Genomic DNA, 45,242 nt, shown 5'->3' on the forward strand with positions numbered 1-45,242 from the left:
CATCTTTCCACCCCCGTGCTAATTCTTGGACTGCCACTTGTCGTACATACGAATTCTCATCAGATTGAGCCATTTGTGTGAGGAAAAGTAAGGTTTCTGGGTCATCTTTCCACCCCCGTGCTAATTCTTGGACTGCCACTTGTCGTACATACGAATTCTCATCAGATTGAGCCATTTGTTTGAGCCAAGGTAAGGTTTCTGGGTCATCTTTCCAAGTAAAGGCGATGGCACTTACTGCTTGAGTGCGAATTTCCATCACTAGACGTGCCCCTTCTCCATCGCGCTTATAATAGTCATTGAGGTCGTACTGGGTTAACTCTTTTAAGCGTTCAAGCAATTGACTCTCAACCCCAGCAATCTCTTTTCTATCCCTTACCTCACCCAAACACTTCGCCGCCAAAAACAGATTGCTGAAGTTTTTGGCTGCCCCATCCTGTTCAATCAAAAACTCAATCAATTTCCCTGTAAACTTTCCCGCAATTAATCCCGCAATCAAGCACAAAACTTCCTGCCAAGATTCATCATCCCAGTGCTTGCCAAAAACATCGCTTTTCAACTCCTCCAGTGAAATTTCTTGTGTCTTCTGAAACCTTTCCACCACCTCCGACGCGCAGAAATATTCCAAAAAAGTTCGATGCACAAACCCATAAGTATCCGCACCCAAATAACATAAAATAAAGTTGCGAGTTCGCAGTTGGTTAATTATCAACTTTGTCCGCTCTTTGGGTAGATCGAAATCTTTATTCTTCAGATATGCTGTGAGGGTATTTTCCAAATCTTCCGCACTAATAATATTGCCAGCCAGCCCTTCAGGTGCTGCTTGCATTTTGTAAGCGACTCGCCGCAGCATTTCTTGCTTATCTTTAGCATCAATAGTTTTGGGATCGAGCCTGCTATCCTCTACTAAAGACCTTTCCACATCCCATTGATACAGCAATACGCGCGAAGCTTGATTGTAAAGTTCCGCCCTGTCTCTCGGCAATTCTTGCCCGCGATTTAAAATGGCCATAATCGTCAACAATAACGGATTACCCGCTAAATCTCGAATCGTTGATGAATACGCTAATGCTCTTTTCATGCGAGCGCGAATTCGCGCTTTTTCCATAGCATTAGTAAAAGTTAATTCGTGCCAGCGGCGAACAAAATCCTGAATTTGTTCCGCATTCAAATCTTGGAGAATAAAGTGATGAAACTCTGCATCTTGCAAGCGTTGAGGTTTGTAACCAATAATCCGAGACGTGACAATCACTCGCACGCGCGGATACTCATTGGTAAACCGATGAATCGCTGTAATTACATCTTCTCGTTTCCCGGGATCGAAAATTTCATCTAACCCGTCGAACATCACCACAGCCTCGCCTGCTTTAAGCTGTTCCTGCAATTGATGCTGATTCAAGTGACAAATTGAACCCGGACTTTGATGAAAAAATTCGAGGAAGTTCTTGCAATGTCCTGATTCCCCGCTGCGAATGTAAGTCCGCAATTCTATTAGCAGCGGAATCGGCTGAGATGTCACGCTATTTAAGGGCGATCGCGCCCAGTTTAATGCTAAATATTGTAACAGAGTAGACTTGCCAGAACCCGGATCGCCTAAAATAACAATGTAGGGATACTTTTGCTTGTCATTGATAACATCTAACACGGATACGATCGGCTGAGAAAAATAACCGCGCCGATATTTCTCTAAATTTTCTAGATCGATCGCGTCTAATTGATTGCTGTCTTGCAGCCGCCGTTGATGTTCTTTAGGAATTTCGTAAGCTTGGGGCAGAAATGATTCGTAAATCGATCGCACATCTTGGAAAATAAAGATTTGCCAAACTTTCAGCTTTTCCCGGTAATCGTAGGTATTGGGATCGACGCTGCTTAAATTGAGATTGCTGTAACGCTCGCACAGAGCTTCTTGATATTGCCTCAAGTCAAAATCGGGGATAATCCCCGCCGTTTCTTGAGTATTTTTCTGAATGCTATCCAGATTTTGAGCAGTCAAAATATCGCGCAAGTCTTTTGAGTCAAAGAGAATTTCTTGAACTTCTGCCAGATACTGAGTCGCGATGGTTTGCCACTTAAATCTTGCGGGTAACGGAGCCAAATTTAGTTGAGTCCAGGTTTGTTCGAGAAGTTCTGCCTCGAGAGATTCGCGATCGCTCTCAAAAGCCTTGCCCAAAATTTCCTTAACAGACTTGTTATTGATAAACTGTTTAACATCTTTAATATACAGCTTTCTTTGCTCTGGGGAAAGTCCGCCAATTTTCAACTGCTGTTCCACCAACTCCAAAAACTTTTTGATTGCTTTGCCCGCTGCGACTTTTCGCGGGTCTTTTTCGCCTAATAAAACGTTTTTCAGGGAATCTTTAAAAAAATCTTTAGCAAAATCCTTCGCGCCGTCTTTGATCAAGTCTTCTAAGATGGGTTGAACGAGAATGCCGACTCCTTGCATCACTCCCCAGAGCAAAAGCCAATCGATCATAAAGCTAGCCCGATAATTAATTTATGTTTATAATATAGCAATTATCAAGGATTGATGAAATTCTCAAAAACTGTAGGCTAATCTCCTGTGATAGCCCCGATAGGTTAGGGTAGTATCAGTTTTCTATCGCTGCGCTGCGATTAGCCTTGATTCCGCCTGATTGTTTCGCCCTACTACCCCTTAGAAATCGGGAAGAGCATCAAAGGTGCGCTTTTTTACAGGGATTTACGGGAGTTCGACTCGGCTATAAGGAGCGATCGACAATTAGCTCTTTTATTCTTGGCGGCGGCTCGAAAATAGTTACATTTTTATATGTTTCTTGTCGATCGCTTGTGCTATACTCTAATAATGGGAGTGTGAGCAATTCTAAGATTAACGCACAGATTCCTATTATTAAATAATACCCGATTTATCGCAAAAAGTAAAGTAGTTTCCCCAAAAAAAAAACAAAAATTTTTGAGATATCATTAAAAAAAGTAAAGCGTAAAATTGGTAAGTGGGCGATAAGAAGGTACAGACAATTATGACATACGACTACGACTTGTTTGTGATAGGTGCGGGTTCCGGCGGATTGGCGAGTTCCAAGCGAGCAGCATCCTACGGCGCAAAAGTGGCGATCGCCGAAAATGACTTAGTAGGCGGAACCTGCGTAATTCGCGGCTGTGTCCCCAAAAAACTGATGGTGTACGCCTCAACATTTTCGCACCTTTATGAAGATGCGGTGGGCTACGGTTGGAGTCCAGTAGAAAGCAGCTTTGATTGGGAAAAACTCGTCACCAGCGTAGACACAGAAGTGCGGCGGCTGAGCAAACTGCACATCAGCTTCCTCGAAAAAGCCGGAGTTGAATTAATTTCAGGATACGCCAAATTTATCGATCCTCACACCGTCGAAGTTGGTGACAGAAAAATCACCGCAGCCAAAATCTTAATTGCAGTCGGCGGAGAAGCGCAAAGAGTCCCAATTGTCGGCATCGAACACGCGATTACCTCTCGCGAAATCTTCCTCCTAAAAGAGCAGCCAAAACGGTTGGCAATTTGGGGCGGCGGCTACATCGGCGTCGAATTTGCTTGCATTATGAACGGGTTGGGAAGCCAAGTAACTCAAATCATCCGCCGTGACTTAATTTTGAACGAGTTCGACACAGAAATTCGCACCAACGTGCAAGAAGGAATGATTAAGCACGGAATAAACATTTTGACAGAAAGCTCGATCAACCACATTGAGAAAACCCCAGAAGGCTTAAAATTAACTCTGTCGGGAACATCCGAAGGAACGCTAATAGTAGACGCGCTGTTGTGCGCTACCGGGCGCAAACCCAACTTGGAAAAATTGGCTTTAGAAAATGCGGGAGTAGAAACAGATAAATGTGCGATCGCAGTTACCAAAGACAGCCGTACCAGTCAGGCGCACATTTTTGCAGTGGGAGATTGCACCAACCGCATCAATTTAACGCCAATTGCGATCGCCGAAGGACGCGCTTTTGCAGATACTGAATTTGGCAACAATCCGAGAGCAATCACTCACGAAAATGTGCCGTCAGCGGTATTTTCCCAGCCGGAAGCTGCTACAGTCGGCTTAAACGAAGTGCAGGCTAGAGCAAAGTTTCCCGACTCAATTAAGTGCTACACAGCCAAGTTTCGACCGATGTTTCACGCTTTGACAGGTGCAGACGAGAAAACTTTTGTCAAGTTAATCGTTGAAACTAATACTGACAGAGTTTTGGGCGTGCACATGGTTGGGAAAGACGCGGGCGAGATTATTCAAGGAATGGCGATCGCTGTTAATATGGGAGCTACGAAGAAAGATTTCGACGCGACTATTGGCATTCACCCATCAACTGCTGAAGAGTTTGTTACTTTGCGGTAAACAGGGCGAAGCCGCCAGGGACTTAAGTCCCTGGCTAATAGCTAAAGTCGGTTAAAACCGACTCAAGAAAACTATTTTGATGAACAGGCAGGATGCCTTTTCCACACAAAAATTAAATTTTCTGGTTGTGGGGAGTAGGGGTTGGGCGTCCCGCCCGCCCAAAAATACAATTTAGATACAAAACAGCTTATTAATGAGTAATTCAACCAAACAAAACAAAATTTTAGCATTCTATCTCGGTCAGCAGCCTGATTCACAAGGTCGGGCGATCGAGGATATTTGGTCGTGGGATTACCAGAAGCTGGAATCCGTGCACAATTACATTCAATGGCTGTTTCCTCTGAGAGAAAAGAGTCGCTTTAATTCCAGTGCTCCGACTTTAAATGATGAGGTAATTCAAGCTTTTAGAACAAGTGAAGAGTTGAAAAATCGCTTACTCCATTCGTTCAATGTCATGCTGGCATTTTACGGGTTGGAATGCCGCGAAGGGGAGAACGCAGAAATTGTAATTGCCAAATCCGCAGAATATTTGTCAAGAAAAAGAGAGTGGATTCAAAAATTTAATCACAACTACCTGCGGCTGACTAGGATTATCACAAGTTTGACAGAGTTGGGATTGAAAAATTACGCTTTAGCTCTTTTCAAATGTTTAGATGAACTCTATAATGAAGATCCAAAAAGTATTGGTTTAGAGACTTATACTTATTGGAAAAATGCTATAAATAGTTAGAACTCACATCTTGTATTCTTGTTAAGAACGGGCAAGATGCCCGTTCCACAATAAAATTGAGTTTTGTGGAACAGGTCTCTTGCCTGTTAGGGGCGGGCTAGAAGCCCAACCCTTACTCCCCACAAAAAAATTTATTTAATTTTTGTGGAACAGGCATCTTGCCTGTTGCTGACATTGGTGCAGTTTTTTACCCCAAGCGGATTCATGCTCAAAATAATATTTTAAATTATTTGAACCTTTTTCGCGATCGTCCTGTCTAAACACTTCAGATAACGAACTGGTGGGGGAGACTTCACAGGTGTTAGCTGTGTCAGCCAATGTTTTAATCGATAACTGTTCCGACTCGGACTTAGTTGCTGAATGTTTAAAGGGCGATCGCACCTGCTTTCGCCACCTTTACCAACGCTACCAACACAAAGTCAGGTCAACCCTTTACCAACTCTGTGGGCCGTCGCTGCTTGACGACTTAACGCAAGAAGTATTCCTGCGAGTGTGGAAAGGATTGCCAAAACTCAAGCACCAAGACAACTTTTCTACTTGGCTTTATCGAATCACTTGGAATGTGGCTTCTGACCAAAGACAAGCAGTTGCTAAGCAGCATTCTTTTGATTCCAAACTCAAAAATCAAGAACAAATGGATCGGATTGTTGTCACAGATCGTACCTCTGACTTGATGCAGTTGCACTATCAAGATTTAGTGCAGCGAGGATTGGAGAAATTGAGCTTTGAACACCGCAGCGTTTTGGTGCTGCACGACTTAGAAGACATCCCGCAAAAAGAAGTAGCTCAAATTTTGGGACTGCCGGCGGGAACCGTCAAATCTCGCGTGTTTTATGCCCGAAATGCTGTGCGGCAATTTTTGCAAAAAGAAGGTGTCAGCGAGCTATGAATAATCCAAGCAGCGACCAAGAGTTAGTTAATTTCTTGAAGCAACATCGCCCAAATCTTCCTGAAGCTGCACCAGATTTAGAGCGAAAACTCCTAGCAGCAATCGAAAGTAATCAGGCGAGTGTTTTCCATGAAAATCACCGCCAAAAAACGCGATTACTTGCGTCAGCCAAGTCTGATAACAGGTTAAAAATATTCTCTGTTTCTAAGTGGGGTTTGTCGTCTGCAATTGCTGCTATTTTGCTAGTTTTTTGGTCTGGCTACCGTCCCTTTAATACTGCACAATTGCCAGATGAGGAAACAGCTAAGTTAGAAGCATTTTTAGTTACTAACTGGGAGGGTGTCCTCCATGATTCTACCCAAGAAAGTATGACCGATCGCTCGCAAACAGACTGGTTGAATGTCAGCCCTGGTGCTGACAGCCAAGCGCCAACAAATAAGTAATATCAAAGAGGTAATTTTCATGTCAATTCGTCGTATTTCTGCCCTAGCAGTTTTAATGCTGACTCTCGGTAGTACAGCCGCAGCAATAGCAGTTCCTCATCCCCTCGAACCGGAAACATTTGCACAAAATCAGCGACCAAATCGACCTGCTGGCAAGGAAGGCGGGATGTTCGAGAAACTGAATTTAAGCGCTGACCAAAAGCAGCAAATGCAAGCAGTTCGCGATCGCTACAAAGACCAAGTTTCCCAGCGGATGCAAGCAATCCGCCAAGCGAGACAAGAATTGGAAACGATGATGTCCGGCACGGCAAATGCCAGCGAAATGCGCGAAAAACACCGTCAAATAATCGGATTGAGGCAGCAGTTGGAAGAGGTGCAATTTGAAAGTACACTCGCAATGCGAGAAGTGCTCACAGCCGAACAGCGCAGCCAATTAGCTCAAATGATGCAGCAGCGCCGACAAAATGCTAAAAATCGGATGCAAAACGGTCAAAAACCGCAGTAATAGTTCCATTTTGTTCACGGCTTATTAGAGCCCCGACTTCTTAAAGAAGTCGGGGCTCTGGGTGTTATACTTAATATTTGTTGTTAAATATCAATTACTGAATGAATTTAAAAAACCATTCGAGTTACATTTATTTACACGGATTTGCATCAAGTCCCGATTCCCTTAAGGCAAAATATTTCCGTGATCGCTTTTCGTCCCTAGGAATTGACCTAAAAACTCCCGATCTCAATCAAAACAATTTTTCCGGTCTCACCCTCACCCGCCAGTTGCAGCAAATAGAAACAGAATTTCTGCAAACCCCATCCTCCCCATCGGCCGATAAGGTAAAACAATTAGGGGGAGTTACAATAATTGGGTCGAGTTTTGGGGGACTGACCGCGGCTTGGTTGACCCAGCGACAATTGTCAGTAAAGCAAATAGTTTTGTTAGCGCCAGCTTTTGACTTTATCTCCCACTGGCTGCCACTGTTGGGACAGCAACAGTTAGAAAAGTGGCAGTGTGAGAAATATTTGCCCGTTTACCACTACGGCGAACAGCGTTATCTGCCACTGAATTATCAGTTTGTGGCAGATATGGCTCAATACCCTGAAGAAAAATTAATTCGATCAGTCCCTACGTTAATTCTTCACGGCAAACATGATACAATAATACCGATTCAAGCTAGCAGAAATTTTGCCGCTAACCGTCCCTGGGTGCAATTAATCGAATTAGAAGACGATCATTCTTTGGGAAATGTCCTAGCGGAAATTTGGGAAGCGATTCAAAAGTTTTGCCAATTCAAAAATTAAAATTTTACCAACTTGCAAGTCTCAACAATCAAATGACTGAACAAGATCGATCGACTCGCACCTTAGCCGTGGATATTGGCGGAAGCGGCATCAAAGTTATGGTTTTGGACAATGAAGGCGATCCCCAAACGGAACGCAGCCGTTTAGAAACGCCTCAACCACCGAAACCCGAACCCGTACTAGAGGCGATCGCCTCTTTAGCCAGCGGACAAGGAGAATTTGACCGAGTATCCGTCGGTTTTCCTGGAGTCGTGCGTCTAGGCGTCATAAAAACCGCAGTGAATTTAGATCCGTCTTGGATAGATTTTGACTTACAAACTACTCTCAAAGATCGCTTGGGAAAACCTGTGCGAGTGGCTAACGATGCCGATATTCAAGGATTGGGAGCAATTGCTGGGACGGGGGTAGAATTAGTAATTACCGTTGGCACCGGTTTTGGTTCTGCCTTATTTGTCGATGGGATCTTGGTGCCAAATCTAGAGTTAGGACATCACCCGTTTCGCAAAGGGGAAACTTACGAACAGCAATTAGGGCGATCGGCATTAGATACAGTCGGTTCCAAAAGATGGAATCGCCGTCTGGAAAAAGCGCTCACCTATCTGCAATATCTCTTTAACTGCGATCGCATTTACATCGGCGGCGGCAATACTAAAAAGATTGTTTTTGAGTTACCGCCGCAGGTTAAAATAGTACCAAATGTGAGCGGCTTATTGGGTGGCATTGCTTTGTGGCGGGATTGAATAAACTTTGTGGCCAAAATTCCCATCAATATCAAAGAAACCGGATTTTTTGCTCGGATTAAAGGCAATAATCCAGTCTTTCGGTAAAAAACCCGGTTTCGGAATCCACGACGGTTGATTTCTTTTTTGGCTTGTGCGACCGCCGTTTAAACAATTATTCGCCCATCGGATCGCGGTAGCGTTTGGGTTCATCCTTGCGAAACAGATTCGCCAAACCGAGGATGCCCAACAAACCCAAAGCACCCCAATGATTGTTGTCTTCCTTGCTTTCTTGAAAGGGAGTTCTGTCTAGAACAACTCCATTAGACTCAGTATTGTTCTGGGCCGGAGCTGACTCCGTTTGAGCTGAGGCAGGCATAGCTGAAGGGAGAACAGCCAAACTCAAAGCTATGAGGGTAGCGGCGGCATTTTTAGATATATCGGAAGGCTTGACTTTCATACTTGGTTTCCACATATTAGCAGTTACTTTCTAAGAATAATCAATTGGCCACAGCCGACGCATCAATCGATCGACAGAAACTAAATCCCGCATCTCCTCTTGCTTTCGAGATAGAACAAGCTCTATGCTAAGTTCAGATGCTTCTAAGCAGATTATCTAAAATAAAAAGTCGTAAACTATACCATGCTTCCCTTTATCCGAAAAGATTTAGCCGAACTTACCGCATACACTCCCCATCCGGGCGGCACATCAGGAGAACCAGCGCACTCCGAAAGTGCGATCGATCGCCTCGATACCAACGAATGCCCCTACGACTTGCCAGAAGAATTAAAAAAAAAGCTAGCTTGGACTTACCAGCAGTTAATTGAGACAAATCGCTATCCCGACGGAGGCCACGCAGCGCTCAAAGAGGATCTCGCCCAATACGTCAATGAATCAATCACAATCCCCCCGCTAGAGGGGGTTACACTGCCAAAAACCGCCATTACAGCCGACAATATTTCTGTGGGTAACGGTTCCGACGAACTAATTAGATCCCTCTTAATAGCTACTTGTTTAAGCGGTAAAGGCTCTATTTTGGTAGCGAATCCTACATTTTCGATGTATGGAATAATGGCCCAAACCCTCGGCATTCCCGTTGTGAGTGTTCAGCGGAAAGAGGAGAATTTTGAAATCGATATCGAGGCGGCTAAAAGGGCGATCCTCTCCGTTGGGGTAGCCCCCGTAGGGGCGGGGTGCGCTAACGACCAAAATCAAAATCCCCCCGTGCGCGCCGTCTTTGTCGTTCATCCCAATTCCCCTACAGCCAATGCTTTGACAACCGATGAAATAGAATGGTTGTCAACTTTACCCGAAGAGATATTAGTAGTAATTGACGAAGCCTATTTTGAATTCAGCCAAAATACTTTAGCACACCAATTGCACCAGCACCCGAATTGGATTATTTTACGCACATTTTCCAAAGCATTTCGACTGGCCTCAATGAGAGTCGGATATGCGATCGCCCATCCCGAACTCACAGCCACCTTAGAAAAAATCCGTCTCCCCTACAACCTTCCCAGTTTCTCGCAAACAGCAGCCGAGTTAGCCCTAGCGCAGCGGCAGTTATTGCTAGCAACCATTCCCGAAACTCTATCAGAAAGAGCCAAATTAATTGCAGCGCTAACTCAGCATCAAAAATTGCAAGTTTGGCCGAGTGCGGCTAACTTCGTTTACCTGCGGGTGAAAGCTGGCGATGGCGAATCTGCTGAACAGGAACACAAACAAATCATGCAGCAGCTAAAAGATCGAGGTACTTTAATTCGGCATACTGGAGGAGGTTTGCGAATTACGGTGGGCAGTCCCGAGGAAAATCAGCGAACAGTCGATCGAATAGGAGAAATTTTTGACAACTCATAATATTCGGTATCCAGTTTCTGCTTAACACAAAAATAACATTGGAGAAGATATATATGCTTCAAGGAAAGGTTTTACGGGTTGCTCGTCCAACGGATTGCCTCGATCGAGTTGTTCATTTTTACACAGAGGGTTTAGGGCTGCAAATCCTCGATCGTTTTGAAAACCATGAAGGTTTTGACGGAGTAATGGTTGGAATGCCAGGAGAAAGCCACCACTTTGAATTCATCCATCAACGGGGACATATTGTAGGTGGCGCTCCAACTCAAGACAATCTTATCGTCTTTTACCTTCCTAACCAACAAGAATGGCAGCAGGCTGTTGAGCGAATGAAAGCCAGTGGATTTGAGCCTGTAAACTCCTACAATCCCTACTGGGACAAAGATGGAGTTACCTTTGAAGACCCAGATGGCTATCGAGTCGTTTTGCAGAATGCCGAGTGGAGCTTGTAGCAGCGCGATCGCAGCATAAGGTATCTACACCAATTTATAACTGATCATTTCCTTGCCGTGCCGCCCGAATAGTCTGGGGAAATACGCCTACTAAAAGTGCCAAAGCTTCATCGGGAATTTGTGCCACCGTTTCCGAATCCAAATATTGTTCAAACTGAGTTAAAACCATTTGTGCGCGTTCCAAAGCTGTCGGCTTTGCCGTTAACTGTTCCATTAACCGCACCCACTGCCGCCGAATTCCAAAAGCTTTCTGTATTTCTTCGGGAGATTGAGGGCAAACCAAACAAAAATCGCCCACGGGAATTACCTGCTGAGAGTCAACCTCAAAAGCGCCGCCAACGGCAGCCCCAGGCCCGGCAAACTCCGCGTGGAAACGTTTAATCAAAATTAGACCGTTCCGGCGACGGCTATCTATCATCAACAGCTTGCCGCTGTTGATTTCTGCGAGAATATCAGAGGAGTGGGGGTGTTCTGTCAAATCTGTGCCAAGGTTTCGATGTCGCAAGTCCGGGCCAGCAGAAAGGCCGGCGCGGACAATATAATTAGAGGTAAGATTAGAGCTGGATGAAGTATCGACTTTTTTCTCATCCCGCTGCAGATCGAGATTATTCATTTAAAGTTATAAATTAATACTGTCACAAGGTGGTAGTTTGAGCGCGATCGAATATCAAATGCAGGTAGAACAAGCAGTAGACACCCTCAAAGCGGATCTCCCGACGCTGTTTGAGAAAGACATCTCCTACGACATCTACACAAAAGATGTTTATTTTCAAGACCCTGTTAACAAATTTAAAGGAAAAATCAACTATCGCATTATCTTTTGGACTCTGCGATTTCACGGCCAGCTATTCTTTAACGAGATTCACTTTGACCTGCACGACGTAGGTCAGACAGCCCATGATACTATTGTGGCAAATTGGACTGTTCGCGGGACACTGCGGGTTCCCTGGAAAGCTCGGATTTTTTTTAACGGCTACTCTACTTATAAACTGGATAAAGACGGCTTAATTTACGAACATATCGACACCTGGGACAGAGAGCCCGGAGAGATTTTAAAGCAGTTTTTCCGCAAGGGGGAGGAGGCGACCCAAGTATAAGCCCAAAAGGTCGATCGCGCCCAGCCATCAGAGCCGGCAACCGAATTTAACTTATAATGGCTCAAATAATCATCATCCCTCCGATTCATTTTCTGCTATTTGTAAATTGCTAAAATGATCGTCGCCACAGATTTATTTTCTGCTATTTGCACTCCTGAAAAACATCATGCCTGATATTGTCGAGACTGTCACCAAGGCCGGCTCTTTCAAAACACTCGTGACTGTTATTGAAGCGGCTGGTTTGTTAGATTTATTGCAAAGTCCGGGCCCCTACACCGTCTTAGCACCAACTGACGAGGCCTTTGCCAAAATTCCTACGAACACTATTACGTCTTGGTTGGAAGACATACCCAAGCTCAAGAAAATTCTGACTTATCACATTCTGTTTGGAGAGGTACTAACTGAGAACTTACTTGAGTTAAGTTCTGCTGAAACAGTGGAAGGTTCTGTGGTGGGAATTGATACTTCTGAGGGCATTAAAGTGAATGATGCTAAAGTTCTCACTTCAGATATTCTTGCCGACAATGGCGTCATTCATATCATTGATTCGGTGCTACTACCAGCAATGGTTGCAGCCGAATAAAACTTGCGGCATCTCTAAATTTAGTAGGGTGCTTATCGGCGCACCTTAAATTTTAAGCTAGAGAACTTACGCAAGTGTCACAATTAGTAAGGTGGGTCAGAGTCCAAACCCTAGATCGTCCGTCCATCAATCGGTCTGACACACCCTACAAGTCGATTGGATCGTGACACTTGCGTAATTGCTGAACTAATTATCCGAACCTAAAATCAATCCTGAGCGCGCCGGCAGCATCAATTCTAAAAGGCGAGTTTCCCCGTCACCTTTCCAAACAAACTCGCCTTTCCCAAACAGCAATTTATCGTGAGGAGATTTCAACTTAGCTGGCTCAAAGCTAATATTAGCTGCTTCTGTCGCGACATTGACAGCAACAACTATTTCCTCATCCCCCAAAATTCTGGCAAAAACGTAAACCGTTCCCTCAGCAAACAGAATTTGGTACGAACCAGTGCGGAGGGCAGCGTATTTGTGCCGCAAAGCTATCAACTGCTTGTGGTAATCTAAAACATCAAGTTCCCAGTGACCTTGTAAGGGGAAACCGCGGCGAGAATCGGGATCTAGAGCACCGGGCAAACCAACTTCATCGCCGTAGTAAATGCTGGGAGCTCCAGGAAAAGTTAACAGTAGCAAAGTAGCAAGTTCGACGCTAGCTTTATCGCCTCCTGCAATTGTTAACAACCTCGCAGTATCGTGACTGGCCAACAAATTAAGTTGAGTTAGCTGTATCGGCCACGGGTACAGTTCCAAAACGTGCTGAATTTTGTCGCCGTACTCTTTAGCAAAAAGCGGCGGATAGGGATGGTAAGCACGGCCTTCAATTTGAGTTAAATCTACCCTGTCCCCCGCTGCAAAAGCAATAGTCGGTGCAGCAAAAAGATAATTCATCACGCCGTCAAATTGAGTGCCGTCGAGCCATTCTCTCGCATCTTCCCAAACTTCGCCGACAATGTAAGCTTCGGGATTAACTGCTTTAACTCGGTCTCGAAATTCCTGCCAAAATCCTGGGTTTTTAATTTCAAAAGGAACGTCCAGCCGCCAGCCATCGACGCCGAATTTAATCCAATATTCGGCGATTTCCATGATGTATTCTCGCACTTCTGGATTGTCGTGATTGAATACAGGAAGGGCTCGATTCCCATCCCAACCGGCATAATTAGCAGGAAAATTGCCGTCGTAGGCCGATAGCGGCCAGCCTTCAATCTTAAACCAATCTACCCAAGGAGAATGGGGGCCGTTTTCGAGGATATCATGAAAGAAGAAAAAGCCACGGCTGGCATGGTTGAATACGCCGTCGAGAACGATTTTGATATTGCGATCGTGGGCAGCGTCTAGAAGCTCTTTAAAAGCCGGATTGCCACCCAACATCGGATCGACTTGATAGTAGTCGTGGGTGTGGTAGCGGTGATTGCTGGCCGACTGAAATATGGGGGTGAAATAAATTGCGTTAATTCCTAAGTCTTGCAAGTAGTCTAGCTCTTCCATCACGCCCCACAAGTCTCCGCCTTTGTAGCCTTGCAGGGTGGGAATTTCGTGCCATTCTTCCCACATGAAGTTTTGCAGCAGGCGTTTGCGAGGCTGTTTGCTTTTGGCGAAGCGATCGGGGAATATTTGGTAGAATACCGCGTGTTTAACCCAGTCCGGCGTTTGAATTTGCATACACTTTTTCTCGCTTTTACGGCTTAGGCTACAGTAGCAGAGGTTTCTAGGGGATCTAACTTTTGGTAGAGAATAGACATTTTATCCCTTTTTGTCGATCGACAAATTGTAAAATATTACACCAATTTGCCGTCAATGTAAGATTGAAAACTGACTCTACCTAGAAGAAATTTATCGTCCCGACGGGCGGCGCTTCCTGAGTGCTGTGGAGTCGGACAAACTCAGATAACAGGAACGCCCGCAAAAAAAAACCGGCTCAAACTCAAGCAGAACCAGAGTGCACTTTGGGCCCCTACAGAGCGTCAGCGGGCGTGGCGGTGCATCGCTACGTGCCTTGAAAAAGAACAACAGCGCCATGAGCCTCGATCGAGAAATTGTGAAAATGGGGAATTTACCCAAAAAACTTGTTATTAACAGCCAAAACCCCGAACCTTATTCTTTCCTTAAACTGCCTTTATTTATTGAAAGGTATTTTAACTCACAACTCAAAAATTTTTTAAATATCCATAGGGATTGATGGGTATTTTAACTCACAACTCAAAACTCCTAACTCCAGCCCCGGACACACTCCAACTCTTCTAAACCGGATTTTTTAACTCTTATTGAGAGTTTGAAGAAGTATTTGGATTAAACAACCTGGTTTCTGTGTAAGCGACTCAACTCCTAACTCAAAACTCAAAACTTCCTTGCTCCCCCCCCTTGTCAAGAAGCCCTCACCATCCGACACTGTACTTGGAGAGTTAATCGACCCTAGGGAGAAAGTTCCTTGAAAAAAGTTTTAGCCATCATCCTCGGTGGCGGTGTAGGCACCCGCCTTTACCCCCTAACCAAACTGCGAGCCAAACCCGCAGTTCCCCTCGCAGGCAAATATCGCCTCATCGATATTCCTGTCAGCAACTGCATAAACTCGGAAATAGTCAAAATCTACGTCCTCACCCAATTCAACTCGGCATCCCTCAACCGTCACATCTCTCGCACCTACCAGTTTTCCGGCTTCACCGAGGGATTTGTCGAGGTGCTCGCCGCCCAGCAAACTCAGGAAAACCCCAACTGGTTTCAAGGGACAGCCGATGCAGTTCGCCAATATCTCTCGCTGCTAGAACAGTGGGACGTTGATGAATACTTGATTCTTTCGGGCGATCACCTCTATCGCATGGACTACCAGAAGTTTGTGCAGAGACACCGCGAAACCAACGCGGATATCACCCTCTCGGTTTTGCCTATGGACGAGAAGCGGGCGTCGGATTTTGGTTTGATGAAAATCGACGACACCGGCCGCATTGTTTCTTTCAGCGAAAAGCCAAAAGGCGATGCGCTCAAACAAATGCAGGTGGATACTACTACACTGGGATTGACAGCGCAGCAAGCTCAGGAAAGTCCTTACATTGCTTCGATGGGGATTTACGTCTTCAAAAGAGAAGTTCTGATTAAACTCCTGAAAGAATCTCCAAACCAAACTGATTTTGGTAAAGAGATAATTCCGAATTCTTCAAAAGACCACAACGTTCAAGCTTATTTGTTTGACGATTATTGGGAAGATATCGGAACCATTGAGGCTTTTTACGATGCTAACTTGGCTCTGACAAAACAGCCTCAGCCGCCTTTCAGTTTCTACGATGAAAAGGCGCCAATTTACACTCGCCCGCGTTTCTTGCCGCCGACTAAGCTTTTAAATACTCACGTCACTGAATCGATTATTGCTGAAGGCTGCATTCTCAAAGAGTGCCGGATCGACCATTCTGTGTTGGGAGTTCGATCGCGCATTGAAGCTGGATGTACGATTCAAGACACCCTGGTCCTGGGTGCTGACTTCTACGAACCCGACGCCGAACGGCATTCGAGTTTGGACAACGGCGGCGTCGCCCTTGGTATCGGTGCAGATACTACAATTCGCCGCGCGATTGTGGATAAAAATGCTCGCATCGGCCGCAATGTTCAAATAATTAATAAAGACCGAGTGGAAGAAGCCAACCGCGAAAACCAAGGTTTTTACATCCGCAGTGGCATTATCGTAGTTCTGAAAAATGCCACGATTCCTGATGGAACTATCATTTAGTTATTAGTCATTAGTCATTAGTCGTCAGTCATTAGTTTTTTAAGTTAAAATCTGTTACCTGCTTTTCAAGTGACTGATGATAAATAATGAAATTAGTGACAGATCACCAATGACCGATGACTGATGACTGATGACGAAATTCATTCTTTTTTTTGTTGATTATTAATTCCCACCGCTGATGCGAGTTTGTCGAAATACTTGGCTTTATTCAAAGGCTCGCGCATTATTAATAAGCGACAGTCTCTGTTACTGTCTGCCGCGATACAGATATGTCCGCTCGCCTGCGTCTGGCGAATAGCTTCTGATTCTTGTATTTGCGCTGGTAGCACGACTGACAAATGCGCTGCCCGTTTCTGAGCACCACAGCACTCTCGGAACTATCTTTCCAATCGTCGCAGCAGCCACAAGGCCAACTTAGCAAATAATTCATAATGTTAGCACCCTAGTAGCGTTAAAAGCTTATCGCTCTACTATCCTATCTTAATGTTTTATACAAGTGTGTGATTTAGCTAACAGACAGCGAAGAAATTATGTTATATTACTTTGACTTAAATGTATTCAGAGGTTGTAAAAATAAAATTCTCTAGCCGGGGTCTGGGGTGAATAAAAAATATCTAGAAATTCTGTGTAAAAACGGCGCAATTTAGGGTATTATATAGTCACAATTCATAAACCAGATTTGACAGAACTTGCTGATGGAAACCTGCTAAGATTTGGATTGGGTGATCAAGCTCATATCGAGAAGTTCGTAGGGGTAAGCCGGGGCGTAGCCATCGCACCGTGCCCCGGAAAAAAAGACCAAAAAAAGATTGATCGTCCGCGCCAGTCAACCCTCCTAGGCTCGCGCCCGCAACAGCAGCAGCTTGCCCGCCTCACCTCAACCGGGCTGCAGCCTCCCGAAAGCCCTAAGTCTCATAACTCCCCAAAAGTATTCGCCGCAGGAGTTTCACCGTCTCAAAGCTCACAGGTATAGCAACGCCCTAGAGGGTAAGGACGTTCTTAATTGATGAAAGCTATTGTTTGTGTTGTCGAATGCCAAAAGCATTTCTAGAGGCTGCTGCTTCAGCTCCCTTGGACACGAGAGAGCCGAATGCTATAAAATCTTAAACAGCAGGGGAGTGCGGAAATTGCGATCGAACGCCAAGCAACAACCGAACTCGATCGAGTTCAAACCTTTGATAACCTATAATTTGAATGAGATGCCGCAGGCACTTCGGCTCCTGGCATTATACTAATGCGCCATCCTGCGGGTAATTTGGGATTTATTCTTTCTAACAACTAACAACTAACAAATAACAACTAATAAAGAGGGGATTGCTTAATGGCTGCAACAGATTTTAAAGACTATTACGCTATTTTGGGACTCAACAAAACGACCAGTTCTGACGAAATTAAAAAAACTTTCCGCAAACTAGCCCGCAAATATCACCCGGACATGAACCCCGGCAACAAAGAAGCAGAAGCTCGTTTTAAAGAAGTAAACGAAGCTTACGAAGTGCTCTCAGACCCTGAAAAACGCAAAAAATACGATCAATACGGTCAATACTGGAAGCAAGCTGCCACAACTCCAGGCGGATGGCCCGGCGGGGGCAGTACGAATGTAGACTTTGGCGGGGTTGACTTCAGCGAGTACGGCAGTTTTGACGAATTTATCAATGCCTTGCTAGGTCGCGCAGGTAGTAGTCCGGGTAATGCCCGCAATGCCAAGTGGAATTACAGCAACTACCGCAGCACCAGCGGCGGGCCCACAGGTTTTGGCGGATTTGAAGATTTCGCGGGGTACGAAAACCGCAGCGCAGTCAGCTCTCTCGACACCGAGGTCTCCATTTCTCTGACTCTGGGGGAAGCATTTCGGGGAACTTCTAAGCGAGTCGCCACGGGCGAAGTTTCGATTCCAGCAGGAGTGAAAACCGGCAGTAAAATTCGGATAAAAGGCAAAGGTCAAGTTGACCCGTACACGAAGCAGCAGGGAGATTTGTACCTAAAATTAGAAGTTTTGCCTCACGCTTTCTTCCAGTTTGAGGGAGAGAATTTGGTCTGCGAAGTGCCGATAACTCCTGACGAAGCGGTGTTGGGAGCTTCAATTGAAGTGCCGGCGCCTGAAGGTATGATCACTGTGAAATTTCCAGCCGGGATTCGTTCGGGTCAGTCTTTGCGGTTGCGAGGCAAAGGATGGCCGAAACCGAAGAAAAACGAGCGGACTGATTTGTTGGTCAAAATTGCGATCGTGCCACCGAAAGAAATTAGCAGTGTAGAACGCGAATGCTATGAAAAACTCAAAGCCAATCGCACTTTTAATCCTCGCAGTAATCTCAATCAGATGGTGCTTTGAAAAAGCGTGCATTTCTCGGACGCAAATAAGATTCTTTCTTCACTCTTTCATCGGGACACAGCATTGTTGTGTCCCTACTGTATGCAAGCGCGATCTCATTTGAAAAAAACCCTGTTAATAAGTCAACTTTTCTTCGCCCGTAATTTGCACTTTCCAACCTTCTCAAGACTCTTCGCTAGCTCTTAGCTGAGTAGGTTGGCTACCTTGTTTGAGGTTGATGGTAATTTTTTTAGCTCCTTTGTTCTCCAGGTCTCGGATGTAGCCGGTCGATCTGTCAGAAGCTTCCTCTCTGCTGTCATAGGGCCCAAAGTAATAGGTACGCTTTGGCGAATCTGTATCAACTTCTACCCACCATTCGTCGCGTCGAGTGCTGCTAGCAGGTTGAGCTAGCACCCAAAGGGCAGTGAAAAACATACCCAACATAGAGATTTCAAACATATTTACCTCTGGGAAGACTTAAGTAGTTTTTTCTGTTCTCTCTCAATTTATCAACGCAACGGGATCTATCGGCTCGTCCTCAGTGCTGATTTAGCCCCAATTATTTTTGGCAGTTAATGCTAGCTAAAATCTGCATTTTGGCGGAGAAGATGCCTACTTTTAAGCCACCACTACAAATATAAAGTCCGCAGGGTAAGGACTAGGACAAGATGATGCTTAATATTATTGTTGAGGCTTCAGTTAATGAAAAACTAAAACAGAACTTACGCACTCTAGACGCCGACAAACCGGGTTGTTTAACCGATACCCCTCGCAATAGATGGAGTATTTTCGTCAAAAAACCCGGTTTCTGCCGGTTGGACTATCAAAATTCTTAAGCCGCGATACCCTCTGAGAATTCACTATCGCAAATTGTGAGTTCCGAAGGCTGACACCGTTTAATGCGGATGCTAACCCTTTTGGCTCCCTCGCTTTCCAAGTCTTCTATGTAGCCTGGAGTATTGCTGGAAGCTTCTTTGTCGGTGTCAAAGGGGCCAAAATAGTAGGTACAGTGGGGCAAATCGGTGATAATTTCTACCCACCATTTCTCCGACCGGCGGTGGCCCGGCCGGGCAAACACGGACAAGACTGCGACGTAGATACAAAATAAATAAAATCCGAGCATCTTTATTCTTGAGAGTGGTTTAATTTATTATTTGAATCTATCAAAATAATTTGCCCAATCGAATCAACCTCAGTGCTGATTTTGCGTCGATCGACTTTAGATGCGAGATTTTAGATCTTAGATTTTTCTTGCCATCTAAAATCTAAAGCAAAACCCGCCGGTGCGGGTTGTTTGCTAACTAAAAAATGCTCTTTTTCCAAACTAGATGGCTGGGCAAACCTCAGCCTGCTGAGGTTTAGCGCTTGCCTTTGGGGAACTGTTCGATACCAGCCCAACCGTAGAAAACCAGCTCGTCGTTCTGAACTCGGCAGCGGTCTACTCGCAGTTGAGTGCCTTCTAAGGCAAATTTGTCTAAGTCTAGCAAGTTATTTACGTGGGCAATTATAGCTTGACCCAAGTCTACTGCTTGCCCGTCACCGCCGTAAGTAACGCTGACAAATTGGATTTTACGTCGGTCTTCTACTTGCAATTGAGCAGTAATATCTATTTTGACGGGTTCGCTGGCCTCGCCTACGGTAATTTCGGACTGAAGCCGAATTGATTTGTCGGTTCCGAAGCTGACTTCAGTGTTTTGAAAGTGCAGAGATTGCTCTTGGTACTTCAGCTTCTGGAGTTTTTCAACTACAAAAGGTGTATTGAATGAGGTGGTTAAATCCGATCGACTTAAGACTACTCGCATATTTGCCTGGGTAGGCTGCCGCAATTTCACTTGACCTGCAAAAATCGCTCCAAAATCAATGGAGAGTGCTTGCAGGTAGAGTTCCATCACTTCTATGCGAAGGCCGTTGTACATCAACATACCTTTGCCAACGAAGTCGAAACCGTCGATGCTTCCCTGCAAGAGTTTGGCTACTGGTTCGACTCGGATGTTGGCCTCGGCCTTTTCAGAACGCTTGAATAAGGCTGCGATCGCAGCTCCTGCTACTTTACTAACAAGGCGATCGCCACTTTGACCTTGAAAGGATGTACCGCTAAACAAAGCTGCTACCATTTATTCGTTTGCTCATCTACAGTCGCCATTATAACCTCATATTAAGAAATGTAAAAATTGCTTGTGCTTATTCACCTCATAAGCAGATCTTGTTTTTTGTCTGTCTTCAAAACAACATTGTTGAAATTTAAACGCTCAGAGGGGTACCTTGGAGACAGGCGCGATCGAGCAACGCTCCATCCCAAAAGGTTTGTTCCATCATGGCACAAAGCAAATTAGCCCCCGTCAGGTTAGCGCCCCGAAGTACGGCTCCATTCAGGATCGCTTCTTCCAAGTCAGCTCCCGACAAATCAGCGCCAGACAAATTAGCATGGCTCAAATCCGCACCAAGCAAAATTGCCCTAGCCAAAGCAGCGCCCCGCAAATCGGCACCGCGAAAATCGACACCGCTCAAATCCAAATTGCCGATGGATGCCCCCGTCAAAAAAGCACCCCCAAAACTTGCGTCGCGGACTAAAGCGTTAGCGAAGGAAGCTCCCCGCAAATCGGCATTGCGAAAATCTGCGCCTCGCAAGTCAGCGCCGCTCAAGTCAGCGCCTCGGAGGTTGGCTCGCAATACGGCCCGCTGCAAGTTAGCGCCCGCGAGATTAGCTCCACTCAAGTTGGCTTGAGACAAATTAGCATTGGCGAGATCGGCTCCCGCTAAGTCTTTGCCGGCTAAATCAGTGCCAGCCAACATCAAAATTTTGCCTTTACGTATGGCTTCGAGGTCATTAGTCATTATTTTTTAGTCATTAGTCATTAGTCATCAGTCATTAGCGCACAGACAGGCAGCGGACACAACTCCCAGTGGTAGGGTGCGCTTAGCAAGCACAGGCTGATTTTTGATTTTTTGTAGTGCTGGAACAGATTTTGTGCTGAGTTTTAAATGCCCAATACTTCGGCTAGGCACTTCGGCTGCGCTCAGCACAAGCTCTGTACAAGTTCCCAATTACCAATTACCGATCGCCCATTACCAATCTAGTTATTTTATAATGCCGGAGCTGCCGCGGTCGTTCGATCGCCCAAATCCTCCAGCCACACGTTAGGCAGTTGGCTGGGGCGGTTCGGTAACTGCATCAAACCCATTTCTGCCAGCCTGACGACGTTGCTGAGAGTTTCCACCAAAGCCGGATCGAAGCGAGTGCCCGACAGTTCGCGGCACTGTTCCAAAGCTTCGCTCAAACTCAAAGCCGCACGCTCCCCACGGGGTTGAGTCAATTCTTGAAAATCAGCGACCAACCCCAAAATCCGCGAAGCAACGGGTATGGTTTCGGCTCGCAAACCCTCTGGCCTGCCGCTGCCATCCCAATATTCGAGTTGATGCTTGACAATTTCCGCCACAGGTGATAGTTCCGGCATTGCTTGCAGCAGTTGGGAACCAATGAAACTGCGATCGCGCCAAAATGATAAAGTTGCTTGGTCGAAAGCATCGGGAGTGCGATCAAACACCTCATTCGGAGCCGAAATTAAGCCGACTCGAAATAGCAATCCAGCCAGCCGCAGCCTCCGCAACTGCAAAGCCGGCAAATCGAGTAGTTGACCCAAAGTTTCCGACAAAGCCGCCACCTGCAAAGACGCTGTAGGATTTGCGGTATCGCGTTCGTCTACGCGCTGGGCCATCCGCAGAAAAGCTTGAAGTTTGTTAGCGTTCAAATTGCGGCTGACGCGCAAAGCTTGACCTTCCAATTCCCACAATTCGCGGGTTTGGCGGTTAATTGCCACCATTTGCTGCTGAGAACTTTGCAGGTAAGTGACTATCCGCGATACCACGCCACTAATATCTGCCAAGGGCGGGCCTTTGGTTGCCAGGATTTCGTGGTACATTTCCAGCAAACTGTCGGCTAGCGGGGAGTTGTAATGTCGCGTCTGTTCTATAAAAATTTCTGCCGAGGCCGACACCAAAGACTGGTCAAACGACCACAAACCGTAGAACTTTCGTTCTGTATCGACTTCTGGTTTGCCCTCGGGCAAGTATTCCTCGGCTGAAAGTTCGCGGCAAAGCACCATTGCTTTGTATGTGGGGGCGACGATGATTAAATTCCATTCTTGGATGAGGGGGTCGCTCTCATCGAGATTTATTAAAGATACATTTTCTAATTGACCCGTTTTGTGGGTAGCGAAACCGCTGTCGGCTACTGCACCGATGACAACGCACCGAGAAGCATTAGCAATATCTAGGTAGCGATCGGCTTCCTGTAAATACCATTTACCCTGCTGAAACGTTACCAAAACTAAGGGTTGGAGCTCGCTCTTTTCCCCGCCACTGGTTTGCAAAATGTGGTCTTCTAGGGCGTGACATAGGGCTACTAGGGTGTTTTTGAAGTATACCCCGTAGCTAGAAGGCAGTTTTCCGTCGGGAAGTGTAGCTTGTAGTCTAGCGAGAGTTGATTCTGAATTCATTGCAAAAAGCGGTGCCGGCTCTTACTTATTGTAGCGGGCGATCGAACTTCTAGAAAAGACTTTGGGCAAAAGTCCGAGTTTTTGAGTTTTCACCGCTTCGCAACCGAGTCAATGTAGAGTGCGCCGAAGAGTACCTGATTAATTTTAGCAATTTTCTAGAAACCCTCTGTCTTTGGCTGAGTTTTTTTCAGACGAGAAACCTGCCGAGAGGAAGACGGTAAATGACTTAAGTATTAACTACTATTTTTTAAACAATATTATTAGGAATTCTGAGCGTGCTTCAACAAAATAGAAGTTTAGGTGAACAGGCGATCGACAAAGTAGCCGAGATTGCTATTGCTAGCAAATTAGACGAATCCGAAACTTTGTCTGTCACAGTCAACACCGATCCGATCCAGCTAGCCCAGGGATCAGTAGAGGCCGTTGCGGTTGAAGGTACAGGATTGGTAATGCAACAAGATTTGCGTGTGGAAGATTTGCAAATTCACATAAAGGATATTGCTGTCAATCCCCTGACCGCTATGTTTGGCAAACTTGAACTGAACGGCCCTGCCTTCGGTGCGGCACGCGCAGTTTTAACAGAAAGCGATATCAACCGCGCTTTTAATTCCGAATACATCAGCAGGAAACTTAAAAATTTAAAAGTTACTGTTGAGGGACAACAGCAGACAATAGACGTTAAAACTATTGAGTGCCAATTGCTAGACGGAAAAATCGCTTTAAATGCTGAGGTAGTGGTGCGGGAAACTACCTCAACTGAAAAAATTTATTTTACAGCAAAGCCTCAGATCGCAGCGGGGGGTTGGGCAATTTCTCTTCAGGATGTCGAGTATCCTGAAAACAACGAATTTTCGCCTGAGTTAACTGAAGCTTTGGCGAACAAAGCTGGTGAAGTTTTAAACTTGCGAAATTTTGAAATTGAGGGAATGTCCCTGCGAATTCAGCAGCTAAATGTGGAACCGGGCGTGCTGACTTTGCAAGCTGAAGCGAAAGTCGAACAATTCCCTAATTAGGAATGAGAATTAAATAATTTCCACAAGTTTGTGGGATGGGCGTTCCGCCCGTCCCACAATAACAATTAAAATTGTAAGTTATTTAATTCGCGATCCTTAGCAGCTTCTAGGGTGTGTCAGAAACAAAAAAGCTCTTCCATTCCAGCAACTATTGGAACTGGCGCACCCTACCATTATGCTTTGCTCTGGAAAAATCTCTGCAGTTTATGAAATCCCTCTAAAGTTATAAAAAAGTCGATAGCAACCCGCAGCAAAATATCACCGCCGTTAGAGGCAGGCAGGGGTAGTTTACTTTTACTCTTAACAAGTAGTAGTTAAAAATTGGGAACTTCTTGTGAACACTGTAACTTCTTTTTTGAAAAAACTGCGTAACGGTCAATTTTTGACTCAATTTTTGACTGTATGTATGGCCGGTTTGTTGCTGTTTACCAGCACCGCTTGCAATTCGGGCGATGTTCGAGGTGCTCGGCCTGAGAATCCTCCCGTTCAAGCTGGAGGAATGAATAACCCTCACAAGGGTGGCGGTGATGGATACACGAATTATAAAACATCCACCGATCCTAAAGTAAATCAGTCGCCTGCTCAAGCAGAAAAGAATCGGGCTGATTTGTCGATCGTGGGCGATCGTCTCCTGGCATCGACTACCGCTGAATCTAATTCCTCAAAGCTGCTTTATCCGGGCTCTGCACCCCTGGAAACTGACAAGTTCGACCTCGAACTCGGCGGAGATAAAAGTCTGTTAGAAGCGCCAGACGGACAGCCGGCTAAGGCTCAACCCGTATTCGATCGCAGCGATCCCGATGCCAATATTTTAGAGAGAGTAGGCGCCGCCTTTAAGGATGCTTCTGGTTTCCTGAAAGATAGCGCTGAAGATGCCAAGGAAAGCTCAGTTACGAAACTCAATCCGCTGCAAAAATAAGCTAGCAGAACCAAAAATGATGTAGGGGCTGTCTGAAATTAGCCCCTACATAAATAATATAATTTATTGAAACTAGATAAATGCTTGTACAGCGGTTCTCAAAAAAGTGAGGTATGCCCTATGCCCTATGCCCTATGCCCTATAGTACCTCATCTTTCTGAGAAAGGCTATATATCTGCTATCTACTTAACAAAATTTACGCTTTTTATACTTTTTTGAGATTATGCAGAGCAATATATTTTACCTTTTCTGGGATTTATGCTGCGAATTGCCGACAGTATTTATGGTAAATTTCAATCAGGTTTAATAAATCTCAAACATATTGATTAACATGAACTATTTTACCATAAATTAAACTGACTGGGTTGTTGATTTCGTGAGCGACTCCAGCGACTAACTGTGCTAAACTCGACATTTGTTCGGAGTGAATTAGCTGAAGATGTCAACGAAAGTTCCGTTACAAAACTTAAATTTTAAAATTATTTTACAGCTCAAGGAAAAACCCTAAACACTTTTAGGCGTAAAGAAGGATTGTAATGATGGATAAAATACCCGATAGCTCCCACATGATTGGAAAGCTTTTTATAAAATGACCGAGTTTTTATTACAATAGCCAGAAGTCATTGGCATCAGGGTGTTATTGAATCTTTCTATATCAGAAGTTTTGCCCTGATCTCTCCCGACAGATTGGTGTCGCTTGCGAGGGAAAACTTTTTCCTATCGCCCTCCACGATGACATTGCTGAGTTCATCAGTCAGATTTCAATTGAGCTACAGCTAGGAAATGGTATAGTGCTATATACCGATAGTATTCCCAAAGCAAAAGACATTAATAAAAAACAATATGGTGTTGAGCCGATATGTGAAGTTATTAGCAAAAACTGCCATTTATCGGCCCAAGAAATCAAGCAAGCGGTGATTGAGGATGTGCGACGACATATCAGCAATCAACAAGTGTTTGATGACATCACTTTGTTGGTTTTGAAGCGGACGGAATTAGGCGTAGCAACAGAGTCACCGCCTCAAGCAGCCCCATTGGTTTAGAGCGATCGCCAATACCTCAAAACAATAAACTGATGACAGGAAACGGGAAAATGGTCGGCGGGGCGATCGCCTTAGCAGTCAAATTTACGAAGAGGTGGTGAGATATCTCAAACGCCGCCCCCCAAAAGAGGCTGAATCTCCAGAGAACTTCCAAGCCATCGTCACAGTTTAATTTTTTAGTATACTAATCTATTAATGGTAGTTAAATACGATTTTTTGATCGTCATTTTTTCCATCATTATTGCCATTATGACCTCCTATACCACCTTATAATTAACAGAGAGAATGACTCGAAAAAATGGTAAAAATATTTGCTTAGATTGGTTAATTTGTCGTTCTTTGACAATGGGAACGGGCATCTGGGCAATGCACTTTATAGGAATGCTCGCTTATCACCTACCAGTAGCGATCGCCTACAATTTACCCCTTGTGATTGTCTCTTGGCTTGCCGCAGCGATTGCATCTGGTATCGTCTTCTACAGCTTGCATCGAGGCTTTGCACGCAGGTTCTCATTGTTAATCCCCGGTATTCTCATGGGCTCTGGCATTGGAAGTATGCTTTATATAGGCATGGCGGCGATGCGAGTACCTGCCGAAATGCACAATAATTACTGGATTGTGGCACTGTCTTTCTTAGTTGCCGTTATTTCTAAATCTATAAGGAAGTCCGATGTACGACTTGACGAGATTCACTTTAAGGGACATGGCGGAATGCGGGTTGGCTCTACGCCAGTTCGGATTGGGGGTTGAAAGTATGGAAGAGGCGAGTAACAGAATTGTTAGGTATCTTTACGAAAATTTCTGTACTAAGCCAACTGGTGAAAAATCCTGCGCCCTAGTCCGTTTGTTCAAAACTCACCCTTATGAAGACTTAGAAGTCGAACTTGCCGAGTATGCCCGTAGTATGTTGGGCGACTATCCCCCTTGGCCTGCCATGAAGTGCATGACTGCACTGGCAACAGTAGGAGAACAAACGGAATGGAACTCAAGACACACATCCGTTGGACATAAGGCTATTCCGCTGGCAAGCGAATCTGTAGTCGCTCAGATACCGATGATCTCACAACTCATCAGACAGCTCGGCTTAGATATAAAAACAGTTATCAACCCTGACCCGAATCTTTTGGTAGAAATCGAGCAGAGGAAATACAACGTCTTTTATGTACCTGAAGCGATTGGCAGCCCCTATATTCCCGCTCAAGACTCCTTTGTGATTCCCTTCGGAATCAAGTCTGTGTTGGGGTTTGGTGGTCTATTACCTTCAGGCAATATGTTTGCAATTATCATGTTCTTGAAAGTCCAGATTCCTATTAGCACGGTTCAGATGTTCAGCACTCTGGCGCTGAACGTAAAGACAGCACTGCTGCCCTTCGATCGAGGAGCTGTCTTCGCTCAAAAAAAAGATGAATCTGCTACAGCCTCTAAGCAAATATTCACAAGAAACACTGAGCAGGAGATAGCGCAGCTTAGATCCCAGGTAGGGACTTTGAGGCAGTTGCTTGATGTTTTTGACCAATCGATATCGGTACAATCCGATCGACTCGAACAAGCCATAGAGCAACTGGCGGACTCCGCGCAAAAGTTAGATACCCTCAACGAGAGACTCAAGGAAGACAATCTCCGCATGGGTGCGGAATTGGATATCGTGCGTCAAATGCAGCAGATGATTCTGCCCAATGCTTCTGAACTGGAAATTGAAGGACTAGATATTGCTGCATACATGGCTGCTGCTGATGAAGTTGGAGGCGACTACTATGATGTCTTAAACACTGATGGTGTTGTCACTCTTGGCATCGGTGATGTTACTGGACATGGACTCGAAAGCGGTATCTTGATGCTGATGGCGCAAACAGCCGTTCGTACCCTCAAGGAAATCCGCGAAACTGATCCGGTTCGGTTCCTAGATGCGCTCAACCGCACCCTCTACAAAAATGTGCAGCGCATGAAATCTGAGAAAAGTCTCACCCTAGCGATTTTAAATTATTCCCAAGGACAAGTCAGTATTAGCGGACAACATGAAGAAACAATCATTGTGCGCCTTGGCGGACTGGTAGAACGTATCGACACAATGGATTTAGGCTTCCCCATCGCCCTCGACGATGATATTGCTGATTTCATCAGTCACATTTCAATGGAACTACAGCCCGGAGATGGTTTAGTGCTATATACCGATGGTATTCCTGAAGCAAAAGACATTAAGAAAAAACAGTATGGCGTTGAGCAGATGTGTGAAGTCATTCGCCAAAACTGGCATTTGTCGGCTGAAGAAATTAAGCAAGCGGTGATTGACGATTTACGGGGACATATCGGCACTCAAAAAGTGTTTGATGATATTACGCTGTTGGTTTTGAAGCGGACGGAATTAGGCGTAGAAAACAAGTCACCACATCAAGCCGCCGCATTGGTTTAGAGCGATTGCCCATACGTCGAAAAAACCAACTTATGACATAAAACTGGAAAATAATCGTCGGGGCGATCGCCTGAGCATTCAAATTTACGAAAAAGTGGTGAGATATCTCAAACGCAGCCCCCCAAAAGAGGCTGAATCTCAAGAGAACTTCCAAGCTGTAGTCAACTTATAAATTTCTATGATTAAATCTATCTAATGATATCTTGCATCAATGTAAATAAAGCGATCGATCGTGGGATGAGCGCTCAGTTTATTGACATTAGTGCTTTCGGCCAATTAAAACGATTCACTCAAAGCCTTTCTACATAGCGTAAGGCGCGCCAAGGCGCACCCTACGGGATCGATCTGCAAGGGTAATTCCTATTCCTCTCAAAGCTTTTTTCGAGCTAAAACAGCTTTATTCTATTTTTTCTGTGACTCAGAAACTTCAGCAATCAAATCGTCTTTATCAACTTTGGGTACAAAATCAGGGCGTTCTTTGGATTCCCAACCGGGGGGGCGCTTGGAGTTGTACCAGGCGATCGAGCCGATCGTAACTGCGGCAATAAAGCCAACAACAAGAACTGCGATTGGAGCCGTCAAGCTGACACTTGATTCCGGCACTGGCTGCTGCATCAGCAGCTCAATCATTACTTGCCTGATGGGTGCAACAACAACTGCTATGGGGGTGGTCAAGCTGATATCTATCATTAGGCTAAATCCTTATCTACTCTACTTTTACATTATCTTAAGTGCTAATGCCCTTTTGTTGATATATCTGAAGACAGAAAAAGTGACAGAATTGCCGTCATAATGGTTAGAGCTTGAAAATAGGAGAGCTGATTTTATGCCGTTGCCGACAATAGCATTGCTGTTGGCTGCTAGTTTCAGCCTGGGTGCTTTACCGCTAACGGGATGGGCGGTGCGAGTGTTTACCCGCGGAGATTTGAGGGCGCTGGGTACGGGGAATGTGGGTGTGTCTGCTGCTTTCATTCACGGCGGGAAATTAGCGGGAATTGCTGCGGTGTTGGCGGAAATTGCCAGGGGTATTTTGCCGGTTTTGGCGGGGCGATTTTGCTTCCCGGATGCACCTGCGATCGCGATCGCCCTGTTAATTCCTCTAGTTGCGGGCAGATATGCGATCTCCCGAGGTGGAGGCGTGACTAACGCTGTTTGGGGTCTTTTGGTATTTTCGCCGCCGGTGGCTGTATCATCGGGCATTTGGGGGCTGCTGGTGTGGGGTTTGGCACAGCGCTGGTGGGGTGAGGGCGATCGGGCGAGACTCTTTGCTTCCCGTTGCGGGTGTCTGTGTACTCCTATCTGGGTTTGGGTGTGGGGACAATCAATGCCCGAATTTTTAGCAGCAACAGGATTAGCTTTGTTGTTAGCAGCAATTAATTTCAATCAGGGTGATGATATGGCTTTATCTAAATCAGAGCAATTGTTTTCTCTTGATGACTCCTTAGATGCTGCAATCTGCGGTGATAAAGCGGCTAAATTGTCTCAACTCAAACGCGCAGGTTTTAACGTACCTGCGGGTTTTATATTGCCATCGAAGGAAGAGGGAAGAGGGAAGAGGGAAGAAGGAAGAGGGAAGAGGGGAGAAGGAAGAAGAGATGACGAAAATGCCGATCGACTGTTAATCAGTAATTCTGTAATCCAAAATCTAAAATCCCAAATCCAAAATCGAATGATTGTGCGCTCTTCTGCTGCGGGAGAAGACGGCGATCTTAGTTCAGCGGCTGGACAATATCAAACTATTGGCCCTGTTTTCACTGAAGCAGAATTGCTCGACGGCATTAATCGCTGCCGCCAGTCTTATTGGACTTCCGAAGCTGTGGCTTACCGCCGACAGCGACAATTACCCGACACCCAAATGGCTGTATTAATTCAGCCTTATATTGACAGCCAATTTGCGGGAGTCATGTTCAGCCGCAATCCTTTAGATGGTGGTTCCCAGGTAATTATAGAAGCTTTACCGGGAGGAGCCGAAGCTGTTGTCGGCGGACAATGTACTCCGGTTCATTTAGAAATTGATTTTAGTCAACCTGAATTATTAGAAAAAAAATTAACTGAACTTCAAAGTAATTCAATTAGTGTTCAATCGATTTTAACAGAATTGGTGAAACAAGCCCAAGCGATTGAAGCATTTTTTCACGGAATACCGCAGGATATTGAGTGGAGTTGGGACGGGGAAAAAGTTTGGATTTTGCAAAGTCGCCCGATTACTAATTTGCAGCCATTCTGGACGCGAACAATTGCAGCGGAAGTGATTCCCGGTGCAATTCGTCCCCTAACTTGGTCGATTAATCGGCCGCTGACTTGCGGGGTTTGGGGAGAGATTTTTCAGGTGGTTTTGGGCGATCGCGCCAGTGGCTTAAACTTTAATGAAACGGCAACTTTGCTCGGTTCTCACGCCTATTTTAATGCGACTTTGTTGGGCGAAATTTTTCGGATGATGGGATTGCCGGAGCAGGGTTTGGAATTTTTGCTGAGAGGGCAAAAAATGGGCAAGCCGCCTTTGGGGAAGATTTTGCCTTCTTTGCCCGGTTTGTGGCGTTTGGTGCAGCGGGAGAGGGCGCTGAATGCAGAATTTAAGGGCGATCGTACTTCTATTTTCCTCCCGGCACTGCAAAGTTTGGAGAAGGAAGAGGGAAGAAGGAAGAAGGAAGAGGGAAGAGGGAAGAGGGAAGAAGAAATATTAATGCCCAATGCCCAATTCCCAATGCCCGATTATCAATATTTAACGGAATTGTTGGAGAGAGCGGAGCAAATTCAGGAGTGGCTGAAACCGATTACTTACTACAACATATTAGGGCCGATCGGGCTGGCTATTCGCAAGGCAATTTTTCGTGTTAATGATGACTGGCTGGCTAATGACAGCGCTCCTGAAATTGCTTCGGTGCGAGCTTTACAGCAGTTGGCTCAGAAATTGCGGCAAGCTGCTTTTTCGCAGCCTGACGCAACTGTTTCAGTCGCACATTTAGCACAGACATTTGCGGAAACTCCGGGTTTACAAGCAGAGTTTGAAAAGTGGCTTGATATTTACGGATATTTGAGCGAGGTGGGAACGGATATTGCTGTTCCTACTTGGCGAGAACAACCGGAAATTTATCAAAAGTTGCTAATAACTATGGCTCAAAAAGCCGAACCTTATTTAGCTGAAAAACGTGAAATAGGATTGACTTTTTCGCAGAAGTGGCGATTAGATAAATGTCAAGAAAGAGCGCTTGTCAAAAACGAAATTAGCGAAATTTACGCGCGGTTGTTGGCTCATCTACGCTGGACTTTTTTGGAGATTGAAGCTTGCGGATTGGCAATGCAGGTGTTTCAGGAAAGCGGGGATATTTTTTATCTGGAATTTGGGGAAATTCAGCAGTGGATTCGTAGCGGTGCAAGTGTTTCGTTTAAGGATAAAATTAGGGAAAGGCGCGATCGCCTGGTAGCCGATCGCGATCGCCCGATTCCCCCTGTAGTCTACGGCAATTTGCTGCCAAATTCTCAGAAAAGGGCGATCGACTCCGCAACATCGGAAACTAATATCATGCAGGGAATTCCGGCAAGTATTGGCCGTGTCGAAGGCTTTGTCAAGATTTGCCGCACCGCGAGCACGGATTTAGGAGAAAATGCGATCGCAGTAGTCCCATACACCGATGCAGGTTGGGCACCGCTGCTATTAGGAGCAACAGCAATTATCGCCGAAGTTGGGGGCCAATTGTCTCACGGAGCCATAATCGCTCGCGAGTACAAAATTCCCGCAGTTATGAATATTTCTGAAGCTACAACTCGCTTGCGAGACGGTCAAAAAGTCCGAGTAGATGGGTATCTCGGCACTGTAGAATTGCTCGAATAAAAATAATGTACCAGGACTTACGCATAAAAACCCAAGAAACCGGGTTTTTGGCAGCTTCTGCCATCTGTAACATATTCTTGGGCAAAAACCCGGTTTCTGACCACCCGCTGCGATGCTTAGAAACCGGGTTTTTTACGGTTTCGGCGGGCGGCAGCGAAGAGACTCGAAAAAACCCGGTTTCTGGGCCGTGCGTAAGTCCTGTGTACATCCTCAAAACCCCAGTTTCTTGGAGAAACCGGGGTTCGAGAAATTTCCCAATAGTTGTTAATTATGTCTAATTAACTTCCGGGGTAATTCCTTCAGGTTTTGCTGTTGTAGTCAGAAATTCCAAAATTTGGTCAGGAGTTAACTTTGGATTCGCCTGAAGCATTAGAGCAACTACACCCGCAACATAGGGAGCAGCCATAGAGGTTCCGCTAAATTGAGGGTCATAACCTTCTACGTTTTCCGGTGTAATTGGAGCTGTAGATAAGCCGTCATGGCCTGGAGCAACCACAAAATTTATTGGTATCGAACCCGCAGGATTGGAAAAAACTGTCACCTGTTTGCCTGGAGTTGTTACTGCTCCGACAGCTATTCCCAAATTATCGAAAGCATAAAATGCTGGAAAACTTGGTTCGCTAGGGTTGAGTTTGTCCCTGTCATTCCCCGCTGACATCACTACAAAAACTCCGCGTTGTCTGGCATATTCTAAAGCTTGCCGTACTTTATACCAGTTGGCGGTTGGTCCACCCAAACTCATGTTGATCACATTTGCGCCATTGTTTACCGCATAAAAAATGCCATCAGCGACTTTTGCAGGATTTATATCTGTAGAAAGTCCCACTCTAATCGGCATAATCTGAGCATCATAAGCAACCCCATTCATCTCCACGAGGTTACTGGGAGAATTGATGTCAATTCCATTTCTGTGGGCCCCAATGATTCCTGCTACGGCAGTTCCGTGATACCCACGCTGATCGTTTGAATCTGGGGAGACAGTAGCATCGCCATTCACAAAATCCCACCCATTTACATCATCAGGAACTCCGTTGAGATCGTCATCAATACCATTCCCCGGAATTTCTTTAGGATTCCGCCAGATATTGCTCTGTAAATCGGGATGACTCAAGTCAACACCACTATCCAGTACCGCAACCACAACTCCTTTACCCGTGTATCCTGCTTTCCAGGCTGGGGCAACATCGATCTGGTTTAATTCCCCTATGTTATTGAATTTAGCTGCACTGGTGAGCGGGTTCGCAGCATCCAACGGTTTACCAGTAGCAGCCGCAACGGCCGCTGCTGCATCCACCAGTCCATCGCCAAACAAGCTGTTGAACTTATCTGCTGTTGCCGGTGCAGCTAAGATGCTGAGGTTGTAGGGTGTGCTGCCTACAAAAGGGTTGACTCCGAGATAATAAGTACCTGCTGATAAACCCCTAAAGAAAATTTCTTCTCGATTGTTGCCTTGCTGTTGAGGAACGCCAAGAATTTCACCAAAATCAACCTTGTTGTTATTGTTGACATCCTGAAACAGCACTAAATCCGCATCTGTACCTGGAAATATTCCCCGCAAGTTGACTTGAAGGTTGCTGGGCTGTGGGAGATCGAATTTGTAGAGTTTCGCAGGTTGGTTTTCATTAACAAAGCCGTCCCCGGAACCCTTGACTTCGCTGCTGAATGTGCGCAGAGAAGTCGCTTGGTTAAGCAAGAACTGAATTGGCTTGAAAGTTATATCCAGGTTGTAGTTGGTGTTCGCTCCCTGTACACCCTGTTGAACGTAGACAAAGTATCTACCCGGTACTAAAAAGCGATTTTCAATTACTTCTGGCAGAATTCCAAGATTTAGGGAGGGGGAGGCAGAGAATGCCTCTCCCATTGGGCTACCATCGCCATTAGTATCCCTCACCAAGAATAAATCAGCGTCCGCACTCAAACCGCTGAGTCTCAATGTGATACTACTGGCTGTGTCAGTGGTGAAAGTGTAAATATCTTCGGTGTCGTTTTCACCTATGAAGCCATTCCGGCTAATTGAATTTTTCAGGGTACCGAGGTCTGTTAATCCTACTGCTGCTGCTTTTCGTTCGGTTTGGGGTACAAAAGAGTCATTGCTACTACCACCAATTAGCGTGTCTCCACCCAAGTTGCTAACCGAACTGTCTTGGTCATCAGAACCTGTAAGTATGTCGCTGCCTTGACTACCGTGCAGCGAGTCTGTTCCTTGACCTCCAACGAGGGTATTGTTCCCAAAGTTGCCAGAGATGAAGTCATCAAAGTTCCCGCCCAATAGGGAATCGTTACCGCTACCTCCTAACAGGAAATTCTGACCGCCACCGCCATCGATCGATTCTGGAGATACCGAACCAATCACAGTATCATTACCTTCTAAAGCCCGCAGTCCTCTGGTGAAGGGATTTAAAAGTCCTGGGGTTAGCCTGAAGAAATCAGAATTGGGAGTTAGATCGAAAAAATTACCGTCACTGCTGGAACCACTCATAATCAGATGCTCCTGGTCAGCTCAATAGGTATATTTTACTATGGAAAAAGTTTCAACCCTGAAATCGCAAAGTTTTTTAATGATACTCAAAGAAAATTCATAGGACTCAGGCAACAATCCTATGGATAGGTTTAACCCCACATTCCGCAGGTTTTAACACTAATTGGGGATTTTTTGGTAAGAAATGGCTGTAATTATTTGTCTACAATTATTGCGCTGATATGTAGAAATATTAGTTTTTATTAAGGAGTGTTTTTTTGTCCTCAATAGTCATTAACTATCGAGAATATGTTGGCAATTAAATTCCTAGGATGACGTTTGATCGTCAACATATTTTTGACTATGTTAAGAACTGCGGAATGTGGGTTTAACCACAGGGAATTGCCATACAAAACGCTATATAACGCAAATTCGACGCGGACGAGTGTAACGGTCAACATAGACTGTTTCTGAAGGTGAGTTTGACGGCGGAAATCCGAATTAATTAAAAGTGTAAATAGGAGCCTCTATGTCATACATACATAGCTTTTGAGCCGGGTATGTATAAGAATTAGGCTTGCTACTAAATTCACCATCAAATTAGCAACGTTGCGAGGGTAGTAAGGAGTTTTTTTCTGAAAAACCAAAAACCATAGTGAGGACTTCAGTCCTCACTATAAAACTATCTGAGACTGCTAGTTTCCTACACTAAGAAATTCTGGACAACATAGTTCCCCACATTTCTACCCGCACTCAAGCCATTTACGTTAGCACTCATGAAATGGATGCCTCCGTAAATGCGACTCATGCCCGATTCGTCGGCCGCTTCGCTGAAGTTCTCGTAGGTTCGCAAACTGTTGACAGATGGATCTCCCCGATCGGCAAAGCCGTAATCCGAACCAAATACAGAACTCATAACAGGATCTGCAGCACCGCTAAAGGTACTGTGACCCGATGTGTACTCAGGGAACGGCGGAGTAGTTATCAGCGGAGTCCATAGGGGGTCGGCTGTCGTGTTGGGATTGTTGTCTGTGTCTGCTTGGCGAATAGCTGTCACCGGCCGCCACAAGTTGTACTCATACTTGGTATCCCAGCAACTAATAGCTGCATCGGCGAGAGCAATATTCAGCAGGGCAAACAAGCGGGCGCTATCTTCCAGGGATGTGGCGGTGAGAGTTGCTGTTTCTTCGGCGATTTGATTCCAGTGGCCCGGAGGCGTAAACGTCCCAGCGCCGTTGGCCCAGAATTTGGCGATCTGTGTTTGGTCTGGGGTGCGCGTGAGGCTGTCACTTTTGCCGATTTCTTTGACGTAGTTAACTTCCTCTGCGTACTTGGCGCTGTCAAGGGCGGGCGGGCCGGCCGGGCGGAACTGAGAACCGCTAGTCATGGCAAAGGGAGTAACTTCTGCCCACTGTGGTGCCAGCGCGGCCGCAAGGGCAGGGGGAGTCGGCATCCAACTACCGGGTTCGGTTTTGGGGGTGTACTGCACTACTTTCGTGATGCCGTCTGTACTCCGCAAACTGATAATTTGGTCGGCAACTTGCTGTCCCAGGGCAATCCCGTCTTCTTTAGCTTTGCCATCGGTAATTTTAGCTAAAGACGATGCGTATACTTCGTTGAATGTCGCTGCTTGCGCTGGGTAGAGGCTGACTAGGGTGCGGTGGGCTGCGGCTGCTGTCGCGGCTTCTGCTGATGTGCCTGCTGGTGCATCTATGTTGACCCGGTAAGGGCTGTATTTTTTGCTGATCGAGTTAACAGCATCGTGAATGGCTGCGTGAACCATTGCCATGTTGCGGGAGGCGAGGGGAGGCGCGGTACTGGCTGTCCGCACTGCATTCAGCATGACTCCGTTCCACTCAATGACAGGGTTTCCCGATAGCTGATTTGTGAATTGGTCGCGGTTGATTGTGTTGCTGTTGACTCCCGCCAATACTACTAAATACTCGCCCGTGAGTTTGTCTTGAATTATAGTGCTGTTGCTGTTGGCGCCGGTGCCTTGCTCGATGTTTAAATCTTCAAAGCTGAGGCCGTCTAGCAATCGAATTTTGTCATTGCCGTTGCCGAAGTCGGCGATGTAGTCGGCTGTAGCTACAGTTGGGCCACCGCTGCCTTTAGCAATGGCAAATATATCATCGCCTGTGCCGCCGCTGATGGTATCGCTACCTACGCCTGCGTAGATGAGATCGTTGCCGGAATCGCCACTAATTAGGTCGCTGCCTTTGCCTCCCCAGAGGATGTCATTGTCTGCACCACCAACAATCGTATCGTTGCCTTGGTCGCCGCAGATTTTGTCTTTGCCTGCATCGCCTTCGAGATAGTCGTCTCCGCTGTTGGCATAAATTATGTCGTTGCCATCCAAGGCGTTAAATCTGTCTGGTTGGATGGTTCCTTCGAGATAGTCAAATTTAGAACTGGGGTTCAGGGATGCCATGTTTATTTATTGGATATTTTGATTAAAGCGCAAAGGTTCGTACCGTCTGTAGATGCTTAGGTGTATTTACCCCTGATTTAATAGTATTAAACTTTCTGGTTGATAAGTAAACGCCACAACCAAGGTTTATTTAATATTTAACGGGCTTTTTATGAAGTTTTGCGCTTTGAATTTGCGTAAAAATACAGACGTTGAAACTGCATTAGATACTGCAACGTTGTTAATTTTTTATAAACAAACGGTTTTTTTTATCTTTATCTAAAGATAATTTTTACCAGCATAAAAGGTGCGGATTGTGTAACTGAATAAGTATATGTTGATTAAGCACTTCTCAAAGCTGCGATCGGGTCGAGTTTGGCGGCTTGGCGGGCGGGGACAACGCCGAAGAAGAGGCCGACTGCACCGGATACACTGACCGCAAGGGCGATCGCCACGGGTGATATTCCAGCTTGCAATGGCGTGAAATTACCTACCAGCAAGATACCCCCGACACCTACGCCAGTACCGACGATCCCTCCGGCAGCGGATAAAATTACAGCTTCGACAATAAATTGAAACAAGATATCTTGTTGGGATGCGCCGATCGCCTTTCTGAGCCCAATTTCCTGAGTGCGTTCGCTGACGGACACCAGCATAATGTTCATAATCCCAATGCCACCGACTAATAGGGAAATGCTGGCAACAGCAGTTAACATCAGAGTCAAAGCGCCGGAAATGGCCCCCATTCTTGCCATTAAATCTTTCTGATTTCTGACAGTAAAGTCATCTTCGGTAGTAATTTTGTGCCGCAATCTCAGCAAGTTTTCCACCTGAAATTGCGCCGCGTCCATTTGCAATTCATCTTTAATCGAAATAAATATCGACGTGACAGCCAAACCGTAGGGAGATTTGCGCCCGACTATGCGATTGGCCATTGTGGTGATCGGCACAGTGGCGGAATTGTCAAAATTCGTACCAAAAGATGTGCCTTTGGGCGCCAATACTCCAATTACTTTGACGCTGACATTTTGGATACGCACCTGTTCGCCCAAGGGATTTGTATTACCAAAAAGTTTCTCTGCTAATTCTGAACCGAGAACCACAACTTGGTTACTTTGCTTAACATCTAGTTCGGTCAAAAACCGCCCTTTTGCCATTTCAAAGCTTCTGACTTCTAGAAATTCGGGAATCGTGCCAAAAATTAGAGACGAAACATTTTTGTTGCTGTAGCGAACAATTTCGGAACTGTTAAGTTCTGCTGACACGCCTTGAACGGATGGGACTTGAGTTGCGATCGCCTTTGCGTCTTCTAATATCAGTGTTTGAGGCGCACTTGAGATGGTACTTCGCCTAGCGTTGGGAACTCCAGGCCTCACGATTAATACATTTGTACCTAGGGATTGAACTTGTCCTGCTACAAATTTTTGAGCTCCTTCTCCAATTCCAATCATGGCAATTACTGAGGCGTTGCCGACAATCATCCCGATCATTGTTAAACTGCTGCGAGTTTTGTTGGCTAGTAGCGTTTGACCGGCCATTTTGACGCTTTCAATAAAATTCATACTTTGTTATGAGTTATTAGTTATGAGTTATTAATTATGAGTTATAGGAATCCTTGCAGGAGGCGTAATTTTTTTACCCCACCCCAACCCTCCCCGAACTCGCGGGGAGGGAGTAAGAAATTCACAAATGATTGAGAATTGCTATATGACTTATTAGTTATTTTTATAACAGTCAACAGTCAACAGTCAACAGCCAACCGTCAACAAACTAATTAAGCACTTCTCAATGCCACAATCGGGTCTAATTTAGCAGCTTGTTTTGCAGGTACGATGCCGAAAAATAAGCCGATACTGCCGGAAACACCGACTGCAAGTGCGATCGCCATTGGGGAAACACTAGCTTGCAGGGGAGTAAAAGCAGCTACTAAAAGCACGCCGCCGATACCGAATCCAGTGCCGATCGCCCCGCCTGCTGCTGACAAAATCACAGACTCTATCATAAACTGAATCAGGATATCTTGCTGAGAAGCTCCGATCGCCTTTCTCAGTCCAATTTCCTTAGTGCGTTCGGTAACAGAAACCAGCATAATATTCATAATCCCAATGCCGCCGACAAACAGCGAAATTGCCGCCACGAAAGCCAACATCAACGTCAAACCACCAGTAATGTTGCCCAAAGTTTTCATTAACTCTTTCTGATTTCGGACAGTAAAATCATCCTCTTTAGTAATTTTATGACGCAATCTGAGCAAATTTTCTATTTGAAATTGGGCAGCTTGCATCATAGTTTCATCTTTAATAGCCACCGAAATAAATGTTACTTTTGTACCGTAGGGAGACGAGCGACCTACGATCCGATTTGCCATTGTTGTCAGCGGCAAATAAACGTTCATATCTTGATTGTCGCCAAAACTTGAACCTTTCGCCTGCATGACTCCAATCACTTGAAAGCTAGAATTTTTGATGCGAATGTATTGACCAACTGGCTGTGTATTGCCAAACAATTGTTCTGCTGCTTCCGATCCTAAAGCAACCACATTTTCTTGTCTTTCTAAATCTAATTTGCTTAAAAATCGACCTTGACCGACATCAAAGCTTCTAACTGTCAGAAATTCTGGGGTAGTTCCGACAATGGAAGATGAGACATTTTTATTGCGGTAAGTAACGATTTGACTATCATTAAGAGTTGGTGCGACTTCTTGGACAGAAGGTACTTGAGATGCGATCGCCTCTGCATCTTCCACTACTAAAGTCTGAGGTGGAATCACCGGGCGGCTTTGCGCTTCAGGACTTCCGGGAATAATAAATAGCAAGTTTGAACCCAGAGAGTTAACTTGTCCCTCGATAAATGTTTGAGCTCCTTCGCCGATACCGATCATAGAAATGACAGAAGCATTGCCGATGATAATTCCTAACATCGTCAAGGTGCTGCGAAGCTTGTTTGCCATCAAAGTTGTGACGGCCATTTTGACGCTTTCAACAATATCCATAATTCGATTTTAGATTTGGGATTTTAGATTTTAGATTAGGGAATTGGCATTATTGGTGTCAACTTAATATTTAAACCCATCATAAATCTCGCTTGTAGTCGAGTCTCGCTTCCCCTAAATTCCCCTTAATAAGGGGGACTTTGAATAGTCTTGTCCCCCTCTTATTAAGGGGTGTTAGGGAGGAGCTCGGGGCTTGAAAACACCATAGAGCGATCGAGATAATGCCCCATGCCCTATGCCCCATGCCCCATGCCCTATGCCCTATGCCCCATGCCCTATTTCTGATTCTTGATAATATCCTCCAGCTTTTTACCTTGAGGAAGTTCGGTAAAAACGCGATCGCCCGCTTTTGCACCCTCTAAAATCTGAATCTTGTTGCCAATAGTCGATCCAACCGTAACAGCCTTAAACTTCGGCTGCTGTTTCTCATCGGGAACTAGCACACCTGTTTGACCTTTATTAGTCACAATTGCCACCGTCGGCACAACTAAAGCATTGCTCAGCTTTTGACCTACAAATCTCAAATCTACATTCATCCCCGATTGCAGCGACTCTTTGCCCGTATCAATAGCAACTCGCACTTGAAATAGCGTCACATCCCGTTCCTTAACAGCTTCCGGCGCAATTAACTTAACGCGACCTTTAAACACTTGATCTGGATAAGCATCAGCCACTATTTCAACTTCTTGGCCCGGTTTAATTTGGCTGATATCAGCCTCCGGGACTTTCGCCAAAACTTCCACATCTCTAGCTAAAGCGACAATCGATGTCGAAGTTGCCGAAGTAGCTTCCGAGGCCGAAGTGGCCGGAGTTACAAAAGCTCCTTGGATGGCGTATCTTTGGGTAATAATTCCCGCAAAAGGAGCGCGAACTTTCGTATCTTCTAACTGCACTTCTTGAAAGCGAACTTGAGCTTGAGCTTCCTCTAATTCAGCTTTAGCTTGAGCTATTTCTTCGGGGCGAGAACCGTTTTCTTGTGCGTCCAATTGACTTTTGGCTTCAGCAACTGCTGCTTCGGCTTTGGCGATTTCTTCGGGACGGTTGCCGTTCTCTACTTGCGCTAATTTGCTTTTAGCTTCGGCAACTTCTGCTTCTGCTTTGGCAATTTCTTCCGATCGCGTGCCGTTTTGCAATTGGTTCAATGCTTGCTGCTCGACTTGCACAGCAGCTTGCAGTTGCTGAATTTGCGACAGCCGATTTTCTTGTAGTTGTTGCAGGCGTCTTTGAGATTCTATTAATTTAGCTTGGGCTGTACGATTTTCTTTAATTAATTCATCGAGTTTATCTTTAGCCAAAGCACCTTCTTCCACTAGCGGTCGATTGCGTTCTACCCGTTGAGCTGTTAATTCGGCTTGGGCTTTACTCGAGTCAATTTGCGTTTGTGCTTGGGCAATTTCTTGTTTGACACTGCCGGTTTGAGCGTCTGCTAAACGAGCTTGAGCTTGGGCTAAACGAGCTCGCGCTTGGCTGACTTCTTCAACGCGGCTGCCAGCTCGCAGTCGCTGCAACCCTGCTTGAGTTTGCTGCAAGCGGGCTCTGGCTCCTGCAACTTCTTCAACGCGGCTGCCGGCTTGGGCTTGCGCCAGACTGGCTTCGGCTTGATCTAAGCGCGCTCGGGCGCTGGCGATGTCTTCCGATCGATTCCCGGCTTCAATTTTGGCGAGTTTTGCTCGCACGCTGGCTTCGCGGGCTTTAGCTTGAGCTAGTTGAGCTTCTACATCGCGACTTTCCATGCGCGCAACGATTTGTCCTGCTTCCACTTTATCGCCCTGTTCGACAAATAATTCTGCGATCCGGCCGGAGCCTTTGGGGCTGAGATTCACGCGCTGTACGGGCTGCACCGTGCCGCTCGACGTGATCCGCACCGTGAGGTTTTGCGCTTCCACCGGCACTGTCATAGTGGCGATCGCATCTACTTTCGGCTGCGATCGACTTTTTGCTATATATATAGTGGTCGGTACAGCTAGCAACCCGGCTGCAACCAACCCAATCGCCCACCGCTGCGGTTTGCGCGCGGGTTTCTTCGGAGACTGCTTTTGGGCGGGTTTTTTATCTGCAATTTTAGTCTCTACGGCCTTGGTGTCTACAGTCTGAGTATCTTCCACCTTGACCTGAGCAGTTTCCTTTTTAGGGCTAACGATCATACCGACTCACCTAATTTAATCTCAGGATTACCTTAAAGGTAAAATTTTTGCTGATGCTTGGCATCGTCTTTCAGACTCATCCGATCGGGTGATTTATAAAAAGTTCCCCAACCAGCACCTGTAAACAATTATAGCTAATCTTTGCAATTTATTAAAAAATGTTAAGTTTTTTCAGCCAAAAGAGGTGGATCTAAACAAAATCGCTCCTGGCTGCTGGCAAATTAAAATATATTTTAGCAGATAATATTATTTTGGGGAGCTAGGTGCCCGCTTCTCACCAGCAACAAAGGCGGATCTGGCTGCGGGCGATCGACTATAGTAGGTCATTGCCGACTCGTGTTAGCGATCGCAGCGGGATCGGCCAGTGAATCGCTCGTAACGACACAGTATGGACACACTTAATTCTCATAAACCCGGTTTCACGGGTAGCGGTGCGTAAGTCCTGAATACATATCCGCCCTGTGCCCACAACAGGTTAAAATATTTTTCAAATCCGTTAAAAATGGAAAATAAAAACAATGAATCGTCCTCAAAGCGTTACAGTTCTGGCAATCTTGCAGCTAATTAGCGGCGTATTCAGCCTCCTTGACGGGTTGTTCATCTTACTTTTTGCCGGCATTTTTGGCGGCATCGGTGCGGCTGTCGGCGGGGCAAAAGTTGGCACTGTAATCGGCGGCTTCATTGCCATTTTTGCGGGAATCAGTTTTATTTTAGGTCTCCTCTCCTTACTCTTAACTTGGGGTTTGTTTCAACTCAAAAATTGGGCTTGGACTGGAACATTAATTGTCCATATCATCGCCACCCTCGCGCAAATTGCCAAAATGTTGGGCAGCGGCGGTACAGCAGTCAATTTTTTAACTCTGGGTTTTGCAGTAGCTAGCATTTACTACCTGCTGCGGCCGGATGTTAAACAAGCATTTCGTGTCTGATTTCCTTTTCATTAACGGTACTGAATTCTGGGATCAAAAAAAGCATAGGAAATATCAACAGCCAGATTAATCAGTACAAAAGTTACAGCCACAAAAATTACTCCTCCTTGGACTATTGGGTAATCCCGTGTCAGAATACCGCTATAAATCCAAGAACCAATTCCCGGCCAGGAAAAAATCGTTTCAGTCAGAATAGCGCCGCCTAAAAGAGTGCCGAACTGCAAACCGATAGTTGTGACGATCGGCAAAAACGCATTTTTCAAAGCGTGTTTCAAAATCACCCAATATTCCGGTAATCCTTTCGCCCTCGCAGTGCGGATGTAATCTTGAGAAAGCACTTCCAGCATTGCAGAACGAGTGATGCGAGCTATAATCGCCAGAGGAATAGTTCCTAAAGTCAAAGCTGGCAGGATTAAATGGGCGATCGCATCCCGCAAAGCCGCTAAATTCCACCTCAGCAAAGAATCCAAAATATAAACACCCGTAATCGACTTAAAACCAAACCCCAAATCTACACTCATCCGCCCGCTAGGAGGCAGCCATTTCAGATAAACAGCAAACAAATAAATCAATATCAATCCCAACCAATACACTGGCAAAGATACGCCAATTAACGAACCACTCATGGCGATATTATCCAGCCAGCTATTTTTCCGAACAGCAGCCAAAATCCCCGCCGGAATTCCGATAACCAGTGCCACCAACATCGCCACCACAGACAGTTCAAAAGTAGCAGGCCAGCGACTTCTAATTTCATCAATTATCGGAATACCGCTAATAATACTATTTCCCAAATCCAAGCGCAGCAAACTCCATAAAAAAGCCAAATATTGCAAAGGCAAAGGCTGATTCAAACCTAATCTCGCTTTCAAAACTTCCACCTGTTCCGGAGTTCCCCGTTCCCCCAAAAGCACTGTAGCTGGGTCTCCGGGTATCAAATGCAAAAAAGCAAATACTAGCAGAGTGATTCCGAAAAGGACTGGCAATATTCCGAGCAAACGTTTAACAATATATTTAGCCATAATTAGATTTGAGATTTAAGGTTTGAGAACAAGAATATGAATAGAAAAGTAAATTTATGTAAATAATAAGGAACCAAAGAGAAGATATTTTAATCAACAGTGACATACTTACGTACATACTTACGTAGACATAGGCTATAGTAAGATTGATTTTATTTTGGGTGAACCTTGCAGGCGATCGCACCAGACACAAACGAGCGATCGCACTTTTAACTGCAATCTAGGCATTTTGTTACATAAATTAATTTGTGAGGTGTATTATGCCTTGCTCAACAATATCAGCACGCGCGATCGCAGGTGCCGTTGCGGGTACAATGCCTGAAACCACACTGACTATTGGAAAACTAGCGCCTAACTTTGAATGGCTCAAGCAATTCGGCACACCCAAGGACGATCGCTTCAGCAGCACAGCACTTGAGAGTGCAGGCAATCTCTATCTGACAGGATATACCTATGACTTTTTGAGCGGCACAAATCCAAGTACAAATGCCTGGGTAACTAAATATGACAGCAGTGGCAGTCAGTCGTGGCTTAAGCAGTTAGGGGATAACTTGGCGACGGAAGTGAGAGTGGATAGTGCTGGCAATGTCTACCTGACAGGAAACACTGCTGCCGCTTCACCGCAGGGGATTTTTAATGATTCCGACGCTTGGGTAGCTAAGTATGACAACACCGGCAGCCAGTTGTGGCTCAAGCAGTTCGTCGTCACAACCCCTGATTTTAATGACTATCCCTCAGACCTCGCTGTCGATAGTGTCGGCAATGTCTACATTTCAGGAACAAGTGGCTATACAACTTCAGGTGCAGGTGGAGGCCCCAAAAGCGCTTGGGTAGCTAAGTATGACGACAGGGGCAACCAGTTGTGGTTGAAGGATGTCAATGCTGACACCCACGACATCTCCGATGGCATAAAAGTGGACAGCAGTGGCAATGTCTATCTGACAGGCACAAACTATAACTTTTCAAAAGGCTATCCACCGGATGTTCACACCTGGGCAGCCAAGTATGACAGCAATGGCAATCAGTTGTGGTGGAAGGAATTCCCGACTGCTGACTCTGACTACCGAGAAATCACAGCCCCCTCAGATTTAGGGGTGGATAGCGCTGGAAATCTCTACCTGACTGGAGAAACCAACGGCTCTTTGGGAAGTCC

General features: G+C 45.6%; 39 protein-coding genes. 22 read left to right on the forward strand and 17 right to left on the reverse strand.

All coding sequences use genetic code 11. The features are described from left to right. Positions 1-2,470, reverse strand: a 2,470-nt coding sequence (locus QUA34_RS11645; protein WP_333386704.1) for an NACHT domain-containing protein, incomplete at its 3' end; no start/stop codon positions are given. A gap of 523 nt (positions 2,471-2,993) precedes the next feature. Between QUA34_RS11645 and gor the strand changes: the two genes are divergently transcribed. The 7 genes from gor (at position 2,994) to QUA34_RS11680 (ending at position 8,435) form a co-directional block, all read left to right on the forward strand. Further along, complete coding sequence (gene gor, locus QUA34_RS11650) at positions 2,994-4,337, forward strand: glutathione-disulfide reductase (RefSeq protein ID WP_333386707.1); 1,344 nt, start codon at positions 2,994-2,996, stop codon at positions 4,335-4,337. Positions 4,338-4,530: 193 nt separating this feature from the next. After that, on the forward strand, positions 4,531-5,067 hold the full coding sequence (locus QUA34_RS11655) for an opioid growth factor receptor-related protein (RefSeq protein ID WP_333331434.1): 537 nt from the start codon (positions 4,531-4,533) through the stop codon (positions 5,065-5,067). Positions 5,068-5,365: 298 nt separating this feature from the next. Beyond that, on the forward strand, positions 5,366-5,956 hold the full coding sequence (locus tag QUA34_RS11660) for a sigma-70 family RNA polymerase sigma factor (protein ID WP_333311539.1): 591 nt from the start codon (positions 5,366-5,368) through the stop codon (positions 5,954-5,956). Further along, positions 5,953-6,399 carry a hypothetical protein gene (locus QUA34_RS11665; RefSeq protein WP_333331431.1) on the forward strand — a complete coding sequence of 149 codons (447 nt, stop codon included), beginning with the start codon at positions 5,953-5,955 and terminating at the stop codon, positions 6,397-6,399. The genes QUA34_RS11660 and QUA34_RS11665 overlap by 4 nt, the downstream gene beginning before the upstream one ends. Positions 6,400-6,418: 19 nt before the next feature. Then, positions 6,419-6,904, forward strand: a complete 486-nt coding sequence (locus QUA34_RS11670) for a Spy/CpxP family protein refolding chaperone (protein WP_333331428.1) — start codon at positions 6,419-6,421, stop codon at positions 6,902-6,904. Between the two features lie 101 nt (positions 6,905-7,005). Beyond that, entirely contained in the window at positions 7,006-7,695 is a 690-nt protein-coding gene (locus QUA34_RS11675; protein WP_333386710.1) for a YqiA/YcfP family alpha/beta fold hydrolase, read from the forward strand. 32 nt (positions 7,696-7,727) lie between these two features. Continuing rightward, positions 7,728-8,435, forward strand: a complete 708-nt coding sequence (locus QUA34_RS11680; protein WP_333084494.1) for an ROK family protein — start codon at positions 7,728-7,730, stop codon at positions 8,433-8,435. A gap of 154 nt (positions 8,436-8,589) precedes the next feature. Here the strand turns inward: QUA34_RS11680 and QUA34_RS11685 are convergent, their stop codons facing one another. Beyond that, positions 8,590-8,874 carry a WGxxGxxG family protein gene (locus tag QUA34_RS11685; protein WP_333386713.1) on the reverse strand — a complete coding sequence of 95 codons (285 nt, stop codon included), beginning with the start codon at positions 8,872-8,874 and terminating at the stop codon, positions 8,590-8,592. Positions 8,875-9,057: 183 nt separating this feature from the next. Here QUA34_RS11685 and QUA34_RS11690 point away from each other — a divergent pair, with 183 nt between their 5' ends. Together QUA34_RS11690 and QUA34_RS11695 are read left to right on the forward strand one after the other, a co-directional pair. Further along, on the forward strand, positions 9,058-10,272 hold the full coding sequence (locus tag QUA34_RS11690; protein ID WP_333331417.1) for a histidinol-phosphate transaminase: 1,215 nt from the start codon (positions 9,058-9,060) through the stop codon (positions 10,270-10,272). Positions 10,273-10,325: 53 nt separating this feature from the next. After that, positions 10,326-10,721: a VOC family protein gene (locus tag QUA34_RS11695; RefSeq protein WP_333084490.1), complete on the forward strand. Its 396-nt coding sequence runs from the start codon at positions 10,326-10,328 to the stop codon at positions 10,719-10,721. A gap of 34 nt (positions 10,722-10,755) precedes the next feature. Here the strand turns inward: QUA34_RS11695 and QUA34_RS11700 are convergent, their stop codons facing one another. Next, positions 10,756-11,334 carry a hypothetical protein gene (locus QUA34_RS11700; RefSeq protein ID WP_333386717.1) on the reverse strand — a complete coding sequence of 193 codons (579 nt, stop codon included), beginning with the start codon at positions 11,332-11,334 and terminating at the stop codon, positions 10,756-10,758. A gap of 58 nt (positions 11,335-11,392) precedes the next feature. Here QUA34_RS11700 and QUA34_RS11705 point away from each other — a divergent pair, with 58 nt between their 5' ends. Beyond that, positions 11,393-11,818, forward strand: a complete 426-nt coding sequence (locus QUA34_RS11705; RefSeq protein ID WP_333386838.1) for a DUF2358 domain-containing protein — start codon at positions 11,393-11,395, stop codon at positions 11,816-11,818. A 166-nt stretch (positions 11,819-11,984) separates the two neighbouring features. Beyond that, positions 11,985-12,401: a fasciclin domain-containing protein gene (locus QUA34_RS11710; protein ID WP_333386719.1), complete on the forward strand. Its 417-nt coding sequence runs from the start codon at positions 11,985-11,987 to the stop codon at positions 12,399-12,401. Between the two features lie 186 nt (positions 12,402-12,587). Here the strand turns inward: QUA34_RS11710 and QUA34_RS11715 are convergent, their stop codons facing one another. After that, positions 12,588-14,054, reverse strand: a complete 1,467-nt coding sequence (locus QUA34_RS11715) for a glycoside hydrolase family 13 protein (RefSeq protein ID WP_333386722.1) — start codon at positions 14,052-14,054, stop codon at positions 12,588-12,590. A 766-nt stretch (positions 14,055-14,820) separates the two neighbouring features. Between QUA34_RS11715 and QUA34_RS11720 the strand changes: the two genes are divergently transcribed. After that, positions 14,821-16,110: a glucose-1-phosphate adenylyltransferase gene (locus tag QUA34_RS11720; RefSeq protein ID WP_333386724.1), complete on the forward strand. Its 1,290-nt coding sequence runs from the start codon at positions 14,821-14,823 to the stop codon at positions 16,108-16,110. Positions 16,111-16,336: 226 nt separating this feature from the next. Here the strand turns inward: QUA34_RS11720 and QUA34_RS11725 are convergent, their stop codons facing one another. Then, the gene (locus QUA34_RS11725) at positions 16,337-16,540 is read right to left on the reverse strand and encodes a hypothetical protein (RefSeq protein ID WP_333084483.1); all 204 of its coding nucleotides are present in this window, start codon (positions 16,538-16,540) and stop codon (positions 16,337-16,339) included. Positions 16,541-17,431: 891 nt separating this feature from the next. Here QUA34_RS11725 and QUA34_RS11730 point away from each other — a divergent pair. Next, complete coding sequence (locus QUA34_RS11730) at positions 17,432-18,442, forward strand: J domain-containing protein (protein WP_333386726.1); 1,011 nt, start codon at positions 17,432-17,434, stop codon at positions 18,440-18,442. Between the two features lie 162 nt (positions 18,443-18,604). On the opposite strand, the gene QUA34_RS11735 is transcribed toward QUA34_RS11730, so the two are convergent. From QUA34_RS11735 to QUA34_RS11755, 5 genes are all read right to left on the reverse strand, one after another. Then, positions 18,605-18,880 (reverse strand): DUF1816 domain-containing protein, encoded by a 276-nt coding sequence (locus tag QUA34_RS11735; RefSeq protein ID WP_333332070.1) that lies wholly within the window; start codon positions 18,878-18,880, stop codon positions 18,605-18,607. Between the two features lie 373 nt (positions 18,881-19,253). Beyond that, complete coding sequence (locus tag QUA34_RS11740; RefSeq protein ID WP_333332067.1) at positions 19,254-19,544, reverse strand: DUF1816 domain-containing protein; 291 nt, start codon at positions 19,542-19,544, stop codon at positions 19,254-19,256. Positions 19,545-19,779: 235 nt separating this feature from the next. Next, positions 19,780-20,535, reverse strand: coding sequence for a DUF2993 domain-containing protein (locus QUA34_RS11745; protein ID WP_333245476.1), 756 nt, complete (start codon positions 20,533-20,535; stop codon positions 19,780-19,782). A gap of 127 nt (positions 20,536-20,662) precedes the next feature. Next, positions 20,663-21,256: a pentapeptide repeat-containing protein gene (locus QUA34_RS11750; RefSeq protein ID WP_333332064.1), complete on the reverse strand. Its 594-nt coding sequence runs from the start codon at positions 21,254-21,256 to the stop codon at positions 20,663-20,665. A gap of 248 nt (positions 21,257-21,504) precedes the next feature. Next, positions 21,505-22,917 carry an HD domain-containing phosphohydrolase gene (locus tag QUA34_RS11755; protein WP_333332061.1) on the reverse strand — a complete coding sequence of 471 codons (1,413 nt, stop codon included), beginning with the start codon at positions 22,915-22,917 and terminating at the stop codon, positions 21,505-21,507. Positions 22,918-23,192: 275 nt separating this feature from the next. On the opposite strand from QUA34_RS11755, the gene QUA34_RS11760 reads away from it, so the two are divergent. The 5 genes from QUA34_RS11760 to QUA34_RS11780 all read left to right on the forward strand — a co-directional run bounded on the left by QUA34_RS11760 (position 23,193) and on the right by QUA34_RS11780 (position 28,302). Continuing rightward, positions 23,193-23,930 (forward strand): DUF2993 domain-containing protein, encoded by a 738-nt coding sequence (locus tag QUA34_RS11760; protein ID WP_333386731.1) that lies wholly within the window; start codon positions 23,193-23,195, stop codon positions 23,928-23,930. Between the two features lie 334 nt (positions 23,931-24,264). Then, positions 24,265-24,849: a DUF6658 family protein gene (locus tag QUA34_RS11765; RefSeq protein WP_333332055.1), complete on the forward strand. Its 585-nt coding sequence runs from the start codon at positions 24,265-24,267 to the stop codon at positions 24,847-24,849. Between the two features lie 764 nt (positions 24,850-25,613). After that, positions 25,614-25,892 (forward strand): SpoIIE family protein phosphatase, encoded by a 279-nt coding sequence (locus tag QUA34_RS11770; RefSeq protein WP_333386840.1) that lies wholly within the window; start codon positions 25,614-25,616, stop codon positions 25,890-25,892. A gap of 285 nt (positions 25,893-26,177) precedes the next feature. Then, entirely contained in the window at positions 26,178-26,642 is a 465-nt protein-coding gene (locus tag QUA34_RS11775; protein WP_333332052.1) for an MHYT domain-containing protein, read from the forward strand. Beyond that, the gene (locus tag QUA34_RS11780) at positions 26,611-28,302 is read left to right on the forward strand and encodes a SpoIIE family protein phosphatase (protein ID WP_333386734.1); all 1,692 of its coding nucleotides are present in this window, start codon (positions 26,611-26,613) and stop codon (positions 28,300-28,302) included. The genes QUA34_RS11775 and QUA34_RS11780 overlap by 32 nt, the downstream gene beginning before the upstream one ends. Positions 28,303-28,704: 402 nt before the next feature. Here the strand turns inward: QUA34_RS11780 and psb35 are convergent, their stop codons facing one another. Then, entirely contained in the window at positions 28,705-28,917 is a 213-nt protein-coding gene (gene psb35 / locus QUA34_RS11785; RefSeq protein WP_333386843.1) for a photosystem II assembly protein Psb35, read from the reverse strand. 211 nt (positions 28,918-29,128) lie between these two features. On the opposite strand from psb35, the gene QUA34_RS11790 reads away from it, so the two are divergent. Beyond that, a complete protein-coding gene (locus tag QUA34_RS11790; RefSeq protein ID WP_333386737.1) occupies positions 29,129-32,134 on the forward strand; it encodes a glycerol-3-phosphate acyltransferase in 3,006 nt (1,001 codons plus the stop codon). 5 nt (positions 32,135-32,139) lie between these two features. Then, positions 32,140-32,412: a hypothetical protein gene (locus QUA34_RS11795; RefSeq protein ID WP_333386740.1), complete on the forward strand. Its 273-nt coding sequence runs from the start codon at positions 32,140-32,142 to the stop codon at positions 32,410-32,412. On the opposite strand, the gene QUA34_RS11800 is transcribed toward QUA34_RS11795, so the two are convergent. From QUA34_RS11800 to QUA34_RS11820, 5 genes are all read right to left on the reverse strand, one after another. Then, entirely contained in the window at positions 32,409-34,613 is a 2,205-nt protein-coding gene (locus tag QUA34_RS11800; protein ID WP_333386744.1) for a S8 family serine peptidase, read from the reverse strand. The two genes, QUA34_RS11795 and QUA34_RS11800, sit on opposite strands and share 4 nt — an antisense overlap. 682 nt (positions 34,614-35,295) lie before the next feature. Further along, a complete protein-coding gene (locus QUA34_RS11805) occupies positions 35,296-37,023 on the reverse strand; it encodes a chemotaxis protein CheB (protein WP_333386747.1) in 1,728 nt (575 codons plus the stop codon). A 320-nt stretch (positions 37,024-37,343) separates the two neighbouring features. Then, the gene (locus QUA34_RS11810; protein WP_333386751.1) at positions 37,344-38,564 is read right to left on the reverse strand and encodes an ABC transporter permease; all 1,221 of its coding nucleotides are present in this window, start codon (positions 38,562-38,564) and stop codon (positions 37,344-37,346) included. A gap of 212 nt (positions 38,565-38,776) precedes the next feature. After that, the gene (locus tag QUA34_RS11815) at positions 38,777-39,994 is read right to left on the reverse strand and encodes an ABC transporter permease (RefSeq protein WP_333386755.1); all 1,218 of its coding nucleotides are present in this window, start codon (positions 39,992-39,994) and stop codon (positions 38,777-38,779) included. A 275-nt stretch (positions 39,995-40,269) separates the two neighbouring features. After that, on the reverse strand, positions 40,270-42,138 hold the full coding sequence (locus QUA34_RS11820) for an efflux RND transporter periplasmic adaptor subunit (RefSeq protein WP_333386758.1): 1,869 nt from the start codon (positions 42,136-42,138) through the stop codon (positions 40,270-40,272). 518 nt (positions 42,139-42,656) lie between these two features. Between QUA34_RS11820 and QUA34_RS11825 the strand changes: the two genes are divergently transcribed. Beyond that, positions 42,657-43,067 (forward strand): hypothetical protein, encoded by a 411-nt coding sequence (locus tag QUA34_RS11825; RefSeq protein WP_333386761.1) that lies wholly within the window; start codon positions 42,657-42,659, stop codon positions 43,065-43,067. 11 nt (positions 43,068-43,078) lie between these two features. Here the strand turns inward: QUA34_RS11825 and QUA34_RS11830 are convergent, their stop codons facing one another. After that, on the reverse strand, positions 43,079-44,089 hold the full coding sequence (locus tag QUA34_RS11830; protein ID WP_333386764.1) for an ABC transporter permease: 1,011 nt from the start codon (positions 44,087-44,089) through the stop codon (positions 43,079-43,081). 260 nt (positions 44,090-44,349) lie between these two features. Here QUA34_RS11830 and QUA34_RS11835 point away from each other — a divergent pair. Continuing rightward, positions 44,350-45,242 (forward strand): SBBP repeat-containing protein (locus tag QUA34_RS11835; protein WP_333386767.1); only part of this gene is annotated, 893 nt, incomplete at its 3' end.

It is taken from the genome of Microcoleus sp. POL10_C6 (assembly GCF_036701585.1).
Taxonomy (GTDB): Bacteria; Cyanobacteriota; Cyanobacteriia; order Cyanobacteriales; family Microcoleaceae; genus Microcoleus.

Coding starts and splice junctions, on each gene's coding strand:
- QUA34_RS11800 (WP_333386744.1), bottom strand. CDS start 34,613: ATGAGTGGTTCCAGCAGTGACGGTAATTTTTTCGATCTAACTCCCAAT.
- QUA34_RS11665 (WP_333331431.1), top strand. CDS start 5,953: ATGAATAATCCAAGCAGCGACCAAGAGTTAGTTAATTTCTTGAAGCAA.
- QUA34_RS11830 (WP_333386764.1), bottom strand. CDS start 44,089: ATGGCTAAATATATTGTTAAACGTTTGCTCGGAATATTGCCAGTCCTT.
- QUA34_RS11690 (WP_333331417.1), top strand. CDS start 9,058: ATGCTTCCCTTTATCCGAAAAGATTTAGCCGAACTTACCGCATACACT.
- QUA34_RS11680 (WP_333084494.1), top strand. CDS start 7,728: ATGACTGAACAAGATCGATCGACTCGCACCTTAGCCGTGGATATTGGC.
- QUA34_RS11755 (WP_333332061.1), bottom strand. CDS start 22,917: ATGAATTCAGAATCAACTCTCGCTAGACTACAAGCTACACTTCCCGAC.
- QUA34_RS11815 (WP_333386755.1), bottom strand. CDS start 39,994: ATGGATATTGTTGAAAGCGTCAAAATGGCCGTCACAACTTTGATGGCA.
- QUA34_RS11825 (WP_333386761.1), top strand. CDS start 42,657: ATGAATCGTCCTCAAAGCGTTACAGTTCTGGCAATCTTGCAGCTAATT.
- QUA34_RS11655 (WP_333331434.1), top strand. CDS start 4,531: ATGAGTAATTCAACCAAACAAAACAAAATTTTAGCATTCTATCTCGGT.
- QUA34_RS11670 (WP_333331428.1), top strand. CDS start 6,419: ATGTCAATTCGTCGTATTTCTGCCCTAGCAGTTTTAATGCTGACTCTC.
- gor (WP_333386707.1), top strand. CDS start 2,994: ATGACATACGACTACGACTTGTTTGTGATAGGTGCGGGTTCCGGCGGA.
- QUA34_RS11745 (WP_333245476.1), bottom strand. CDS start 20,535: ATGGTAGCAGCTTTGTTTAGCGGTACATCCTTTCAAGGTCAAAGTGGC.
- QUA34_RS11795 (WP_333386740.1), top strand. CDS start 32,140: ATGTACCAGGACTTACGCATAAAAACCCAAGAAACCGGGTTTTTGGCA.
- QUA34_RS11725 (WP_333084483.1), bottom strand. CDS start 16,540: ATGAATTATTTGCTAAGTTGGCCTTGTGGCTGCTGCGACGATTGGAAA.
- QUA34_RS11810 (WP_333386751.1), bottom strand. CDS start 38,564: ATGAATTTTATTGAAAGCGTCAAAATGGCCGGTCAAACGCTACTAGCC.
- QUA34_RS11730 (WP_333386726.1), top strand. CDS start 17,432: ATGGCTGCAACAGATTTTAAAGACTATTACGCTATTTTGGGACTCAAC.
- QUA34_RS11740 (WP_333332067.1), bottom strand. CDS start 19,544: ATGCTCGGATTTTATTTATTTTGTATCTACGTCGCAGTCTTGTCCGTG.
- QUA34_RS11705 (WP_333386838.1), top strand. CDS start 11,393: ATGCAGGTAGAACAAGCAGTAGACACCCTCAAAGCGGATCTCCCGACG.
- QUA34_RS11695 (WP_333084490.1), top strand. CDS start 10,326: ATGCTTCAAGGAAAGGTTTTACGGGTTGCTCGTCCAACGGATTGCCTC.
- QUA34_RS11820 (WP_333386758.1), bottom strand. CDS start 42,138: ATGATCGTTAGCCCTAAAAAGGAAACTGCTCAGGTCAAGGTGGAAGAT.
- QUA34_RS11700 (WP_333386717.1), bottom strand. CDS start 11,334: ATGAATAATCTCGATCTGCAGCGGGATGAGAAAAAAGTCGATACTTCA.
- QUA34_RS11735 (WP_333332070.1), bottom strand. CDS start 18,880: ATGTTTGAAATCTCTATGTTGGGTATGTTTTTCACTGCCCTTTGGGTG.
- QUA34_RS11775 (WP_333332052.1), top strand. CDS start 26,178: ATGACTCGAAAAAATGGTAAAAATATTTGCTTAGATTGGTTAATTTGT.
- QUA34_RS11685 (WP_333386713.1), bottom strand. CDS start 8,874: ATGAAAGTCAAGCCTTCCGATATATCTAAAAATGCCGCCGCTACCCTC.
- QUA34_RS11715 (WP_333386722.1), bottom strand. CDS start 14,054: ATGCAAATTCAAACGCCGGACTGGGTTAAACACGCGGTATTCTACCAA.
- QUA34_RS11805 (WP_333386747.1), bottom strand. CDS start 37,023: ATGGCATCCCTGAACCCCAGTTCTAAATTTGACTATCTCGAAGGAACC.
- QUA34_RS11675 (WP_333386710.1), top strand. CDS start 7,006: ATGAATTTAAAAAACCATTCGAGTTACATTTATTTACACGGATTTGCA.
- psb35 (WP_333386843.1), bottom strand. CDS start 28,917: ATGCAGCAGCCAGTGCCGGAATCAAGTGTCAGCTTGACGGCTCCAATC.
- QUA34_RS11790 (WP_333386737.1), top strand. CDS start 29,129: ATGCCGTTGCCGACAATAGCATTGCTGTTGGCTGCTAGTTTCAGCCTG.
- QUA34_RS11750 (WP_333332064.1), bottom strand. CDS start 21,256: ATGACTAATGACCTCGAAGCCATACGTAAAGGCAAAATTTTGATGTTG.
- QUA34_RS11710 (WP_333386719.1), top strand. CDS start 11,985: ATGCCTGATATTGTCGAGACTGTCACCAAGGCCGGCTCTTTCAAAACA.